The sequence below is a fragment of the Wolbachia endosymbiont (group A) of Myopa testacea genome (genome assembly GCF_964027115.1).
Classification (GTDB): domain Bacteria; phylum Pseudomonadota; class Alphaproteobacteria; order Rickettsiales; family Anaplasmataceae; genus Wolbachia.
On record NZ_OZ034729.1, the window covers coordinates 460,874 to 517,978 of the forward strand.

Annotated in this window: 59 protein-coding genes, 1 tRNA gene and 2 pseudogenes (2 of these 62 only partly in view); 39 read left to right on the plus strand and 23 right to left on the minus strand. The window is 35.3% G+C overall.

What is annotated here, in order from left to right; all coding sequences use genetic code 11:
• From AAGD91_RS02265 to trpS, 5 genes and pseudogenes are all read left to right on the plus strand, one after another.
• Positions 1-455, plus strand: a pseudogene (locus AAGD91_RS02265) (SurA N-terminal domain-containing protein); its annotated part reaches 1,357 nt to the left of the window's first position; the annotation flags it as partial.
• A 241-nt stretch (positions 456-696) separates the two neighbouring features.
• Complete coding sequence (gene rpsP, locus AAGD91_RS02270; RefSeq protein ID WP_006279266.1) at positions 697-1,017, plus strand: 30S ribosomal protein S16; 321 nt, start codon at positions 697-699, stop codon at positions 1,015-1,017.
• Between the two features lie 11 nt (positions 1,018-1,028).
• Positions 1,029-2,015: a polyprenyl synthetase family protein gene (locus AAGD91_RS02275; RefSeq protein ID WP_341821353.1), complete on the plus strand. Its 987-nt coding sequence runs from the start codon at positions 1,029-1,031 to the stop codon at positions 2,013-2,015.
• 61 nt (positions 2,016-2,076) lie between these two features.
• The gene (locus tag AAGD91_RS02280) at positions 2,077-2,628 is read left to right on the plus strand and encodes a nucleotide exchange factor GrpE (RefSeq protein WP_341821354.1); all 552 of its coding nucleotides are present in this window, start codon (positions 2,077-2,079) and stop codon (positions 2,626-2,628) included.
• 17 nt (positions 2,629-2,645) lie between these two features.
• Positions 2,646-3,644, plus strand: a complete 999-nt coding sequence (gene trpS, locus AAGD91_RS02285) for a tryptophan--tRNA ligase (RefSeq protein ID WP_341821355.1) — start codon at positions 2,646-2,648, stop codon at positions 3,642-3,644.
• 86 nt (positions 3,645-3,730) lie between these two features.
• Here trpS and AAGD91_RS02290 read toward each other — a convergent pair.
• Positions 3,731-3,939, minus strand: a pseudogene (locus AAGD91_RS02290) (IS256 family transposase); the annotation flags it as partial.
• Positions 3,940-3,949: 10 nt separating this feature from the next.
• Positions 3,950-4,465 carry a gamma carbonic anhydrase family protein gene (locus tag AAGD91_RS02295; RefSeq protein ID WP_253307252.1) on the minus strand — a complete coding sequence of 172 codons (516 nt, stop codon included), beginning with the start codon at positions 4,463-4,465 and terminating at the stop codon, positions 3,950-3,952.
• Between the two features lie 144 nt (positions 4,466-4,609).
• Here AAGD91_RS02295 and secG point away from each other — a divergent pair, with 144 nt between their 5' ends.
• The 3 genes from secG to AAGD91_RS02310 are packed head-to-tail and all read left to right on the plus strand — an operon-like array spanning position 4,610 to position 6,992.
• The gene (secG, locus tag AAGD91_RS02300; RefSeq protein WP_010962615.1) at positions 4,610-4,930 is read left to right on the plus strand and encodes a preprotein translocase subunit SecG; all 321 of its coding nucleotides are present in this window, start codon (positions 4,610-4,612) and stop codon (positions 4,928-4,930) included.
• On the plus strand, positions 4,930-6,591 hold the full coding sequence (locus AAGD91_RS02305; protein WP_341821356.1) for a CTP synthase: 1,662 nt from the start codon (positions 4,930-4,932) through the stop codon (positions 6,589-6,591). The genes secG and AAGD91_RS02305 overlap by 1 nt, the downstream gene beginning before the upstream one ends.
• Complete coding sequence (locus tag AAGD91_RS02310; RefSeq protein WP_264329048.1) at positions 6,576-6,992, plus strand: nucleoside deaminase; 417 nt, start codon at positions 6,576-6,578, stop codon at positions 6,990-6,992. The genes AAGD91_RS02305 and AAGD91_RS02310 overlap by 16 nt, the downstream gene beginning before the upstream one ends.
• Before the next feature lie 30 nt (positions 6,993-7,022).
• On the opposite strand, the gene AAGD91_RS02315 is transcribed toward AAGD91_RS02310, so the two are convergent.
• On the minus strand, positions 7,023-8,228 hold the full coding sequence (locus AAGD91_RS02315) for an MFS transporter (RefSeq protein ID WP_341821357.1): 1,206 nt from the start codon (positions 8,226-8,228) through the stop codon (positions 7,023-7,025).
• A gap of 205 nt (positions 8,229-8,433) precedes the next feature.
• Here AAGD91_RS02315 and AAGD91_RS02320 point away from each other — a divergent pair, with 205 nt between their 5' ends.
• Positions 8,434-9,312 carry an ankyrin repeat domain-containing protein gene (locus tag AAGD91_RS02320; protein WP_341821358.1) on the plus strand — a complete coding sequence of 293 codons (879 nt, stop codon included), beginning with the start codon at positions 8,434-8,436 and terminating at the stop codon, positions 9,310-9,312.
• Positions 9,215-9,829, plus strand: a complete 615-nt coding sequence (locus tag AAGD91_RS02325; protein ID WP_341821359.1) for an ankyrin repeat domain-containing protein — start codon at positions 9,215-9,217, stop codon at positions 9,827-9,829. The genes AAGD91_RS02320 and AAGD91_RS02325 overlap by 98 nt, the downstream gene beginning before the upstream one ends.
• 147 nt (positions 9,830-9,976) lie before the next feature.
• Here the strand turns inward: AAGD91_RS02325 and AAGD91_RS02330 are convergent, their stop codons facing one another.
• Together AAGD91_RS02330 and AAGD91_RS02335 are read right to left on the minus strand one after the other, a co-directional pair.
• On the minus strand, positions 9,977-10,108 hold the full coding sequence (locus AAGD91_RS02330) for a hypothetical protein (protein ID WP_341821360.1): 132 nt from the start codon (positions 10,106-10,108) through the stop codon (positions 9,977-9,979).
• Between the two features lie 19 nt (positions 10,109-10,127).
• Positions 10,128-11,267 (minus strand): hypothetical protein, encoded by a 1,140-nt coding sequence (locus tag AAGD91_RS02335; RefSeq protein ID WP_341821361.1) that lies wholly within the window; start codon positions 11,265-11,267, stop codon positions 10,128-10,130.
• Positions 11,268-11,533: 266 nt separating this feature from the next.
• Between AAGD91_RS02335 and AAGD91_RS02340 the strand changes: the two genes are divergently transcribed.
• From AAGD91_RS02340 to AAGD91_RS02370, 7 genes are all read left to right on the plus strand, one after another.
• Entirely contained in the window at positions 11,534-14,113 is a 2,580-nt protein-coding gene (locus AAGD91_RS02340; protein WP_341821362.1) for a valine--tRNA ligase, read from the plus strand.
• Positions 14,114-14,181: 68 nt separating this feature from the next.
• Positions 14,182-14,379, plus strand: coding sequence for a hypothetical protein (locus AAGD91_RS02345; protein ID WP_341821363.1), 198 nt, complete (start codon positions 14,182-14,184; stop codon positions 14,377-14,379).
• Entirely contained in the window at positions 14,372-15,691 is a 1,320-nt protein-coding gene (locus AAGD91_RS02350; RefSeq protein ID WP_341821364.1) for a hypothetical protein, read from the plus strand. The genes AAGD91_RS02345 and AAGD91_RS02350 overlap by 8 nt, the downstream gene beginning before the upstream one ends.
• Positions 15,692-15,773: 82 nt before the next feature.
• The gene (locus AAGD91_RS02355) at positions 15,774-17,108 is read left to right on the plus strand and encodes a hypothetical protein (protein ID WP_341821365.1); all 1,335 of its coding nucleotides are present in this window, start codon (positions 15,774-15,776) and stop codon (positions 17,106-17,108) included.
• A gap of 36 nt (positions 17,109-17,144) precedes the next feature.
• On the plus strand, positions 17,145-17,816 hold the full coding sequence (pyrF, locus tag AAGD91_RS02360; RefSeq protein ID WP_341821366.1) for an orotidine-5'-phosphate decarboxylase: 672 nt from the start codon (positions 17,145-17,147) through the stop codon (positions 17,814-17,816).
• Positions 17,817-18,333: 517 nt separating this feature from the next.
• A complete protein-coding gene (locus AAGD91_RS02365; protein ID WP_341821367.1) occupies positions 18,334-19,533 on the plus strand; it encodes a phage major capsid protein in 1,200 nt (399 codons plus the stop codon).
• 139 nt (positions 19,534-19,672) lie between these two features.
• Positions 19,673-20,371, plus strand: a complete 699-nt coding sequence (locus AAGD91_RS02370; protein WP_341821368.1) for a hypothetical protein — start codon at positions 19,673-19,675, stop codon at positions 20,369-20,371.
• A 152-nt stretch (positions 20,372-20,523) separates the two neighbouring features.
• Here AAGD91_RS02370 and AAGD91_RS06350 read toward each other — a convergent pair whose 3' ends face one another.
• Together AAGD91_RS06350 and AAGD91_RS06355 are read right to left on the minus strand one after the other, a co-directional pair.
• Positions 20,524-20,679 (minus strand): hypothetical protein, encoded by a 156-nt coding sequence (locus AAGD91_RS06350; protein WP_410541937.1) that lies wholly within the window; start codon positions 20,677-20,679, stop codon positions 20,524-20,526.
• Complete coding sequence (locus AAGD91_RS06355; RefSeq protein ID WP_410541924.1) at positions 20,667-20,813, minus strand: GIY-YIG nuclease family protein; 147 nt, start codon at positions 20,811-20,813, stop codon at positions 20,667-20,669. Before AAGD91_RS06355 ends, AAGD91_RS06350 begins: the two co-directional genes overlap by 13 nt.
• A 169-nt stretch (positions 20,814-20,982) precedes the next feature.
• Here AAGD91_RS06355 and rmuC point away from each other — a divergent pair, with 169 nt between their 5' ends.
• Positions 20,983-22,314 carry a DNA recombination protein RmuC gene (gene rmuC / locus AAGD91_RS02380; RefSeq protein ID WP_341821369.1) on the plus strand — a complete coding sequence of 444 codons (1,332 nt, stop codon included), beginning with the start codon at positions 20,983-20,985 and terminating at the stop codon, positions 22,312-22,314.
• A gap of 379 nt (positions 22,315-22,693) precedes the next feature.
• Here the strand turns inward: rmuC and pstB are convergent, their stop codons facing one another.
• The 7 genes from pstB to AAGD91_RS02415 form a co-directional block, all read right to left on the minus strand.
• Positions 22,694-23,452: a phosphate ABC transporter ATP-binding protein PstB gene (pstB, locus tag AAGD91_RS02385; RefSeq protein WP_253307333.1), complete on the minus strand. Its 759-nt coding sequence runs from the start codon at positions 23,450-23,452 to the stop codon at positions 22,694-22,696.
• A complete protein-coding gene (dapB, locus tag AAGD91_RS02390) occupies positions 23,449-24,243 on the minus strand; it encodes a 4-hydroxy-tetrahydrodipicolinate reductase (protein ID WP_341821370.1) in 795 nt (264 codons plus the stop codon). Before dapB ends, pstB begins: the two co-directional genes overlap by 4 nt.
• A gap of 269 nt (positions 24,244-24,512) precedes the next feature.
• On the minus strand, positions 24,513-25,529 hold the full coding sequence (gene holA / locus AAGD91_RS02395; protein WP_341821371.1) for a DNA polymerase III subunit delta: 1,017 nt from the start codon (positions 25,527-25,529) through the stop codon (positions 24,513-24,515).
• A gap of 5 nt (positions 25,530-25,534) precedes the next feature.
• Entirely contained in the window at positions 25,535-25,723 is a 189-nt protein-coding gene (locus AAGD91_RS02400; RefSeq protein WP_096618007.1) for a hypothetical protein, read from the minus strand.
• Positions 25,724-25,854: 131 nt separating this feature from the next.
• Positions 25,855-26,664, minus strand: coding sequence for a metal ABC transporter permease (locus AAGD91_RS02405; RefSeq protein WP_341821373.1), 810 nt, complete (start codon positions 26,662-26,664; stop codon positions 25,855-25,857).
• A 1-nt stretch (position 26,665) separates the two neighbouring features.
• On the minus strand, positions 26,666-27,031 hold the full coding sequence (locus tag AAGD91_RS02410) for an Mth938-like domain-containing protein (RefSeq protein ID WP_341821374.1): 366 nt from the start codon (positions 27,029-27,031) through the stop codon (positions 26,666-26,668).
• Positions 27,032-27,035: 4 nt separating this feature from the next.
• Positions 27,036-27,902, minus strand: coding sequence for a 4-(cytidine 5'-diphospho)-2-C-methyl-D-erythritol kinase (locus AAGD91_RS02415; protein WP_341821375.1), 867 nt, complete (start codon positions 27,900-27,902; stop codon positions 27,036-27,038).
• Positions 27,903-27,983: 81 nt separating this feature from the next.
• Here AAGD91_RS02415 and AAGD91_RS02420 point away from each other — a divergent pair, with 81 nt between their 5' ends.
• Positions 27,984-31,361: a UvrD-helicase domain-containing protein gene (locus tag AAGD91_RS02420; RefSeq protein ID WP_341821376.1), complete on the plus strand. Its 3,378-nt coding sequence runs from the start codon at positions 27,984-27,986 to the stop codon at positions 31,359-31,361.
• 52 nt (positions 31,362-31,413) lie between these two features.
• Here AAGD91_RS02420 and radC read toward each other — a convergent pair whose 3' ends face one another.
• Complete coding sequence (gene radC / locus AAGD91_RS02425) at positions 31,414-32,088, minus strand: RadC family protein (protein WP_341821496.1); 675 nt, start codon at positions 32,086-32,088, stop codon at positions 31,414-31,416.
• Positions 32,089-33,130: 1,042 nt separating this feature from the next.
• Between radC and AAGD91_RS02430 the strand changes: the two genes are divergently transcribed.
• From AAGD91_RS02430 to AAGD91_RS02440, 3 genes are all read left to right on the plus strand, one after another.
• On the plus strand, positions 33,131-34,237 hold the full coding sequence (locus AAGD91_RS02430) for a D-alanyl-D-alanine carboxypeptidase family protein (RefSeq protein WP_341821377.1): 1,107 nt from the start codon (positions 33,131-33,133) through the stop codon (positions 34,235-34,237).
• Between the two features lie 108 nt (positions 34,238-34,345).
• Positions 34,346-34,660: a DMT family transporter gene (locus AAGD91_RS02435; RefSeq protein ID WP_064124961.1), complete on the plus strand. Its 315-nt coding sequence runs from the start codon at positions 34,346-34,348 to the stop codon at positions 34,658-34,660.
• A gap of 16 nt (positions 34,661-34,676) precedes the next feature.
• Complete coding sequence (locus tag AAGD91_RS02440; protein WP_264732404.1) at positions 34,677-35,021, plus strand: DMT family transporter; 345 nt, start codon at positions 34,677-34,679, stop codon at positions 35,019-35,021.
• A gap of 110 nt (positions 35,022-35,131) precedes the next feature.
• Here the strand turns inward: AAGD91_RS02440 and AAGD91_RS02445 are convergent, their stop codons facing one another.
• The 3 genes from AAGD91_RS02445 to prfB all read right to left on the minus strand — a co-directional run bounded on the left by AAGD91_RS02445 (position 35,132) and on the right by prfB (position 38,604).
• The gene (locus tag AAGD91_RS02445; RefSeq protein WP_341821378.1) at positions 35,132-36,019 is read right to left on the minus strand and encodes an Rpn family recombination-promoting nuclease/putative transposase; all 888 of its coding nucleotides are present in this window, start codon (positions 36,017-36,019) and stop codon (positions 35,132-35,134) included.
• Between the two features lie 183 nt (positions 36,020-36,202).
• Positions 36,203-37,435 (minus strand): ankyrin repeat domain-containing protein, encoded by a 1,233-nt coding sequence (locus tag AAGD91_RS02450; RefSeq protein WP_341821379.1) that lies wholly within the window; start codon positions 37,433-37,435, stop codon positions 36,203-36,205.
• A 64-nt stretch (positions 37,436-37,499) separates the two neighbouring features.
• Positions 37,500-38,604, minus strand: a protein-coding gene (gene prfB / locus AAGD91_RS02455) for a peptide chain release factor 2 (protein ID WP_341821380.1) whose coding sequence is annotated in 2 segments (ribosomal slippage) — positions 37,500-38,528 and positions 38,530-38,604 — 1,104 coding nt in all. Because the reading frame shifts where the segments join, the coding sequence is not laid out codon by codon here.
• 154 nt (positions 38,605-38,758) lie between these two features.
• Here prfB and mgtE point away from each other — a divergent pair.
• On the plus strand, positions 38,759-40,129 hold the full coding sequence (gene mgtE, locus AAGD91_RS02460; RefSeq protein WP_341821381.1) for a magnesium transporter: 1,371 nt from the start codon (positions 38,759-38,761) through the stop codon (positions 40,127-40,129).
• Positions 40,130-40,156: 27 nt separating this feature from the next.
• Here mgtE and AAGD91_RS02465 read toward each other — a convergent pair whose 3' ends face one another.
• Positions 40,157-41,608 carry a TrkH family potassium uptake protein gene (locus AAGD91_RS02465; protein WP_341821382.1) on the minus strand — a complete coding sequence of 484 codons (1,452 nt, stop codon included), beginning with the start codon at positions 41,606-41,608 and terminating at the stop codon, positions 40,157-40,159.
• Positions 41,609-41,755: 147 nt separating this feature from the next.
• On the opposite strand from AAGD91_RS02465, the gene AAGD91_RS02470 reads away from it, so the two are divergent.
• The 3 genes from AAGD91_RS02470 to AAGD91_RS02480 are packed head-to-tail and all read left to right on the plus strand — an operon-like array spanning position 41,756 to position 42,940.
• Positions 41,756-42,163, plus strand: coding sequence for a hypothetical protein (locus AAGD91_RS02470; RefSeq protein ID WP_341821383.1), 408 nt, complete (start codon positions 41,756-41,758; stop codon positions 42,161-42,163).
• A complete protein-coding gene (locus tag AAGD91_RS02475; RefSeq protein WP_341821384.1) occupies positions 42,153-42,470 on the plus strand; it encodes a hypothetical protein in 318 nt (105 codons plus the stop codon). The genes AAGD91_RS02470 and AAGD91_RS02475 overlap by 11 nt, the downstream gene beginning before the upstream one ends.
• Positions 42,471-42,496: 26 nt before the next feature.
• On the plus strand, positions 42,497-42,940 hold the full coding sequence (locus AAGD91_RS02480) for a hypothetical protein (RefSeq protein ID WP_341821385.1): 444 nt from the start codon (positions 42,497-42,499) through the stop codon (positions 42,938-42,940).
• A gap of 38 nt (positions 42,941-42,978) precedes the next feature.
• On the opposite strand, the gene AAGD91_RS02485 is transcribed toward AAGD91_RS02480, so the two are convergent.
• The gene (locus AAGD91_RS02485) at positions 42,979-43,995 is read right to left on the minus strand and encodes a substrate-binding domain-containing protein (protein WP_341821387.1); all 1,017 of its coding nucleotides are present in this window, start codon (positions 43,993-43,995) and stop codon (positions 42,979-42,981) included.
• Positions 43,996-44,136: 141 nt separating this feature from the next.
• On the opposite strand from AAGD91_RS02485, the gene dcd reads away from it, so the two are divergent.
• Entirely contained in the window at positions 44,137-44,694 is a 558-nt protein-coding gene (gene dcd / locus AAGD91_RS02490) for a dCTP deaminase (protein ID WP_341821388.1), read from the plus strand.
• Positions 44,695-44,699: 5 nt separating this feature from the next.
• Here dcd and AAGD91_RS02495 read toward each other — a convergent pair whose 3' ends face one another.
• Both AAGD91_RS02495 and AAGD91_RS02500 read right to left on the minus strand, forming a co-directional pair.
• Positions 44,700-45,065, minus strand: coding sequence for a hypothetical protein (locus AAGD91_RS02495; protein WP_341821389.1), 366 nt, complete (start codon positions 45,063-45,065; stop codon positions 44,700-44,702).
• Between the two features lie 106 nt (positions 45,066-45,171).
• Positions 45,172-45,732 carry a hypothetical protein gene (locus AAGD91_RS02500; RefSeq protein ID WP_341821390.1) on the minus strand — a complete coding sequence of 187 codons (561 nt, stop codon included), beginning with the start codon at positions 45,730-45,732 and terminating at the stop codon, positions 45,172-45,174.
• 263 nt (positions 45,733-45,995) lie between these two features.
• Here AAGD91_RS02500 and AAGD91_RS02505 point away from each other — a divergent pair, with 263 nt between their 5' ends.
• The 7 genes from AAGD91_RS02505 to AAGD91_RS02535 all read left to right on the plus strand — a co-directional run bounded on the left by AAGD91_RS02505 (position 45,996) and on the right by AAGD91_RS02535 (position 53,016).
• Positions 45,996-48,188: a glycoside hydrolase TIM-barrel-like domain-containing protein gene (locus AAGD91_RS02505; RefSeq protein ID WP_341821391.1), complete on the plus strand. Its 2,193-nt coding sequence runs from the start codon at positions 45,996-45,998 to the stop codon at positions 48,186-48,188.
• Positions 48,164-49,201, plus strand: coding sequence for a phage tail protein (locus AAGD91_RS02510; protein ID WP_341821393.1), 1,038 nt, complete (start codon positions 48,164-48,166; stop codon positions 49,199-49,201). The genes AAGD91_RS02505 and AAGD91_RS02510 overlap by 25 nt, the downstream gene beginning before the upstream one ends.
• A 225-nt stretch (positions 49,202-49,426) precedes the next feature.
• Entirely contained in the window at positions 49,427-50,602 is a 1,176-nt protein-coding gene (locus tag AAGD91_RS02515; protein ID WP_341821497.1) for a multidrug effflux MFS transporter, read from the plus strand.
• A 56-nt stretch (positions 50,603-50,658) separates the two neighbouring features.
• Positions 50,659-51,834, plus strand: coding sequence for an ankyrin repeat domain-containing protein (locus AAGD91_RS02520; RefSeq protein WP_341821498.1), 1,176 nt, complete (start codon positions 50,659-50,661; stop codon positions 51,832-51,834).
• A 60-nt stretch (positions 51,835-51,894) separates the two neighbouring features.
• Positions 51,895-52,305: an ankyrin repeat domain-containing protein gene (locus AAGD91_RS02525; protein ID WP_341821394.1), complete on the plus strand. Its 411-nt coding sequence runs from the start codon at positions 51,895-51,897 to the stop codon at positions 52,303-52,305.
• A complete protein-coding gene (locus AAGD91_RS02530) occupies positions 52,229-52,762 on the plus strand; it encodes an ankyrin repeat domain-containing protein (RefSeq protein WP_341821395.1) in 534 nt (177 codons plus the stop codon). The genes AAGD91_RS02525 and AAGD91_RS02530 overlap by 77 nt, the downstream gene beginning before the upstream one ends.
• A gap of 119 nt (positions 52,763-52,881) precedes the next feature.
• On the plus strand, positions 52,882-53,016 hold the full coding sequence (locus AAGD91_RS02535) for a hypothetical protein (RefSeq protein ID WP_341821396.1): 135 nt from the start codon (positions 52,882-52,884) through the stop codon (positions 53,014-53,016).
• A gap of 17 nt (positions 53,017-53,033) precedes the next feature.
• Here the strand turns inward: AAGD91_RS02535 and AAGD91_RS02540 are convergent, their stop codons facing one another.
• Positions 53,034-55,169, minus strand: coding sequence for a transketolase (locus AAGD91_RS02540; RefSeq protein ID WP_341821397.1), 2,136 nt, complete (start codon positions 55,167-55,169; stop codon positions 53,034-53,036).
• Positions 55,170-55,282: 113 nt separating this feature from the next.
• Here AAGD91_RS02540 and rpsD point away from each other — a divergent pair, with 113 nt between their 5' ends.
• The 5 genes from rpsD to rpmB all read left to right on the plus strand — a co-directional run.
• Complete coding sequence (gene rpsD, locus AAGD91_RS02545) at positions 55,283-55,897, plus strand: 30S ribosomal protein S4 (protein ID WP_341821398.1); 615 nt, start codon at positions 55,283-55,285, stop codon at positions 55,895-55,897.
• A 10-nt stretch (positions 55,898-55,907) separates the two neighbouring features.
• Positions 55,908-55,994, plus strand: a tRNA-Leu gene (locus AAGD91_RS02550).
• A gap of 30 nt (positions 55,995-56,024) precedes the next feature.
• Positions 56,025-56,219, plus strand: coding sequence for a Fe-S cluster assembly protein IscX (gene iscX / locus AAGD91_RS02555; RefSeq protein ID WP_253308941.1), 195 nt, complete (start codon positions 56,025-56,027; stop codon positions 56,217-56,219).
• A 478-nt stretch (positions 56,220-56,697) separates the two neighbouring features.
• Positions 56,698-57,039 (plus strand): DUF721 domain-containing protein, encoded by a 342-nt coding sequence (locus AAGD91_RS02560; protein WP_182182927.1) that lies wholly within the window; start codon positions 56,698-56,700, stop codon positions 57,037-57,039.
• 37 nt (positions 57,040-57,076) lie between these two features.
• Positions 57,077-57,105, plus strand: the start of a protein-coding gene (gene rpmB / locus AAGD91_RS02565; protein WP_341821399.1) for a 50S ribosomal protein L28. The gene runs 286 nt beyond the window's last position; 29 of the gene's 315 nt are visible here — the first part of the coding sequence; the start codon lies at positions 57,077-57,079; its stop codon lies off the right edge, out of view.

Genomic DNA, 57,105 nt, shown 5'->3' on the forward strand with positions numbered 1-57,105 from the left:
TTGATATCGTTCCACCCAAATTGCAAAGTTTTGAAGAAGGCAGGGCATTAGCGGTAGAGCTTTGGTGTAGTGAGTTTATAAAAGAAAGAATGTTTAAAATTGGGCAAGAGGTTGCAGTTCAACTAAGAGAAAAAACAGATTTGGAAGAAATTCAAGGGGTGGAATTAGTTAAAGGTCAGCAGATGCACCGCAATGAAGTGGATCAACAAAACTACCCCTTTTCTTTTATAGAAGAGATTTTCAATATGAAAACAACTGGTTCAGTGACAGACCCTATTCAATACAATAATGAAATTATAATAGGTGTTCTAAAAGAAATGCATTCATCAAATGGTAAATTAAACACGCTTAACACCGGAAAACGTGTGATGATATCGCTAAAAGAGCAATTAATTAGCTATCTGGAATCAAAGTATAAAGTCGAAGTTAATCACGCTATACTTGATGATATATAGCCAGATAAGAATTAAATCCTTATAAGAACCTGTTTTACCTCAAACGCATCCAGTGCTCCGAACTTGGACCCAGAAACTTACTAAGTGGCTGCATGATGCAAACTAGATTCCAGTGCCCGGTGCTGGAATGAAACCCTACATTATTGGTAATTATATTATAAGGTGCAAAACTTGTATAATTCATTTGACTTAAAACGGCTCATTGTATAAAATTGTAACTAATATATGAATAAAGGTTAACATGGCAGTTAAAATAAGGTTGGCAAGGTTTGGCGCAAAGAAACGCCCTTTTTATAGGATAGTTGTAGCTGATTCACGAGCACCAAGAGATGGGCGTTTTATTGAGAAAATAGGACAATATGATCCAATGTTACCAAAAGACAATAAAAATCGTGTTGTGGTGAAGGCTGATAGATTAAAACATTGGCTAAGCGTAGGCGCGCAAGCAACTGAAAGAGTACTATGGTTCATTAAAAAAGGCATAGTAACTTTAGAAACAGAACCAAAGAAAACAGAAAAGAAGAAAGTAGAGAACGAGAAAGCACAGGGACAAGAAGCATAAGTCTCTTTAAAATGCTAAATACTGATTTAACAAATAATGGTAAATTAGACGATGTCGTATCTTCTGATTTATCAGCTATGAAGGACTTTATCTTCAAAAATGTCAATGATGAAGGTGCTAAGCTTGCTACTGATATTATATCTCATCTTGTTAGTTCAGGTGGAAAAAAAATAAGGCCTAAACTAGTTTTTATTATATGTAAAATGCTAAACTATTCTGGGGAGGATAGGATCAACGTTGCTGCATCGGTAGAGTTTATACACAATGCTACTTTACTTCATGATGATGTGCTCGATGAAAGTGAGGCACGCCATGGAGTTAAAACAGCGAATAAGATTTGGGGAAATAAATCAAGCATTTTAGTTGGTGATCTATTGTTGACTCTAGCATTTAGATGGCTTATAGAGTGTGGAAATTTAAATATTCTCTCTATTTTATCTAAAGCATCACATTTACTTGTGAAGGGTGAAATAAAACAGATGACAACACGTTTTGACCCCCACACAGTCAGGGGAAATTATTTTGATATCATTGGAGAAAAGACAGCATCTTTATTTTCTGCATGCTGTGAAGCTGCATCTACAGTATCTGGTGCAACAAATGACGAAACAGAGAGGCTAAAGAATTTTGGTTTTAATTTTGGTATGGCATTTCAAATAGTTGATGATATGCTCGATTATACTGCTAATCAAGGCACTTCTGGAAAACAAGTCGGAAAAGACTTTTTCGAAGGTAAAGTCACCTTACCTGCTATTATAGCATACGAAAAGGGCAGTCCAGCAGAGCAAAAATTCTGGGAAAAATGCTTTTCTTCAGCTAGACACAATTTTGACCAAGCATTACACTATATTAATCACCATAATGCCATTCAGCTTTCTATGGAAAAAGCTAGACACTACATTAATATGGCACAAAATGATATTAGTACTTTTTCTGATTCTTTTTATAAAATTACTTTAATTGACTTTTTAAATGCGAGCATAGAAAGACAAATGTAGCTGGTGCTTGATATTTTCGAATTAATTGCTATATATTTATTAGATTCTTAAGGATAGTGATATGTCAGACAGCAGTAAAGAAAAAAAGAGGAAATTTGCCGATATGGTAAATAGGCAGAAAGGTAACGACCAACAAAATGATGATTTAAATGAAGACCTTAATACATTAAAAGAACGTGCAGCTCAGCTTGAAGATCATTTACGCCGTGCTGTTGCAGATAATGAAAACGTCAAACGTATAATGCAAAAGCAAATTAGCGATGCAAGTGACTATGCAGTCACAAAATTTGCACGTGATATGATCGACTCGTGCGACAATTTAAAAAAAGTAATGGAAATTTTGAAAGAAGGTGATCCTGTTCATGAGGGGATTAAAGTAGCTTATCAAAAAATTCTAAATGATCTAAAAAAACATGGAATAGAGGAAGTAGATCCACTTGGTGAGCTTTTTGATAGTAATTTACACCAAGCTGTTGTGGAAAGAGAAGACAATGAAAAAGAGCCTGGCACTATTATAGAAGTACTACAGACTGGTTATACTATCAAAAATAGGTTGCTCCGTCCTGCAATGGTTATTCTTTCTAAGAAATCTGCTGATTCTGGAAGCGATTAGCATGAGGTAAATGTATAATGACAAGTATTGTCTTTTCAGGTATCCAGCCAAGTGGCGTATTACATTTAGGTAATTATCTTGGTGCAATCAAACAGTGGATAGACTTACAGGATAAATACAAATCTCTTTTTTGTATTGTCGACCTACATGCAATCACAGCAAATAAGCTTCCCGCAAGTGAATTAAAAAGTAATATTTTCAAAACAGCAGCAGCTTATATTGCATGTGGAATAGATCCAGAAAAGTCCATTATTTTTAATCAGTCCACGGTTAGTGGTCATGCAGAACTGGGCTGGCTGCTTGGGTGCTATACACCAATTGGTTGGCTTAATCGCATGACTCAATTTAAAGATAAAGCTGGCGGCGATAAACAAAAAGCCTCTCTTGGATTATATAGTTATCCAGTACTTATGGCTGCAGATATATTGTTGTATCAAACTAAATACGTTCCTGTTGGTGATGATCAAAAACAGCATTTGGAGCTTGCACGTGATATTGCATCAGCTTTTAACAATCATTATAAACTGGATTATTTCATCGTACCTGAAATCTTAACTTTGGATTGCACATCAAGAATAATGAGCTTAAGAGATGGTACAAGCAAGATGAGTAAATCTGACCCTTCAGAACATTCGTGCATTAACCTTGATGATACAGATGACTTAATTGTTAAAAAAATAGAAAAAGCGAAAACAGATTCAATTCTAGGCTTTGATTTTGCTACTTTAGAGTGCCGACCAGAAATAAGCAATTTGATAAACATTTATTCAGTGCTTAGTAATTTAAATGTGGAAAAAGTGTGTGAAGAAGTGAACAAATATGACATGAAGCACTTCAAAAAAGAGTTAGCTGATTTAATTATCAGTGTTATATCACCTATACGTGAGAGAATGAATGATCTTTTAAAAGACCAATTCCATTTACATGAAATATTAAAAAAAGGTACAAAGAAAGCAGCAGAAATTGCAACCCATAATATAAAAGAAATCAAGGATATTATTGGATTTGCTCAATAGACCTCTTGCATAACCTAAGGAATCAATTCAAAATTGTAAAAACAGGCAATAAGGAAATGTTCAAAAAAGTGTGTCAAACCGCATTTTTAACTCAACTCAATTTTCAATCTACCAGGAAAGAAAATATCAAGTTGAGATATAGTTAAAGCCCAATTAGGATAGTCCAATTTTGCTCTGCCTTTTTTATAGCACAATATACCTGTTTGTACAAGCTAGTAAATGAGCCCTTAGTTTTAGTGAATTTTCTAATCTGTCTATGCAGTCCCTCAATAGGGTTGGTAGTATAAATTAGCCTCACACGAACTTTAATTTTTATATTCTTTCATTAGCATAATATAATTTTGTGCTGATTGTGTAATATGTTTAATTTCTTCATTCGACATTTTTTTGAAGAACTTTGCTGGCCTGCCAGCCCATATTTCCCCACTTTTTATTACTTTTCCATGTGTCACTAGCGAGCCAGCAGCTACCATAGCTTCAGGCTCCACAACTGCATGGTCCATCACGGTAGAGCCCATACCAATAAACGCTTTATCATGCACCATACATGCATGCAACATACAAAAATGTCCCACTGTTACCATATTGCCAATAGTTGTATCACCACCTGGGTTTCTATCCACATGAATTACCGTTCCATCTTGAATATTTGTTCCATCACCTATTTTTATTGATCCAACGTCCCCTCTGACCACACAATTAAACCAGATGCTCGCATCTTTTCCTATTTCAACCTTGCCTATGATATGCGAACCACCTGCGATGAAAGCACTTTCGTCTATTTTTGGTTCATAATCTTTGTATTTTAAAATGTGATACATATTAAGCCCACAGTTTTATGCATATGCTAACCAAAATAAGGTAGGCAGTAAATACATACTTAGATTCCAAGCTACTTGGGTGACAGATGTTCTTGACTTATGCACTTTATGCTCCTAAAATTTTTATTTTCAGCTCTATCTATAATGTCAGTAGCGGTATTAAGTATATTTCAAATAATATTGGTTGTTGTGTTAGTAATTTTAGTGCTCTTGCAGCCGCCTGGGAGTAGTTCGTTAAGTGGTTTTAGTAATACACAACAGGGAGTCAATTCGATGATTCCGGTAAAATCTTCTGAAAACCCGCTCAGCAGAATAACGGCTATTGTTGCTGGATTGTTTATTATAAACACATTGCTATTGTCAGGATTATATTCAAAAGACGTACATAAAAAATCGATTGCAGAGAAAATTATATTAGAAAAAAAGCAAGAAAGTGAACCTACTTCTGTTCCATTTGAAAATTAATGAAGGAAGCTAAATTTATCTTTGTCACAGGTGGAGTTGTGTCATCGCTTGGTAAAGGCTTAGTTGCTTCAAGCGTTGGTGCGCTTCTTCAAGCTTACGGTTTTAAGATCCGTATCAGAAAACTTGACCCGTATCTCAACATTGATCCTGGGACAATGAACCCAACTCAGCACGGAGAGGTGTTTGTTACCGAGGATGGTGCTGAAACTGATTTGGATCTTGGGCATTATGAGCGTTTTACTGGAATTAAAGCAACAAAAGATGACAATATAACAACTGGTAAGATATATCATGAGTTGTTGAAGAAAGAGAGGCGTGGTGATTATCTGGGCAAAACTGTGCAAGTCATTCCTCATGTGACAGATTTAATCAAATCGTTCATTTTTAATGGTACGGAAGGTTTAGATTTTGTAATATGTGAAATAGGCGGAACTGTAGGTGACATTGAAAGCCAACCATTTTTAGAGGCTATACGCCAAGTTAACTACACATTAGGAAAACAAAGAGTTATCCTTATTCACTTAACTTTAATACCATATCTTACCGCAGCGCAAGAATTAAAGACAAAACCAACGCAGCATTCAGTTCGAGAGTTAAATTCCGCGGGGTTACAACCAGATATTATATTATGCCGCAGTGAGAAAGAAATTTTCGATAATCAGAGAGAGAAAATAGCTAAGCTTTGCAATGTTTCTTTGTCCAATGTGATACCTGCTCCTGATGTGAGTCATATATATGAGTTACCGGTGTTGTATAGCCAATGTGGGCTTGATACGCAAATTTTGGAGCACTTTCATTTAAATGAGCCAAAACCAAGCTTGATTGAATGGGATCAAATAGTGCATTCCATAAGGCACCCAACACAGGAAGTTACTGTGTCTATAGTGGGAAAATACACCGAATTCCCTGATGCGTATAAATCACTAGTTGAAGCATTAAATCATGGTGCGATTAGTAATAAAGTCAAAGTAAAGATAAATTGGGTTAACTCAAGAGAGAAGGAAGAAAAACCTATAAATGAAAAGCTTATAGGGGAGAAGTTACAGAATTCTCATGCAATTCTTGTCCCAGGGGGGTTTGGTGATGACGGAGTAGAGGGTAAAATATTAGCAATAAATTATGCCCGTACAAATAATATCCCATTTTTCGGAATTTGCCTTGGTATGCAGCTTGCAATTATTGAGTTTGCTCGTAATGTTGTTAAGCTTGAAGATGCACACTCTGAAGAATTTCATAACTGTAAACATCCAATCGTTAAGTTAGCTGGCGATCAAGATGACGATCTTGGTGGAACCATGAGACTTGGGGCATATAAATGTAATATAAATGCAAGCTCTAAAATGATGGATGCATATAGTAACACTATTATTTCAGAGAGACACAGGCATAGATACATAATCAATTCAGATTATAAAGATGATTTGGAAAAAAATGGGCTGCTATGCAGTGGCATATCAGAAGATGGAACATGTATAGAGGCAGTGGAGTTAGAGAGTCATCCGTGGTTTATTGGTGTGCAGTTTCATCCAGAGTTTCAATCAAAGCCGTTTTCTCCTCATCCTCTTTTTATATCGTTTATTAAGGCAGCAGTTAATAAAATTAAAAAAAAGAAGATTAGCAAAGGAAAGTGTTCAAGTATCAATATATGGAGCTTGCCATAGAGCAAGCCAAACTTGCTCAGAAAGATGATGAGGTTCCCATAGGTGCTGTAATAGTTAGTGGAAGCAATGTCGTTTCTTCTGCACACAACATATCCAACGATCCAACTGCACATGCAGAGATGTTAGCGATCAAGCAGGCATGTGAGTTGCTCTCAACTTCAACGCTTTATGATTCTGACATATACGTAACATTAGAACCATGTCCGATGTGTGCTCAAGCTATTTCCTTTGCCAGGATTAAACGATTGTACTTTGGAGCTTATAATCCAAAAGGTGGAGGAATTGAAAATGGTGCTAAGATATTTCAATTTTGCAGCCATATACCTGAAGTTTATGGTGGGATATTAGAAACAGAATGCTCTTTTTTGTTAAAGGATTTTTTTGAGAAACTGAGAACCTAACTTAGGTTACGGTATAAATTTAAGAGAAAACTAAAACCAATCACATTTTTTATCTTGCGGTTTTATTTGCAATATTGCTACCACACTAATCAACAAGCAGAAGACTATATAAAGCCCAGCAGCAAGGTTTGTTTGAGGAAATGTTACAGTCAACCAAATACAAACCATAGGAGTAAATCCTCCATGTAACGTATAAGAGATGTTGCGTGATAAGCTCACACCACTAAATCTAATATTGGTGGGAAAGAGTTCAGATGCAACTATTCCTATGGGAACTATACCTCTTTCTATTATAGAAAGAGCCATTACACTAAGCATAATTATAAGGTAATTTTTGTAGTAATATGCAATAGATAACACAGGACAACATAGTGCCATTGTAATTGCTATAAATAAGATTGCAGTGCGCTCTTTTCCAACTTTATCAGCCAACATTCCAAACGCTATTGAAGATATCGGCATTAATACACTGGTTATAATTAGCACAATTTCGTTGATATATGTCGTTACATACACATCCACTGATGCTATTTCCTTTGCGAGTGTTCGAAGAAATATGGTAAATCCGACAGCAACATTAACAGGTACAGATATTAAAATAGCAAGTATAAGAGCTCTCTTGTGGCGCTTTATAAGCTCTATTATTGGCAAATCAGGTAAATTTCTTTGTTTTCGATTTTTTTCATATGCTGGAGTTTCTCCCAATGTGTATATGCTATACGCGCTAATTAATCCTAAAATAGCTGAGAAAATAAATGGCAATCTCCAACCCCAGGTACAAAAATCAGTAGTTTTTTTGCAGATAATTACTATCACCGCAGAAAGCAAGACACCAATGGAGCGGCCAAAGCCCATTATTCCAAAATACATCCCTAAGTTCTCTTTCCTACTGGATAAATGTTCTATAAGATAAACAGAACTTCCTTGTTCACCACCAAGTGCAATTCCTTGTGTCACATGGATTGCAAGAAGCAATATAGTAGAAATTATACCTACTTGATTGTGACTTGGAATAAATGCAATGAGACTTGATGGTATCGATATTAATAAGATAGTAATTATTAATGCTATCCTCCTTCCATACCTGTCACCAACGTGACCAAATATGAATGCACCAAGTGGCCTTACAATTGCGCCTAGCCCTACAATTCCAAATAATTGCAGTATGTTACTATAGACATCTTTTGCAAAACAAAACTCTCTGCTAATTATGTTAATAAAATCAGTGAAGAGCATGTAGTCATACCATATTGCGATTCTGCAGAGTATGGTTGATATCAACACCCTTGTTTGCACTAAATTCAATTCGTAAATGTTTGCTTATTCTATTCTGGCTGCTTTTTGGGATTCTACAACCTAAACATATGGAGTTGACTTTTTTATTATGGTGTGTGATAATTAAAATATTATTAAAATCAGAGGTGAAGTTATGGGGAAATATGTGCAATTGGCAAAAATATTAAGTGTAATTGATAAGGAGGAAGGTTTAAGTAAGGACAATGTAATTGAAAGAATAGAAAAAGCATTAGGAAGTAGGTTAATTGAACTAGCAAGTCAGTTAAGTGGAACCCATGATCAGGAACATGATGAACTCAAGGAAAAGCTTCGCCTATGGAGGAAAAGTGGATTTTTATTGGATTATCGATTCGGTAGTGATATAGGTACATTACTGCACATAGCTGCTAGAAATAACTATGTAAATATAATAAAGCCCCTGAAGGACAAGGGTACAGATATTAATATACAGAATGAGCGTGGAAATACTCCCTTACATGAAGCTGTTGAAAGTGGCTGTAAAGAAGCGGTACAATCTCTAATAGAAAATGGAGCAGATGTAAATGCAAAAACTGAAAGGAGTGAAGACACTCCTTTGCACTTTGCTCGTAATGCAGAAATAACAGAACTTTTAATAAAAAATGGAGCGAGTGTTAATGAAAAAAACAAACATGGACTTGTCCCTTTACATAATGCAGTTGAGTGCAAAGTAGATATAGTAGGATGGTCAATAAAAAAAGTGTTCAGCATTACTGCTCGAGATGAGGATAAAAATATGCCTTTACATAACGATGGCCATACAGATGCAGTAAGGGTTCTGTTACAAGCAAAAGGGATCGATGTTAATGCAGAAGATAAAAATGGATGGACTTCTTTACATTTGGCTGTATTACATGGCTATACAGATACAGTAAAGGTTCTATTACAAGAAGAAAGAATTGATGTTAATGCACCAAGTAAAAGAGAGATATACCCCTTTACATTTAGCTGCATTATTTGGCAACACAGATATAGTGGAGATTCTACTACAAACGAAAGGGATTGATGTCAATGCAGAAGATAAAAATGGATGGACCCCTTTATGTATGCGGTTAGCCACCCAACATACAATCCAATATATAACGAATGTTGCAACAGAGGCAGGCATAAATGTTAATACCACAGACTTATCGACATTTTTAGATGAAAATAGCAGTAAAAAGATAGTAGATGCTCTTATGGCAAAGAATGCAAACCATCTATTAAAAAGCAAAAATGGTGAAACTCCCATGGATTTTGACAAAAATGGATATATAAAACAATTTTTAAGGGAAAAAGCACTTAAAAAAAGCGTTTTTTATGGTGGTTCAACTGCATTATTAGGCGCTGCAATAGCAGTGACACTTTTTGCAACCGGAACGGTTGCAGTTGAGTTAATACCTATAGTAATAGCAGTGGTTGCAGTTGCAATAGCAGCACTAGCGGTTGGTGGTATTACGTATATGATGTCAAAGCCTAGTACTAAAATGGAAGAAGCAGAAGAAGAAAAAACTGTTCGAGATGAGCGGGAAGTACCATCCTAGTATCCGCTACTCAAATGACATGGTGAGGCGTCATCCTAGTAGTGTGACACTGGTTCACTCTATAATGATGTCATCCCAGCGCCCTCTTCTTGTCATCCGAGTAGCTGACGCTGGTTCCTTTATGACGGTTTCAGCCCAGTGCCTTTGTTACTTGCTTTTCCCATTCTCATTTACTTCTTGTGCTTTCGCTCCATCCACTTGAGTACTAGGTAATGCTGCATATGTTATACCACCAACTACGAGTGCAGATGCTACTGCTATACCAATCATTACTAACATCTCTAACCTAACTGTACGTTCAAGTGCAGTAAATGCTATCAGTCCAGCAGCAAGACCCATACCAACAGTAGCGGTATACTTCGCTCCATTGCCTTGTTTTGTTTTTAGCTTCTAGTTCTTTATTTTTCTCCCCCAACTTCTGAATTTCACTACCTTTATTTTCTAATTCTTTCTTTAGTTTTTCAACTTCAGTATTTAATGTGTTTATTTGAGCTTTAGCTTCTAATTCTACCTTTAAGTCCACAACTTCCTTACTGAACTTACTTGCATTTATTATACTGTTCTTTAACTCTTCCTTAATCGACTCCACAATTTCATCTACATTTTTACTTTGACCATTCCCTATTATAGATTCTATTCTGCTCTTTAATTTTCCTAAGCCCTTAACTTTGTCTTTTGAATCTTGATCTGTGGATCCAATTAGACCTTTTATTTCTCCGTTTAACTCTTTAGTAAATAAACCATCAATTGCTTCGCTAACTTTCTGCTGTTCATCTGTTGAATTTGCTAGTTGCTGTTGTAAGAATGTTTTTCCCGTGTTAGCTGTGTCCAATTGAACTTGTAATTCTTTTATTTTATCATCAGCTTTCAGCTTTTCAGCTTCTGATTCTTTATTTTTTTCCTCAGCTGCTTTTAATTGAGTTTCTAATTCTGTTGTTTTAGTTTTCAATGCTTCCTCAGCTTTCTTCAATTGATCTTGTAATTCTTTCTGTTTCTCCTCAGCTGCTTTTAATTCAGTTTCTAATGCTTCAAAATCTGTCTGTAACTTTGTAGCTTCTAATGCTCCTTTCTCTAACTGCTTAACTTTATCTTCTAAGTCTTTGTTTTCTTGCTGTTTATTCTTAACTTCTTTCTTTGCAGCTTCTAATGCTTGTTTTTGCTGATCGAATTTAGTTTGTAAGTCTGTTTTTTCCTTCTCTATCTGCTCAAGTTTATTTGCTTTTTCTTGTATTTCATTTGATGGTTCAGCTTTTACTTCATCCTTCAATGCTTGATCAGCTTTTAGCTGAGTTTTCACTTCCTCTGTTAACTCAGTTTTTAGAGCAGCTTTTACTTCATCCTTCAATGCTTGGTCAGTTTTCAGTTCATTTTTTGCTTTCTCTCGTAATGCAGCAATTGCCTCTTCTACTTCTACGGTGATTTCTTTATCTTTCAACATTTTTTAAAGAAAAATTACTAGGGTGTTTTTTTGTAAGGTAGTCAGGGTCTAAACATTATCACTTAAAACAGTAATCAAACTTTTTGAATCTAAATTAGGCACATTAAACCTCAATATATATAAAATATTACATAATACCTTTAGAACCTAAGGTCAAGTAATATTTTTACCATAACATAGAAATTTATGTTCGTAAACAAAAAATTTTGGCGTAGCCGTCTTTACTCAGTTGTGCTAACTTAGAGCTTAAAACTTAAGAAATATTTATGTTAAAAGAAAAATACGGCTTTAAAGAAATTGAAGACAAATGTAACATATTATGGGAAGGTAGTAAAGTTTATAAATGGAATGGTGAAAAGGATAACACTTTCACTATAGACACGCCTCCACCGACAATATCGGGTAAATTGCATATCGGCCATATATTTAGCTATTGCCACACAGACTTTATTGCAAGGTTTCAGCGCATGCTGGGGAAAGATGTGTTTTATCCAATTGGGTTTGATGATAACGGGCTTCCCACCGAAAGATTGGTTGAACAAACCTATAAAACCCGTGCAAAAGAAGTTGGCAGAGAAAAATTTATAGAGATATGCCATGAGGTTATTGAAAAATCAAAGCAAGAATTTAAGGAACTATTTAAATCGGTCGGCATTAGTTATGACTGGAGTTTGGAATATCACACGATCAGCAAGGAAACTGTGACACTTTCTCAAATGTCGTTTATCGATCTGTATAATAAAGGGTATGCATATAGAAAAATGCAACCTATTCTTTGGGATCCGGTTGATAAAACCGCAATTGCGCAAGCAGAAATAGAAGATAAAGTTTTTGAGTCATCCTTAAACACGATAGTTTTCTCTACTCACAAAAATGAGCAGATCAATATTGCAACTACGCGACCTGAGTTACTTCCCGCATGTGTTGCAGTTTTTTGCCACCCAGAGGATGCACGCTATACCCATCTGATTGGCAAAACAGCCGTAGCGCCAATAACAAAGGAAAAAATTCCAATAATAGCTGATGATAAGGTTAAAGTAGATAAAGGCACTGGGCTTGTTATGTGTTGTACATTCGGTGATGAGCTCGACATATATTGGCAGCAAAAGCATAATCTGCCGATGAAAATTATCATTGATCAGGATGGGAGGATGAACCTACAAGATATTCACTCCAGTGTCATTCCAACATACAATAAGGAAATAGAAGAATGGATCCCAGTGTCACGCACTGGGATGACAGGAGAAAGGGCTACTCAGATGACAAAAGAAGACGTCATTCCACCACACCCCGGCGTCATTCCAGCGCGTGACGCTGGAATCTACAATGAAATCAATGGATTGAAAGTTACAGCAGCAAGAAAGAGGATGATCGAAATCCTAACTGAGAAGGAGTTACTAATAGAAAGCACTAACATTTCTCATTCTGTTAAGTGCGCAGAAAGGTCTGGTGCACCACTTGAGATATTTCCTACTTATCAATGGTTTATCAAGACCTTAGAGCAAAAAGCTCAAGTATTAGATAAAGTAAAAGAATGCAATTGGCATCCAAGCAATATGCGTAAACGCATGGAAATGTGGATAGAAGGGCTAAATTGGGACTGGTGCATCTCAAGACAGCGCTATTTTGGTGTGCCATTTCCAGCGTGGTATTCCAAACGTAAGGGAGAAGAAGGTAAAATTATTCTAGCTGAGATAAAGGACCTACCTATAGATCCACTCAAAGATTTGCCAAAAGGGTATAGCAAAGAAGAGGTTATCCCAGATCAAGATGTAATGGATACCTGGGCCACAAGTTCAATTACTCCTCAACTAAGTGCACTGGCAATAAACAGTGAGTTTAGCTTACCAAATCATCGCTATAATACAATATTTCCTGCAGATCTGCGCAGCCAGAGCCATGAGATAATAAGAACTTGGGCTTTTTATACGATTTTGAAAGCACATTATCATGCAGATTCTTTACCTTGGAAAAACATTATGATCAGCGGTTGGTGTTTAGCCGATGATAAGAAAAAGATGAGTAAATCAAAAGGTAATATCATCACTCCTCATGTAATACTTGAAACTTATGGAGCTGATGTAGTACGCTATTGGGCAGCGAACTCAAGGCTTGGAGTTGATACAGTCTACTCTGAAAATATATTTAAAATTGGCAAGCGCCTAGTTACAAAACTTTGGAACGCTAGCAAGTTTGTTTCCATGTTCATGGAAAAGCATCAAGTAATGAGCATAAATTCTGCTCACGAGACAATAGATAAGTGGATATTGTCTAAGTTATACAAAGTTATAGAAAGAGCAACGAATAACCTATTACAGTTTGAATACTGCGAAGCTTTGGGCGTAATAGAGGAATTTTTTTGGAAGGATTTTTGTGATAACTACTTGGAATTAGTAAAAAAACGCGCGTACGGAAGCAGTGAAGCAACCTTAAGTGCAAAACAAAGCTTGGCGTATGTGTTAAATGTTATTTTGCGGTTATTTGCACCTTTTTTGCCTTACATTACAGAAGAGATATACCACCAGTTGTATAGTTATAATTCTGTACACAATCAAAGTAATTGGCCGAGCAAAGAAGAGCTTATCTACGATAAATATTCAGAGGAAATGGGAGACAATTGCGTGCAGATATTAAATATTATCAGAAAGATAAAAGCAGATAATAATGTATCAGTTAAGCATTTGATAAAGAAATTAGTGATAAAAGCAGATCTACGAGAGGACAAATTGAATCAATCCGCGCAGAATGACCTACAAGCAGTTTGCAATGCGGAAATGATAGAGTGGATGCAGTCTGAGCTTGAAACTGAAGACGGGAAATACATAGTGAATATAGACTTATACTGATTTTTATAGCTTTACTTCCTTTGATATCCATGCTATTATAATCATTATTAGTTGTGAGGATGAGGGATTTGTATAGTAAAACCAATGCACCATATCTTATAGCTGGTGCTTTTGCTACTTTGGTATTGCTTGCATCTGGGACACTTGCTGTTGCTCCTTATGTTGCATTCTTATCTCCAATTGCGGCCTTTAATGTAGCTCTTCCTGTTGCCTTGAGTTTATCTATTATCTACTTTGATACTCGCACTTTCATGCAAGATGATTAGTAATAATAAGAAAATAGAGGTTGAGAAAAATACATTTGCTGAAAAAGAGCAAGAGTTAGAAAGCGTAAAACAACAATTTGAGAGTAAGGTACAAGAGTTAGAAAATAAAATAGCTTTAGGAAAAGAAGCTGCAAGCAAAGAAGTGGAGGAATTGAATAATCAACTAAATAGATTAACTCGAGAAAAGCAAGATGCAAACAGAGTAAAGGAAGTAAATCAGTTAAAGGGGCAATTGGCTAGCACAAAACAACAATTAGATGGTCCTACAAAAGAGTTAAATAATAAAGGTAATCAAATCCGAGAATTAAAGGATAAAATAGGTGCTCTTAATAATAAGAACAAAGATTTATACGATGAAAATATAGAATTGAGTGCAAAAGTAAAAGGTCAGTTAAAACATAGGGAGGAGATGCTTTCTCTTGAACACCAAGAGTTACGTGATGAAAATGCAAGATTGAATGAAAGAGTGGATTCTTTAATAGAAGAATTATCTCAACCTCAAAAAGAAATAGATTCCTTAGAAAGGCAGTTACATGAATTAAAATGTGAAGGAACTTTAGCTCTTTTATTAAAAGAAAAAATAACAGAATTGGAAACATGTTTAGAAGAGAGAAAGAAAAAAGTAGAAGAATTAGTAGTGCAGTTAAGAAAAGAAAAAGGCGAAACTTCTTTTTTACAACATAAATTAAGGGATGTAGTAGAAAGAGAAAGACGATTGAAAGAAGAGTTAAGTAAAAAAGCGCAAGAAACGATCCAGCTAGCTGCAGATTTAGAACAAAAAGAAAAACTATGCAAGAAATTAGAAGAGGAAAAAACTAAAGATCTTAATAAGATCGGAGAGTTAAATAAACTTTTGGATCAAGAAAGAAAAGGAAATGAAAAGTTGCGCGATAATAACAGTAAGTTGAAAAGTAGCGAAAAAGATTTGGATGACGAATGCAGTAAATTAAGAAGACGTAATTCTGATTTGGAAAGAAAAGTTAAATGTCTGCAAGCAGTAATTGGGCAGGAAGACAAGCTTAGTCATTCCATTTCTTCAGATATAAGCAGTGAACATTCATCAGAATTTGAAGGAACAGGTGAAAATAAGCTTGCTAATGGACTAACTTTCCCGAAACGACTTTCTCCTCGCACATCCACACTAAGAAGATATCCTAGAAAATCTCTATCTCCTAAAAAGGAAGATGAGGATGAGAATAAAGAAAATTCAGAGCAACTAAATCACGAAAATCCTAATACAAGTACCGGCAGCCCTAATTTATCGCTTTTTAGAGATGCAACAAATAATTCCTATCACACCTTAACGATGTAAGTGCAGTGACCTCCACAGATAAGAGAATTTTAATAAATATATACAAGACTGCTGAAGTTTTGTTCATGAGGGGAGGGGAGTAATGAGCAATTTGTTTAGCAAAGCTAACACATTTTATTTTGTAGCTAGTTCCTTAGCTACTCTTACGTTACTTACATCTTTAGCGCTTACTGTAACTTCTAATGTGCCTCTTCCTCTAATTCTTGCTTTAGCTACATTATCTGTTTTGGTGCTTGCATTTTCGTATAAAATAATTAGTAATAATAAGAAACTGGAAGTTGAGAGAAATAAATTCGCTCAGAAAGAGCAAGAGTTAGAAAATAAAATAACTCTAGGAAAGGAAGCTGAAGAAGCTGCAAACAAAGAAGTGGAAAAATTAAAGAATCAATCACGTGAATTAACTCGAGAAAAGCAAAATTTAGACAAGAGAGCAAAAAAATTGGATCAGAAAGTAAATGAGTCAGAAGTTGAGAGAGAATCTCTTCTTGAAGAAAAAAAATCTTTAGAGAAAAGGTTAGAAGCCAAAGCGAATCACATATTTGAAATAACAGACGAATTGAAAAAGATAACGAAGGAAAAAGATGAGCTTGGTAAGCAAGAAGAAGAAGGTAATCTAGCTGAAAAAGAAAAACGCATGACGGAATTGAAAAGGAAAATAGACAATAATAAACATGCAGAATTAAAAAATGAAGAATTATATAAGGAAATAGAAAAATTATCTAAAGAAAAAGAGGAATTATGTAAGGAAATAGAAAAACTGTGTAAGGAAAAACATATATTATGTGAAAAAAAAGAAGAATTACATAAAAGACAAGAAGAACTTTGTGTAGAATTAGATGAATTACAATGTAAATTTAAAGAAATTAATCAGAAAAATAAAAACTTATCTCAAGAATTAAAAAGGAAATTTGAAGAGCTATATAAAGCAGATGATTTAATTAAAAATCAATCTTTTGAGTTAGATGGGATAAGAAAAGATTGTAATAACGAAGTGAAAAGTTTAAGAAATTCACTTTTAGAACGAGACAGTCAAATAGAAGATTTTTTGAAAGAGAAAGAAAAACAAGTGAATTTTGTGCAACTGTTGATAAGATACGTAACAGACAAGATAGAAGAACCTATAAGAAATAATGATGGAAAAGCAATATTAAATACGATTCAAATATTAAAGTTTGCGTTACAAGAAGAAATTGCACGGCTTTTGCCAGACAAAATGCCTTCTTCTTCGCTGGAAGATCTTGTATATGCATCATCGCCAGACGAAACATCTGTTCCTTTACATGCAGGAAATCCTGGATATGGATCCGAGGAAGATTCTGGATATAACAGTCGCTCATCCACCCCGATCAAATTGCCAAATTCACTATTGACAGAATCTTATGAACGTAATCAGAGTGAAGGTATTTGCAAAACATAATAATTAGCTTTATTATAAAAAAAATTGTACAAGATAATGAACCCAATAATATGCGCACTGGATACACAAGACTTAAATAAGGCTATTTCTCTAGCTAATACTCTGCGTGGTAAAGTTGGGATGGTAAAGCTGGGATTAGAATTTTTTGCTGCTCATGGTCTCTCTGGAGTGCAAGAAGTTGCAAAATGCAATGTACCAATTTTTTTAGATCTGAAATTGTATGATATTCCGAGCACTGTGGCTAAAACAGTTGAAGTAATAAAAGTTCTGAGCATTGAAATGTTAACTCTGCACATTAGCGGTGGAACAAAAATGCTTGAAGAAGCGCTAAGTGTGGTGCAAGGCACAAAAATAAAGCTGATTGGAGTAACAATGCTAACTAGTATGAGCAATGAGGATTTAAACGAGCTTGGAGTAGCAAGAGAGGTAAAATCACAGGTAATTTTGCTTGCAAAGCTTGCAAAAAAGATTGGACTCCATGGAATAGTCTGTTCTGCATTGGAAGCTCAAGAAGTGCGCCGAGAATGCGGTGAAGACTTGAAAATTATTACTCCAGGAATTCGTATAGATCCAGGTCATGACGACCAAAAAAGAACAGCAACACCAAGAGAAGCAATAAATTTAGGAGCTGATTATATCGTCATTGGCAGACCCATTACAAAAACTGCAAGTAGTGCAGAATTAATATTGAAATCCCTTACTAATTGAAGCAGATAAAAAAAAGTGCTTGACACAAAAAAACGAACGTTATATAGTGTTATTATCTTTTATTTCATCTCGCTTAATTTAATTACTGAATTAAGCTTACAGTACTAAGCGTGGTACAAAGTGCCAAGCTATTTTCCGGTTTATATTTTCAACAGATAAAAAATGATGCCATTCCAGCGCGTGGCGTTGGAACCCAGTTTTCCATCCAAGACGGTGTCATCCGAGTAGCCCCTTCGGTGTCATTCCAGTCTGGAATCCAGCTTTCCATATCAAAAATGTTTATTTTCCAGCTACTTTTATACTTATTAATTAGTGTGCTTTCTTATAATTAAAATTCCTGGATTCCAGACTGGAATGACATCATCTGTTGTTTGGCACCTTAACAAAAACAAATGTTCGTATAGTTATACCATTTGCTGTCTTCAAATTACAACACAGTTGCCTGCAGAATTCAAAAGAAGTCTAATGCTAACTAATTTTCCATTTTCATTTTATTTCATTTTCAAAGGAGGCTATTATGACACTTACCGATATCGCTCACTGTATTAATGAACTCGCTTCATCATGGGAGCAATTTAAATTAATAAATGATCGCAAATTAAAAGAAATTGAGAGCAAAGGGCGTGCTGATTCTGCAACGATTGAGCAGCTATGCAAGGTAAATAATGCCATTGATAGTTGCAAAGAGCGTTTAGACTTGATCGAAACTGCAGCTCAACGTCCAGAAGTAAATACAGATTTTAGCACAAGTGATAAATATTTTTCTGATTATATCCGCAAGGGAATGGAAAGCGGTTTATCACACAAAACCCTCAGTGGAGATGATAATGATATCGGAGGGTATCTAGTTACTCCGCATATTGTAGAACGCATAAACAAGCGCGTAACTGATTCGTCCCCAATGCGACAAATATGCTCCAGTCAAAGAATCTCTACTGAAACATTGGATTACATTATAGAAGATTTTGACCGTGCCGGTGCAGGTTGGAGCAGTGAAACAGTAGATGATGAGGACGGTGGCAATAAATCTAAGTATGATTTTGCAAAAGATACGGACACGCCTAAAATCCAAAAGATTTCTATCACGACTTACGAGTTATATGCTCAACCACAGATATCACAAAAGTTACTCGATGATGCGTTTGTCGATGTTGAGAGTTGGCTGGTAGAAAAGATTGCCGAGACTTTTAGTAAGGAAGAAAGCGAAGCCTTCATTAAGGGTGAGGGTACTTTTCAACCCAAAGGAATTTTAACTTATGAAAATGGAAACAGTTATAATAAAATAGAGCAAGTTAAAACTGAAAAATTAGATAGTGATTCAATAATGATGTTGTATTACTCTCTGGACGAATATTATTCCAAAAATGCGTCATTTTTGATGAACAGGAGTACGTTGAAGAACATTAGGCTGCTAAAATCTCAAGAAGGCCAATATCTCTGGCAACCAAGTTTGTCGCTTGAAGCTCCAGGTACTTTAATGGGAATACCAGTATATCAATCTGCCGATATGCCACCGGTGCCAAACAATCAGCTACCGGTAATTGCGATGGCAGATTTCAAACAAGCTTATAAGATTGTAGATAACAGAGGAATGAGAATATTACGAGACCCTTATACGAATAAACCTTATGTGAGGTTTTTTGTCACTAAGCGTGTCGGCGGAGAGGTTGTAAACACCAGTGCTATTAAATTGTTGAAAGTTGCGAGCAAGTACTAAAAACTTCTGCAGCACCAGCTTCAAAACCTTTTTACTTCTTTTTTTACCATGTATTTCCTCTTTAAAGTAAAAAATAGTTGATATGTTATACTATTTATGAAATAATTAAGTTAATTTATTATTAATTTAAGGAGTAAATATGTGGGAAAAAATAAAAAAGTTTTTTAAGTGGATTGCTGATCGCACAGGAATTTCGTGGATTGCAAGAAAAATTTCATCAGGCTGGAAGTGGTTGTTTGGTGGTAAAAAAAGTGAAACAAGGGTTACCAAACAAAATACATCACAGCAAGGAAAGTTTTCAAACGAGACATTACCAAAAACTTTGGATAATGAAGCTAAGCCTGAACAGCCACATGATGAATTACCTGTTATTGGCAGTATTTGTGAAAACACAAATGGAGTACTGGAACTATTTGTAACGACAAATCATACATCTAAAATTTTTGGTGATGGTGTAGGTCTTAGTGGTAACATTGATCTTAATTATACCGAGAGTATGGATAAATTAAAATACCGTGTATATATCAAATGTGAAAAAGGAGGGATATTCCAAATTACTTGCAACAAACTTATTGACGCTAATAACAGTGAGGGTGCATTCTTGAGTATAGAGTCAGTAGCATCTCATGATGGTAAAACTTCGTCTGACGAACTGGCAACAATGAAGCAGATGTTAGATCTGAATGAGAAGCAAGCAATCGTTGCCGTAACTCAGATATCTAAAAATCCGATTACGTTTCCCAAAGTTGTTGCAAATAGTAACACACCAAATTCAGAAACTACTAATTCAGAAGCAGAACAACACACTGTTGGTGATGATCTATCAGTTAATGCATAATCATTGTAGCAAACTCTTCAAAAAGAGCACCTCTTTAGGTGTTCTTTTTTTTATATTATACTATATAAATAAGTACGTCATACCGTCCAAACTGTATGAACGTTGTCATCCCAGCTCCTACTTGTGTCATCCCAGTGCGTGACACTGGGATCTCATTTCGTGATTTCATAATATAAATTATACCAATTTGGGTTTTTTCTTGCAACTAAATCGACTTTCCATTCTCTTTTCCAACTTTTTAAAAGTTTTTCTCTATTAAGAGCCGAATCTACATCTTGAAATTCCTCGAAATAAACTAATTTATGCACATTATATTTCGATGTAAACAGGAAATAACCTTGTTCTTATGCTCCCAAATTCGTTTAATTAAATTCGACGTAACACCTATATATAGAGCCTTATTGTGTCTACTTGCAAGTATATAAATATAATAGTTTTTCATAAAATTTAGATCCCAGTGTCACGCACTGGGATGACATCAGCGGTTAATATTTTATATACATTTTATAACTAAACTAGACATTCGTACAGTTGTGTGCGGTATGACGTCGTTACTTATAGCTATACACACAAAAATCATATAGAATTGTAAACGCAGTTTTTTTATTCTGATGCTTTTCAATTCTATAGCTCTGGTTGTTTCTCTATTACTATTTTTCTACATTATCGTAAAAAAACTGAGCGAAAAGAAAGCAAACCTTGAGGGTAATTTATGTAAATTAGAGCAAGAACTTCAAGAAACAAAACAAAGTTTGCTTACGAAGAATGAAGAAATAGTTGATTTAAGGGTCAAAAGAGCAGAACTTGAAGTAACTCTGCAAAAAGAACGTGAGGAAAAGAAAAAGGAAATAGAATTACTAACAAAAGCAGAGGAGAGATTAACAAACACTTTTAAAGCGCTCTCTCTTGATGCCTTGCAAGTGAACAATAACAATTTTCTGAACTTAGCAAAGGAAGTAATTGATAGTAAATTAAAAGAAACAGAAAGCGATTTCAAAAAAAGACAAGCAACGATCAACGAAGTTGTAACGCCAATAAAAGAAAAATTAGAAAAATTCGATAACGAAATACGTGAGCTAGAAAAGGAGAGGGTAGGGGCCTATGAAGGTTTAAAGGAGCAAATTGGAGCGCTGATGAACCAAACTTCTAGCCTTGCTAATGCCTTGAGAAAGCCCCACATTAGAGGAAAATGGGGTGAAATGCAGTTAAAGAGAGTGGTAGAAATGGCGGGAATGATTGAATATTGCGATTTTTTTACTCAGCCGTCAGTGGTTGATAAAAACGAGGATAATTTATTGCGTCCTGATTTAATAATCAAAATGCCATCTGGAAAACAAATAATAATAGATGCTAAAGTGCCGCTTGATTCTTACATGGATGCTATATCACAAAATGATTTGCAAATACAAAAGGAGAAATTAAAGAATCATTCCCTGGCAATAAAAAAACACATAAATGACTTGGGTAAAAAAGAGTATTGGAATCAATTTGAAAATACGCCAGAACTTGTGGTGCTTTTCTTAACAGGGGAGGGGGTTTTTAGTGCAGCACTGGAATATGAGCCTGCTTTGATAGAGATTGGAGTGGAAAAAAAAGTGATCATTGCAACACCGATCACTCTAATTGCGTTGCTGAGAGCAATAGCATATGGATGGAAGCAAGAGATGATAGCTGAAAATGCAAAGAAAATCAGTGAACTAGGTCATATTTTATATGAGCGCATTTGCATAATGGGCGAAAACTTTGATAATTTGCGCAGGAGCTTAAAAAGTGCTGTCGATCATTATAATAAAACTGCTGGTTCGCTTGAAGCAAGGGTGTTTCCTGCTGCCCGAGAATTCAATAAGCTTGGTATACATGCAAAAAATAAAAGTTTAAGTGCTGCAAAGGAATTAGAGTCCTTACCGCGCAGTTTACATACTGGGGAATTGAAAGTAGATTAGACTTCTATTGCACTAGCAAACAAAGAAAGTATTGTTTGTGGCGGAAAATTATTACTTAAATATTTCTCACTCAAGTTTCACTTTAGATCTATAGCTAGTGCAAGTCAGTACGTCATACCGCGGCGGTATCTCTATAGCTAACCCAAGAAAGGTTTCCCTACGTCATACCGCCGCGGCTCTAACTAGTAGCGGAATGACGAATTTGTTGTTTTTCAAATTGTAGGTAAACCTAAGCCACTTTAGCTATAGATCCCGCTAACAAGCAGCGGGATGACGGTTGTCGGTAAATCTAAGTCAGTTTAGCTATACCATGCTGAACGACAGATACGGCATACGGATACATTTTTTAAAGTAGCCAGGCTACTTTGATGACAGAAATTTAATGATCCAGGATATACTCCTTTGTTAAGGGAGATTGAGCATTTTCAAATATTTCTTGAGTGCTTCCAGACTCAACAATTCTGCCATTATGAAAGAAAATTACACTATCAGATAACTTTTTAGCTTGCTTCATTGAATGAGTTACCATAATTATAGTAAACCTTAATTTCAGCTCTTGTATAAGATTTTCGATTGCATTGGTTGCCATTGGATCAAGAGCGGAGCACGGTTCATCCATTAATAAAATAGTTGGCTTCACTGCAATTGCGCGAGCGATGCATAGCCTCTGTTGTTGGCCACCAGATAAATCGAGTGCACTATCTTGCAATCTGTCTTTTAATTCTTCCCATAAGCCAACTTTAGTTAAACTATTTTCCACCATCTCATTCAATTTTTGCTTATCCTTCACCATACCATGCAGTTTTGGCCCATAAGCAACATTGTCATATATTGATTTTGGAAAAGGATTTGGCTTTTGAAATACCATGCCAACTTTTGCTCTGAGTAGCACAACATCCATATCGCGTGAATATATATCACCCAGCCCATCGATATCTAATTCACCAACAGTTTTGCATCCAGGTACATAGTCATTCATACGATTAAAACAACGCAAAAATGTTGATTTACCGCACCCGGATGGTCCGATAAAAGTAGTAACTTTTCTTTTATAAATATTCAAATTTATATCGAATAAAACTTGCTTAGAGCCATACCAGAGATTTAAATCTTTAACAGAGGCACGTGTATTGCTCATATCACATCCTGCATTGAATAGAGCCCCGGAATTTCTCTTTTATTTTCATATAGCCATACTGCTGCTTGAACAGCTCCTCTAGCAAATGTTGTGCGATCAATTGCTTTGTGGTTTAGTTCTATCCGTTCATCAGAATTAACAAACATCACGCTGTGATCTCCTATTACTCCACCTCCACGAGATACTGCAAAACCTATTTCCCCCTTTTTTCTTATGTTTGAACCACTATGTAAATATTGATTGGACTGAAAATCCACTTTTGAAGCGTTAGCAATTGTTTTGCCAAGTTCTATAGCTGTTCCAGATGGTGAATCCTTTTTTAAGTTATGATGCATTTCCCAAATCTCAACGTCATATTCATTACCTAAAAGCTCAGCAGCTTTTTTTACCAATTTCAGCAACACATTAACCCCAACACTCATATTTGCTGACCATAATATTGGAACTTCAGCAGCATACTCTTTTAAATCGACACCTTCTATTCCAGTTGTGCCACTAACTAGCGGTGTTTTAAATTTTACAGATGCTTTAAGGCAGTCTAACATACATTCTTTAGTTGTAAAATCTATTACAACGTCAGATGACTCAAATATGCCACTCATAGAACTTGTAACTTCAATTCCTAGATTGGAACCGCAGCCTATAATTGGTCCAATATCTAAGCCCATGTACTTACTGCCTGAACGGGCAACAGCACCTGCTATTTCCACTTCGGCATTTGTGATTAATTCATTGAGTATTTTCTTGCCCATTCTGCCTAAGCAGCCTATTACTCCAACTCTGATTTTCATAAAGCTTTTTGTGTTATATTAGGCCTTTTTTTAAGCTCTGTCACTTCTGATCTATATTCTATAGCTGACCCAAGCAACACGTCATGCCGTTGCGGATAGATTCCGCTAACTAGTAGCGGAATGACGGTTTTTCAAATTGTCGGTAAATCTAAGTCAGTTTAGCTATAGGCAGCAATTTTCTGTATTTATTTTAAATTGAAGAAAGCTCAAATGAAAGATCGTGTTTTGCTAAAAATCACAGAATGCAGTCTGGTTACACCTTATCTTTGTTAGCTATAGCAAGTAATTGTATTTGTAATATGACAAATCACCTGCTGAAAAATCATTTTATGATCTAAATCAGTTTTTTTACAGGTAACTTCTAAGCTTATCAATTCTTCCAAAATCTTTTTAAGTTCTGAAAGTTGCAAACTTTTCAAATGAGATTTAAAGCTCTGCAATTGTTTAAAAAACAATGGAGGACTTAGCTGATCAATCGCAGCCTGCTCACTCATTCCACCTTGCACTGACAGCAAAACGTTTTCAAGGCGTAGGAAATAATTTGATATAATGCGAATTAGCGCTATTGGTGAAAAATTTTCTTGCGATATCAATGCATCAGAAATTCTAATGAAGCGCGACATATCTTTACTTGCTATGGCAGAGCATAGATCATCAAGTGTAGCATAGTCGTTGCCGGAAGTTGAAAAGCATAATTCTATATCAGTAAGTTTTAGGTCTTTTCTCTCCCCTAAGTACAAAACTAACTTCTCAAGTTCTGAACATATAGGCAGCTTGCTATGATTAAAGTAAGATTGCAAATGGTAGATTATCTCATTTGTGCATTTTATATTATTTTGTTTTAAGTAACTTGATATAATGTCATAAAGATAGCTGTTGTTGTCCTTATAGCAAGCAATCACACCAAAAATTTTTGAACTCTCCATATAATTTTTAGTTGCAGAATTATATGGAAGATCACTTGCTACCATCATTACATAGTGACCACTTGCGTTATAATCCAATACGTTTTTTAACTCTTTGGATATACCTCCACTCACATTTATCAGCTTAATTAATTTTTTGCTGGTAAACATCGAAATGTTTGCCAATTCAGAAAACAGTAAACCGGGTGACTTATTCACTATTGCAAAATCCATCACCTGAACTGAATACTCATCTAAATTGGCAATTATTTCTTGTACATAAAAACCAACCCTACTGTTATCACTTCCATGAATTAACACACCACTTAAAGCATCAGGTTTCTCTAGGAATTTTTTAACTTTGGATGGTATGACCCTCATGCCATCTATATGATATCATTCTCATTTGATTGTACATGAGTATCCAAAGACTCTGAGTTTTCTTGCGCAATATTGTGCACATCATCTGCCGTACTCTGCACATTATCCGACTCTTCTGTTTTTCCTGTAATATAATTATAAAATTTTTTCACAGGTTGAGATATATATTTGGAAAAAAATCCTTCTTCGCTCATATTGCTTACTCCATAAAATTCACAGCTTATCATTAGCACATAAACAATAATATAGCAAAGACTATTTTGTGCTAAGATAGTGATATTTTATAATGAGTATATTACAAAATTATTAACATTCGAGACTAAAATCAAGCCAACCTGCTTAATACTAACCTTATAAAATAAGCGATAATTAAATATACGGCTGCAACAAGTATAATTGCAGGTCCAGTTAACAAATCAAAACTTGCAGATAACATCAGACCTGATATCCCAGAAATCACAGAAAAAACTGTTGCAACAATAATCATCTGCATTGGAGTTTTCGAAATGAGCCTTGCAGATGCTGCTGGTATTAGCAAAAATGCAGCAATGAGTAATATTCCTATTAATTGGGCAGCAATTGCTATAAATATAGCAAGAGTGATTAAAAATTCTAGTCTAAGAAAATTAACATTAATCTTCTCAACTACTGCTAAATCTTGATTAATTGAAATCATTAACCAATAACGCCATCTAAATATTAATATCAAAGTAACTATTACAGAGATTAAAAAAATCAATATTATATCACTTTGATCGAGCGTTAATATATCACCAAACAGTGAGCTAATAATATTATTATTGCCCGATGGAAGAAAAGACATAAGTATTAAACTCGATGATAAAACTACATTGGTAACAATGTTCAATATCGTATCAGCAGAATATAATCTGTTAAAATTAAGAGAAAGTAGTATAGCAAATGTAATTGCAATGAGCATTATGCTAAGCGATGGGCTAATCTTAAAGATTAAAGCAAGTGCAACACCAAGCAACGAAGAATGGGACAAACTATCACCAAGATAAGATAACCTTTGCCATATCATAAACGATCCTAAAGCGCCTGTTACTAGGCTAATTACGACTACTGCAACTAGACTATTGATGAAAAAGTCCTGGGTAAACATTTCAAGCATGCTATATGGCTATTAGATAACTGACAACAAATCTATCTTCGGATATTAAAAAGTTATGGGTTCTGCATGCTGCACCGGTTGTCATAAATTCAAAATTTAAACCTTTTTGTTCCATAAGATAGGACTTCGCTGAAGAACTTGGTATATTGCGTGTTTTACCAGTACCTATTATCAAAATTTCTATTTCCTCTGTTAAAAAAGATTTAAAATGTTCCTTGCTATTTATATCACTTTCTTTCAATTTAATCACCTTTTCAGGAAAAACTATAATTGAGCCGCAATATTCTCTATTATTCACCAAAAATTTTCCTTCCCTGTAACCATTTATAAGATTTTTATTCTCGGAAATTAAGGGAGTTATATCCATAAAGTCAAACTATTAATTGAGTGTCACATACCCACCATTCTGGTTGCTTTTCTCTGATATTAACTACAGCAGCTTTTGCATTTTCCTCACTATCGAATATTCCAAAGCATGATACACCACTGCCTGACATGCGAGAAAGTATAGAGCCTTCTTGTGACTCAAGTGTTGATATCACATCCTGAATTTCAGGTACAAGACTTACTGCTATCTCTTGAAGATCGTTTCTCGTCTCTTTAAGAAGCTTCAACAAATCCTTTTCAGCGTCATCGCTCCATTTAATTGGCTCAGAAAATTCTCCTTCATGTTTGGAAAATACCTCTAGTGTGCTCAAAAACTTTTTTTTCGGCTTCACCAGTACTATATTTGTGGGTAGAGAGAATTTTTTTATGGGACACAACTCTTCACCAATACCTCTAACAAAAACTGGCTTGCTATCTATACTCGCAGGAACATCAGCACCAACGCTTAAAGCTATTTCATTTAAAATCGTCCTATCAATTTTCCACAGCTTCCCTAGCGTACGTACCACAGCTCCAGCATCTGAGGAGCCACTGCCCAAACCCGCAGCAATTGGTATATTTTTCACAACCTTTACAATGACTTTAGTTCGCGCAGGAGCATATCTAAGCAATAGATTAACTGCTCTCATTACGGTGTTGTAACTGTTATTAATTCTAAGTTCGGAATTTACAAATTCAACTGTAGAGTTATCGTATCTAGAATACTTCTCACCTACTTTTATTTCCAAAAAATTAGAAAGATTAGCAAAGACAAATAAACCTTCAATCAAGTGATATCCTGTTTCCTTCTTATTTACAACATGCAAAAAAAGATTGATTTTTGCAGGCGCCTTTACACAAAAACTTTTCATTATATATCTTCACTAAGATTATTTTTACATTATATGTATAATGCTATTTTAGTCAACTTTTATAAGGTTTTCGCACTTCTGATGAGAAAAAATGCCATAAATCCTAATTTCTCTGTATGGGTAAATGCGTCCGCTGGTACAGGCAAAACAAAAATCTTAATAGACAGAGTATTGAGACTTTTATTAGAAAACAAAAGAAATATTCTCTGCTTAACGTTCACCAATGCTGCAGCAAACGAGATGGAGAATCGTGTTCACAGCATACTCAGTAAGTGGGCAATATGCTCAGAGAGTGTGTTGATAGCAGATTTAGAACAATTAGATTTCTTTCCGATGTCATCCCAGTGCTCGACCAGAGAAAATAAAGATTATTTAACAAGAGCAAGAAGGCTTTTCTCTGAATTGGAAAATCTTGGTCTAACTATACAAACCATACACGCTTTCTGTTACAAACTAATTTCCAACTTTCCCATAGAAGCTGGCATCGCCCCAAATTGTACGCTGAGTGAATGTAAAGAATTACATTCCATCATATTCAATAAAGTGCTTCATAATGAAACTGTGCAGGATAATATCAATCTTATTGCAACTGAAATTGATGAAAATAAGCTACGCGATTTGCTTTATACTTTATGTATAAAAAGATCGATATCAGAAAATGATTCAGAATATATCAAAGATAAACTCAGTGCTCCAGATGAAATTCATGACTTACAGAGTGAAACGACTGAGCACATAAAAAGATTAGCCGAGATATTAAGTGAAGGCAGTAAAAGAGATCAGAGTTATAGTGCAATGCTCTATGATTGGTGTGACAGCACAAAGCCATCTGTCATCCCAACATCACTCCCCGTCATCCAAGTAGCTGACACTGGGATCCAGAAGAAAAGAAGTGTAGATTCCAGCGTCACGCGCTGGAATGACACTAAAGTAGAAAACCTAGTCAAGGTCTTTTTAAAATCGGAATCAAACGAAAAAAAGAGCATATTATCCATTGCAACAAAAGGTACTTTGGAAAAATTTAGAGATGCAGAGCAAATAATAGAGAGCGTTCAGAATGTAGTGTTTACTCATATAAAAGACATGAACTCTTATCAAATATTCAAGAGAACCAGTAGCTTACTTGGTATATTTAAAGTATATGTTGATCTATACAGTAGCGAAAAATCAAAAAACGCACTGATTGACTACAATGATATAATTGGCTTAGCAACAAATCTTCTCAGCAATCCAAACTACAAAGATTGGATATTGTTTAACTTGGATCAAAAAATAGATCACATCCTTGTTGACGAGGCACAAGACAATAGCATCAGCCAGTGGAAAATTATAACAAATCTCTGCGATGAATTTTTTGCCGGTAATGATGAAAAGCGAACCTTATTTGTAGTTGGTGACGTAAAACAATCCATATACAGATTTCAAGGAGCAAATCCCCATCTATTCAACTACATGCAACAATACTTTCATACGAAAACTGGTGGCAGAGATTGGATATCATGCCAACTTGAAAAGTCATTTCGTTCAACTCCAGAAGTTTTAATGCTTGTAGATAGAATATTTAACAACTTCCGCGCAGAAATATCTTTTGTTGATAATGAAATAAAACATGTTCCACATAGAGAAAATGATCAAGGATATATTGAAATTTGGCCAGCGTTACCAAAGTGTAAAGAGAAAGAACAGCGAGCTTTACAAATTCCTCTGACATGCAGGGAAAATTATATAATAACAGATCGATTACTTGCTCAAACAATAGCCAACAGAATTCACAATTGGTTAAACGAAGGGCGGATTTTAGTCGCTAAAGATCGCCATATAGAGCCAAGGGACATTGTGATTCTGGTACGGCAACGAAACGTGTTAGTTGATTACATAATAAGCGAACTTAAAAAAGCAAACGTGCCAGTTGTAGGCCGAGATTATTTTAGAATTATGGACTATATAGCCGTGCAGGACTTAATAGCTTTGGCCGAATTTTTACTCCTCCAGGCAAATGATCTAGCTTTTGCAAATGCTTTAAAATCACCGTTATTCAATTTTACCGAGGATGATTTATTTAACATTGCATATGACCGTAAAGAGCATTCACTATGGGAAAGAATTCAGGATTATTCTGTGGTTATCTATAGTGAATTAAACTATCTCATTAACTTATCTCGCATAGAGTCTCCTCTTGCACTATTTACACATATATTGCGTACAGGTAAGAAGAAATTTGCTGCAAGGCTAGGTCTTGAGTGCTTCGAGGTTCTAGACGAATTTATGAACCTTGTGTTGCAATTTGAAAACCCATCTCTTCAAGCGTTTGTTCAGTGGATCAAGGAGAATAACCCGGAGATTAAGAATGATATGCAATCAGAACGCAATGCTGTGCGAATAATGACAATTCACAAATCAAAAGGTCTGCAAGCTCCCATAGTATTTTTGGTTGATACAAACACAGTGCCAAGAAACAGTGAAAGCATTATCTTTGATGGAACGGAAGTGCCATTTTGGTGTGGAAAAAACAATAACGCTTATTGTGATCAAGTAAAAAGAGAGAAAAAACTAGAGGATTATAACGAATATTTGCGTTTATTATACGTAGCACTCACACGTGCTGAAGATGAGTTATACATCTTAAGTAAAGAGCCAGTGCAAAAGGGCTCTTGGTATGATCTAATCACTCAGTATGGAGAACCATATGAAAAGAAACAAGCATACTTACAGCCAATATTTAAAGAAAAAGTTGAAGTGCTATGTGTGAACGCAAACTACCCTTACATTTATAAAAAACGTGATTATTTTGACGTTCCAGTCATTTCCCTTCCGCCAAACCTATCAATGTCATTCCAGTGCTTGACACTGGAATCCAGTAAAAAAGAAGGAGAACCAGCATCAGCTACTCACTCTCCGGTGTCATTCCAGCACTTGATGCTGGAATCCAGAGAAAAAGAAGCCTGGATCCCAGTGTCACGCACTGGGATGACAAATAGTGGTACTGGAATGACAGAAAGTAGCGCTGAAACGAAAGACAGTTATACAAGAGGCTTAATAATCCACAGCATATTACAATATATGCCCAAGATAGAAAAAGAAAGGAGAAAAAACTGGGTCAGAAAATATCTTGACAATATAAACACCAGTGAAGATAAGGATGAAATTTACAGTAAAATATTGGCCTTTAATGAAAAATATGGCTATTTGTTTGACTTAGAAGGCAAATCAGAGATTACACTAAGTGGAATAATCGATGGCGAACCAGTATTAGTACGACTAGATAGGCTATGCATAACGCAAGATAAAGCGATCATAATTGACTACAAATCACACCGTAACGTTTCTGTTTCCTTATTAAATGAAATAAAAAAGCAAATGCTGACCTATAAAACCTTAGTACACGAAATATATCCAAATAAGCAAGTAGAGTGTGTGGTTATTTGGGTGGAAGATTTAACCATTCAATCCGACCTTTAACGAAACTTGATTACAAGAGTGCAATAAAAAGGATTTCAAAATCTACAAGCTTTCACAACAACCTATTTTCCTTGAAACTAAAATAGCTACTGAATGTAATAATAATGTGGTCTATTAATTCTATTCCTATACTTTGGCAAGCTTCTGCTAGTTGCCTAGTGAGAGATATATCGCTATTTGAAGGTTGTGTATCTCCGCTTGGATGATTGTGAGATATTACAATGGATGTTGAACCAATCAAAAGTGCGCGCTTGATGATCTCTCTGACATAAAGAGGAGTTTGATCTACTGTACCAACGTTTTGCAGGTCTTCCGCTATTAGACTATACTTTTTATTCATATAGATGACGCGAAAATTTTCCTTATTAAGGCTTCCTATGCTTATTCTTAAATAATCAAGCAATTTTTCCCAGTTATCGATTATAGGCAGGTCTTTTATTTCTTCTCTTGCAGAACGAACAAAGGCTTGTTTCACACAAAAGATGGCAGATATTGCTGCATTGCTGACACCATCAACATTTTGCAGTGCTTCCAGGTCAGCATTAAAAACTTTATTCAAACTGCCAAAATTTTCTATCAAACTCTTTGCTATCGGCTTTACATCAATTCTACTGTATGCTGAATATAAAATGTGCTCTAAAACTTCATAATCAAGTAATGATTGTCCATTATCTAAAATAATTTTCTCTCTTAGGCGCTTTCTATGCCCCTTTTCGTAGTTTTTCATCATTAGTGAATTGCTTATCTCTTGTATAATAAGAAGTTAGATTTTTAAGTAAAATATTTAATAAAGCGCATGACGCACAATTGATAAGAACATTCATTTTTAAAGACAGTAAATGGTGTCATCAAAATAGCTGACGCGAGCTCTACATCATACCGCAATTCATTCGCGGTATCTCAGCAGATCCCGCTAACAAGCAGCGGGATGACGATTGTCAGGGTGTCATCCCAGTGCCCCTATAATGTCATCCCAGTGCTCCTTTTTTTGTCATCCGAGTAGCTCCTTTTTTTGTCATCCCAGTGCCCAGACACTGGTTCACTCTATAATGGCAGTGCCTCTATGATGTAAGGAATCCAGTTTTTATGCAATCTCATCAAGAACGTTGTGTTTTAACGTAAGGTTGGCTACTTTTACGCTCACTAACTTAGCTAGATCCCAGTGTCTGGGCACTGGGATGACAAAAAAAGGAGCACTGGAATGACACCTTCCTGCCCAGTTCATGTTGCTATAAATATTAAGAAATTTACCAAGCGAAAAAAAGGCAAAAGAAGCCCTGGGGTTATTATCCGCTTTAAAATATTGGCGTTTTTTATGTTTTAAACGCTTGACAAGCGAGATTAAGCTGCTTTTAATTGCAACTAACCTACGCTGCAAATGTTTAAGAAATTTACCAAGCAGAAAAAAAGGCAAAGAAACCCCGAATTAGCTAGTCCTTTACTATCTTTGTCGAGTATTGGCATTTTTTGATGTCTTGTAACGCTTTGTAAGCGCGTTCAGCTTATTTAGATAAAAATCTAGATGTAGATGAAGTTTTGTAAAGACATACAGTATCTATATACTGCAAAAAATTGAACATAAGACGCCGATACATTAAATAATCCTTACCTTTTAATCTGCAGATTAGCGAAAGCAAATACAATAGCTTCACTTCCATGATAAGGGGGCTGGCAAAGCTTGTCAAGGAATTTTTATGCAAGAGATCTATTGAAATGCCCCTGTAAAATTATACTATTAATTAGTGCACTGTAAATTTAAAATTATAGATATGTTAAGCAGATTGGTAATTTTGCTATTAGTTTTTATACTTCCTTTTTCTTCATACTCATACCAGTTTAGAACCAAAGCAAAGCAAGCAGTAATCTTAGATTTAGCTTCAGACTCGTTCATTTTTGACCATAATTCCGATGAAAAAATGGCCCCATCTTCAATGAGCAAGTTAATGACTTTATATATAGCCTTCGATTATCTAAAAGCTGGAATAATAAATATGGAGGATAAATTTCGAGTAAGCAGAAAAGCGTGGGAAAGAAAAGGCTCTTCTATGTTTTTGAAAGAAGGTCAATCCGTTACGGTGAGGGAATTACTCGAAGGAATTACAATAGTCTCAGGTAATGATGCCTGCATAACACTAGCCGAGGGTATTGCAGGATCAGAAGAGAATTTTGTGGCTGAAATGAATGAGGTTGCACAAAATTTGAACCTGAATGACAGTCATTTTGTCAACTCAAGCGGGTGGCCAGATGGAGATCATTTTATGAGCGCAAAAGACTTGGTAATGCTGGCAAAAAGGATTTTCACTGATTTTCCTGAATATTACGATTTATTTTCTGAACAATATTTGACATGTAACGAAATTGCACAAAAGAATAAAAATCTTCTACTTTTTCACGACATTGGGGTTGACGGTTTAAAAACCGGTTATACAAATGCTGGTGGTTATGGCATTGTAGCATCTGCAAAACGAAATGATAGGAGAATTTTTGCTGTCGTAAATGGTTTAAACACTGAGAAAGAGCGAATAGAAGAAGCAAAAAGACTGATACAATACTCCTTAAAACATTTTAATACTAAGAAAATATTTGCTAAAGACAGTGTAGTTGAGGAAGTAAATGTTCTCTATGGAAAAGATAAAAAAGTGCCTATTACAGTTGCAAACGATGTTACCATAACTTACAACCGCAAATTGCATGACCAAATTAAGGTGCGTATTGAATATAAAGATATGATACCTGCACCCATTAAAAAAGGTCAAGGAGTGGGCAAAGTTTTTGTAGAAATACCAGGTATTGAGCAACAAACTACACCTCTTTATGCAGCAAATGACGTACAGGAATTGAATTTCGTAGAAAAGTTTTTTAGAATGTTATTTTAAGTTTAATATATTGGCTTTCAAAGCAATTTCGAAAGAGAGATCTATTGCACTTTAGTGTAGTTTTAACTAACAATTTCTGTTACAATACAAGATTGAAATGTTACGAAAATGTGCTGGTTATATTTGTTGCTGTCTAGTATCCTAGAGATACTGTGGGCTGTAACGCTAAAGTTTAGTAACAGTTTTACTAAGGTTGTGCCTTCGATTGCAACATTGGTAATTATGATCATTAGCATTTATTTTTTATCTCTTGCAGCATGCTTTCTACCTATTAGAGTATGCTATGCAGTTTCCTCTGGAATATGCACAATTGGAATAACTATAATTGGTGCAACCGCTTTCACAGAGAATATTAATTTATCTCAAGTTTTATGTATCATTTTAATTGTAATAGGAACCATAGGGCTAAAGCTCTCTATTTAAACCTAAAAATTTATGCATGAATTGGATATATTTACTCTTATCGTCACTAATTGAAGTGTTCTGGGTCATAACACTTAAGCATAGTTGTGGATTTACTCATCTCGTACCATCAATAATTAGCATACTCTCCATGGCTCTTAGTACGTATTTACTTTCGCTCGCTATACGTTCTATACCTATCGGAGTATGCTATGCAATTTGGACTGGAGTAGGTGCTATAGGAGCTTCGATACTTGGAGTTTACCTATTTAATGAACCAGTTAATTTATTCGAAGTAATATGCTTTATTTTAGTTACATTCGGGATTATAGGATTAAAATTGTTTGATACTGCAAAACAAACTGTTGATAAAATGGAATAAGAGATCTCACTGGGATGACAGAAGCAGATACTCCACATTGTCATGCAAATTGGAATCCAGACTTTTTTCTATACAGCATGGTGGAGACGAGAACCCGTAACCGTTCACACTTAATTCTGCAATTCTTCAATCTCACTAATGGACAGGCCAGTACACTTGACAATAGTGTTAACATCAATATTATTGACTAGCATTGTTTTTGCAACTTCAATTTTTCCTTCTTCTCTACCTTCTTTCCTACCTTTCTCTTCACCAATTTTGATGCCTTCAATTTTTCCTTGTTGAATAGAAGAAAGATAATCATCAATATGTTTCTTAGTTTGATCATAAGCAAAACGTTCTTCTTTACTCCAGTTATATTGATTTAACACATCATAAGCTCTACCAATAATAACATCACTACCTATTATTTTCTGTAGATCTTCTTCGCTAGTTTCATCGGCGTACTTAAAAAAATAAATCCATTTTTCAACAATATTTGAAAGCTGATCTTCTTTTGTCTTATTAAACTTTGGTAGCTCGATGAAAGTGAAACTAAAATCTTTGAGATCATGTTCATAGGTAATTTTATCAAAAGTAACGTGATCAGATTTGTAAGCCAGCTTGTTAGGAAATAAGATAAAATCGGCGATAGCAATAAAAATAACTCCTTTAAGATCTTGATATTGATCACCTTTGTGAGCTTGACTTGAATAAGCTTTAGCAGCATAGTATTGAGCGCGTTTCTCAAAGCCTGTAGTTTTAACAACTTGCATTTCAATAATTAGCTGGGTTCCAGCAGAATCAGTACAGAGAACATCAACAATGCTCTGCTTTTGAGAAGCAATATCAGGATCCTGAATGGGACTTAAGAAAGAAACATCTTCTATCTGATCAACACCAGTAAGGCCTAGCATATCATTAAGAAAGTGAATAAGAATGTCCTTATTATTTACAGAGCCAAAAATACGCCAAAAGGCAAAGTCGTTCTTAGGATCGAGAAACTTAGAAATAGCCATAGCTAAAGTGCTTAGAAAAGATTAATAATTATACACTATTATTAACAACTATTCAATCATATTTTAAGCTTAACTTGATACTATGGCTCAAAAAACTATGTCAAGTTGCCGCCTTGCTACCTCCTGGCACATTCTCATTTACGTTTTGCGCTTCTTTCGTTTCGTCCATTTTAGTACTAGGTTTTAATATGCTATAGTAATACCACCAACTGCTAGTGCCGCTGCTGTAATGATAGCTGCTGCTATCATTACGGACATCAATTCAACTGCAACTGTCCCGGTTGCAAAAAGTGCCACTGCTATAGCAGCGCCTAATAATGCTGTTGAACCACCTGCAAAAATTCCTTTCTCTCTTGCATTTTTTTCAGCTTGTTTTTGCTCCTTTTCCTTCGCAAGCCGTTCCACATGTTCATTAAAGTCTATTGGGGCTTTACCATTTTTATTCTTTAATGAGTAGTCTGCTCCGTTTTCTATTAGAGCCTTTACTATCCTTGTATGACCATCTCGAACAGCACAATGCAAAGGAGTACATCCATTTTCATCTAACGCATTAACATTTGCTCCTGCTCCTATTAGAGTTTTTACTATCTCTTTACCCTGAGCAAAATGTAAAGGTGTACGTTTACTTTCATCCTCTGCATCAACGTCTGCCTCTGATAGTATTAAAGTTTTTACTATTTCTATATGGCCATTTCTAGCAGCAATATGCAAAGGAGTTTCTTCATGATTATCTTTTGCATTAACATCTGCCCCTAATACCATTAGAGTTCTTACCATCTCTTTATCCAGAGCAAAATTTAAAGGAGTATGTTTATCTTTATCCTCTGCGTTAACTTTCGCCCCTGCTTTTATCAGAGCTCCTATCATCACTTTTCCTATTAGAACTTTTATTCCCTCTCCACAGCCAAATTGAACAGCCGTGTGCAAAGGAGTCTTTCCATTTTCATCTTCTACATTAACGTCTGCTCCTACTTCTAATAGATTATTTACCACACCAATATGGCTCTTCTCAACAGCCAAATGTAAAGGAGTATGTTTATCTTTATCTATTGCATTAACATCTAAATCTTCTCTTTTCAATAGAAGATTTACTACTCCTGTTTGATCATTTGCACAAGCCAAATGCAAAGGAGTATATCCATTATATTCGTTTACTGCATCAACATTTATACCTTCTATTCCTAATAGAATATTTACCAATACTAAACAGTCATTTTTAACAGCTAAATATAACAGTGTTTCATCAAAAACAGTAAATTTATGATTTACGTTAAAATTATCTTGTTTCCACTTTGTGTATTCAGGATATGATTGCAACCTCTCCTGTATTTTTGTAATTATATTATTTTTATAATAATCTGCGTAAGCATTTACATCAGTTAATACTTTTCTCCACTCATCATTGCTCATTGTCATAACTTTACTCCTACTTTAACAATATTTTAATTATCATATATTATGACAAGAAAGTCAACCCTACCTAATTTTGCTTAGTAAGCACACTAACTATGAAACAATCTATATTACCATCAAAAACAGAATTTATATTACCTACTTCATGTCCAGTTCTTAAATCCTTCACCATTTGATATGGATGCATAACGTACGATCTGATCTGATTGCCCCAGCCTATATCGCATTTTTTACCATACTCTTCAGCCATTTTCTGTTCTTTTTTTTCCAGTTCAATTTGGTACAAACGTCCTTTAAGTAATTTTAACGCCTCATCTTTATTTCTGTGTTGAGAACGACCATTTTGGCATTGAACTACAACACCAGTTGGAATATGCGTAATGCGTACCGCACTTTCAGTCTTGTTCACATGCTGACCGCCTGCTCCGGAAGCACGGTAGGTGTCGATCTTTAGATCCTTTTCATCCACAGCAATATCAATTGAATCTTCTATCACTGGAGTTACTCCTACACTTGCAAAACTGGTATGACGTTTACCATTTGCATCAAACGGCGATATTCTAACCAGCCTGTGAATTCCACTTTCACTTTTTGCCCACCCATAAGCTTTTTCTCCAACGATTTTTATCATTGCAGACTTTATACCAACCGACTCTCCTTCTAATTTTTCTACAACTTCAACTTTAAAGTTGTGATAAATTTCTGCCCATCTTACATACATGCGCATCAGCATTTCAGCCCAATCATTGCTCTCTGTTCCACCAGCTCCTGAGTGGATTTCTAAAAAGCAGTTATTGTTATCTGCTTCACCAGTAAATAAGGATTCTGTCTCTTTAAGTTTGATTAATTTCTCTAGCTTAGCTAATTCACTTTCAATTTCAGAGAAAAATTCTTCATCATTCTCATCAATAGCAGACTTCATTAAGCTAATGGCATCGTTGTAATCGCTTTCCAGCTTTAAAAACAACTCTACGTCATTATTAATTTTAGAACGTTCTTTTAAAATTTCTTGTGCCTTTTGATTGTCTTGCCACAGATTATCATTCGACGCTTGGGAATCCAGCTCTTCAAGACGCAACTTTAATTTTTCTATGTCAAAGACACCTCCTGATAAGAGAAATACTTTTATTTAAGCCTTGAAAGTATTCGAAAATTTCTGAATAAGTTTTCATTATACTTTAGATTTTAATATATTTACTATTACTAACAATAACAGCAAACAAAATAGAAATTTAACCATATGATAGTTAATTCAAAATAATTTCATTATACTTTAATGTTTAAGGAAATCAAGTGTGTATATTTATTAAAAAACAAGGTAAAGTAATGAATATTAAAATAAGTTCTCATTATGGTTTAGACAAAAAGGCTATTGATGACTTAATAGAGTCACTTGATAACGAGGAGCTAGAAAATGTTCGTAATATTGTAAAAACGATAGATAGCGTTCAGTTAGCTTATTTTTTATCTACTTCAATCAGTGATCACAGGGAGAAATTAGTTAATATCCTCGATCAACATTTGTTAAGTGATGCCCTAGTGCATGTAGTGCCAGATTTACAAAGAGAGATCATAGAAACATTGGGAATAGAAAATACAGCAAAGTTACTAATGCTCCTTGATGTAGAAGATATAGTAACCATAGTGAAAGATTTGGATAGAAAGTCTATAGAAAACATACTTAACTACTTACCCAATGCAACTCAAAAATTAGTAGAGGAATTGTTATCATACCCAGAAGAAAGTGCAGGAAGGTTGATACATAAAAATATGGTTATAGCTCCATATTATTGGACGATAAATCAGCTAATGGAATTCTTGCGCAACTATAAAAAAATACCAGAAAGATTTCACCAGATATTCATTATCAACTCAAAATTAGAGCCTATAGGCAGTGTGAATTTAAATAAGGTAATATCTCACTCAGGAGACACAATAATAAAAGAGATAATGGATCATGACATAAAAATCATTAAAACTGGAGTAGACCAAGAGGAAGTAGCAAGAATATTTAAAGATTACTCTCTATTATCGGCTCCGGTAGTAAATAAGAATGGTAGAATCATTGGTGTGATCTTAATTGAAGATGTGATAAAAGTTGTTCAACAAGAAACAGAAGAGGATGTACTCAAAATAAGCGGTGTATCTTCTAAAGCCGATATAAATGCCCCTATACATAAAACTATAATTAAAAGGCTACCTTGGTTGCTGTTTAACCTCTTAGCTGCAACAATGTGTTCCATAGTAGTTGGCTTTTTCGATGATGTAATAAAAAGTTTTATAGTACTGCCAATAATCATGCCGATAATTGCATCAATGAGCGGAAATGCAGGATCCCAAACAGTAACGCTAACCATCCGGGCAATCGCAACAAAATATCTAACTGAGCAAAATGCAAAAAGAGTACTGATGAAAGAATTTTTAATAGGTCTTATAAACGGGGTAATTTTATCTACCATTTCACTCGTAGTATTAGCAATAAGATTTCACAATTTCAAAGTGGAGATGATTTTTGTGGTCTCCATGATTATGATGTCAATTATTGCAACGTTCATCGGAACTTTCATTCCTATAATGCTTCACCGTTTAAAGTCTGACCCTGCAGTTTCTTCTTCAATCCTAACATCGGCAACAACTGATATTCTCTCAGCTCTTATATTTCTTGGTTTAGCTACGATCTTTTTATTAAACAGTTGACAATATCAAGTTTCACAACTTTACCAACTATTTCTTTCTATTAAATAAGAATAAATTACCTATACAAAAATAGATTGGCAATATTTCAAGTCTACCAAGCAGCATCAAAAACGACAAAAATAATTTTACTTCATTACTGAAAGAAGAATAGTTACCTGAAGGGCCTATTAAATTACTAAATCCCGGGCCAGAATTTGTAAGCGTTGCAGAGACTGAGCTGATGCTAGTTATAAAGTCTGCATTGCTTAAGTAAGACATCACTATTGATGAAATGGTAAACGTTAACATGAAAATTGCAAAAAATATAAAGACAGAGTGAACTTCATCATTCTCCAGGGTTTTTCCGTTGAATTTTACCCTATTACCTGCACCTGGGTTTAATAAAAGGCGAAAGTGATTTCCTATAGACTTTAGAAAAATGATCAAACGAAAGATTTTGATGCCACCACTTGAAGAACCACTACATCCACCAACAAAGGTTAGAAAAAAAGCTAAGACTGAAATGAAGCTCCAATCTATATGATTACAGATTGCATAACCAGTTGACGTAATCAAGGAGGTGATGGTAAATATGCTGCATCTAAATGATAATGACACTCCTAAATCAACATTTTGATACAACCAAAAACAAGCAAATAAAGATGAAACAATAGCTATCTTAACAAAGTAAGAGACCTGTTCATCATAGCAAATGTCTAACCGTCTTATGATTTTTAAATAGCTAAAAAAAGGCAGAGAACCCAAAATCATAAAAATGATCGTTATGACTTCTAACATAGGGTTATTGTAGTGCCCTATAGAATCATTATAGTTAGCAAATCCACCAGTTGATACAGCGGACATTCCGTGACATATTGCGTCAAATAGTGGCATACCAGCCAGATAATAGGAAAATATACATAACAAAATTAGGCCATAATATATTGCTGTAATATGAATTACTACGCTTCGCGTGTTCGGCAACTTCCTTTTTGTAGCATCTGAATATTCAGAATAAAGTAAATTATTTAGGCTGAGAATCTTAAACATAGGAAAAACTGCAATTCCTAAAGTGATTACACCAAAACCCCCCATGCCATGTAGCATTGCTCTCCATAGCAGTATTCCTGGAGATTGTTTTTCAATATCATTAAATATAGTTGCCCCTGTGGTTGTGATGCCAGATATCGTTTCAAATAATGCATCAACATAGCTCAGATTGTCAAAATAGAAAGGAATAGCTGCAAACAAAGACAAGGCAATCCAGGTGCAACTAGTAATTGCAAAAATTGCCGGCATGCCATTTAATTTACCGAGTAAAATAAAAATTACGCCAGATGTGCAGGTAATTATGAATCCAGCGAGAAAATTTTTCCATTCGTAGCTGAGACATTTATTAGTAATAGCAGGAATAAGCATTGCTAAGCTAAATAACAATAGGAATATTCCCACAATAAATACAATTGAACGTAAAGTTTGTAAACGTTGATGATTTTTCATAGAGTTATTTCCTCGCTATACAAAGCCATAAAAGCTACTCTAATGTCAAGCATTTTGTTGGCCTTTATTAACAGTTATTAACAATATACTTGACTTACTTGTAAATATGTGTAATAATTAAACTATTATAGAAAATAGAGGTAAAATATGACTGAATTAACTGACATACAACAACAAATTCAAACTTCATTAATTACAGCAATCAGCAATAACAACCTTAAAACGGTCCAGGAAATATTCAACAGTAATGAAAATGATGATATACAAGCAGCTTTGAGACACGAGGGAGCTCCGACTAGTGACAAAGATATCATTTTATATTTTGCTATTACTCGCCTTAACGATGTAGTTGAAGATAAAGAAAAATTTGAAAAAAGCGTAAAGATCATTGAACTAATTTGGCAGAAAACTAATCGAAAAATTCGTGATTCTGTGTGTGGTCATGCAATAGAGAGTTTTCAAAACTTTCAAAGAGAAACTGGCCTTAGTGACATAACTGCTCTTAAAAACAGTTATTCAAGAAATGGAAGAGCACAGGAGAGTAATGGATCTTAATATTGAACTAAGACATGCAATAGACAGTCTTAATGTTAATCAAGTTAAAGCAGCATTAGAAAATTGTGGTGAAGATATAAAAAGTGTTTTAGAGCGAGAGGTATATCGGAAGAGTGGAGCCGTAGATGCCCTTTTAGTTTTTCCTCTGATGGTTGACTATGAAAGAAATCTTGACAAAGAAGATGTAGAAAAGATAAAAGAGATCACTAAACTTCTTTGGGATAAAGCTTCCCCTGATGTTCGTAACTCCTGGCTTGAAGACCACATGGTTAATAGAGAAGGTCAAAATACAGGAATAACTATATAATAGATTCTCTTGAAAAGCAACGAAAAGTGCATGCTGATACGGCTGGTGAGGGATGGCTTGAAGACTTTATTCAAGAAGTTAAGGATTATAGACGGCAAAGAGACATACAACTCAATGACTCTATTCTTGAGGAAGAAGATAAACAAACGCTTGAGCTAGCAAAGCAAGAAAGTTTGCTTACTGCTCCTATATCAACTAACACTACTGAACCTACTGCAGACAACAAAACCACAGAAAAGAACGATACAAACTTCTGGAGTGAACACAAAGGGAAAATAGCTCTAAGCGTTGTTGGACTATGCGCAGCTGGTGCTGTTGCAGCCTATGTGCTGGCGTATCCTGCAGTTGCATTAGCTTTAACAGCTTTGGCAGCCGTTATATTAATAGGTGCTGGTATTGCTAAGGTTCGTGAGAAAGTGGAAAATCCAAGTGTAGAAAAACCGTTTACACAAAAAGAAAAAGCAGCATAATATCATCCCAGCGGCCACCATAGGTGGCTTGCTGGATATCACATTATCTCAAAGACCTTTGCTGAAGCTTTCTTTATATCTTCACTTGAAAGTGGGATTAGACCAAGCCTAGATAGGTACCCATCTTCAATGCCGATCGAATCTATAATTTCTTTTATGAATTCTCTTAATCCATCAACAGTATCCAGGTGTTCTTTCTTTATATAAAGGTATAGAGGTCTTGCTAATATATATTTTCCCGATGATATATTTTCATAAGTTGGCTCAATTCCTGCAATTGTGCTCCCTTGTATTTTATCTTGATTCCTCATTAAAAAGCTAAAACTAAATATCCCTAAAGCGTTCTTGTTACTTTTCAATTTTTGTATTATTATGTTTTCATTAATTCCAACTTCTATATACCTTCCGTCATCCCTTATATTACCACATGCTTTCTTTCTTTCTTCCTGATCTTTATAATTCTCTTTGAAAATTCTCGAGTTCATGCATGAATATTGATTGAACATAATGGAATTAACCAAAGTTTCGTATGTGCCTGTATTTTGATGTGGACCATAAATTTCAATTTCTGTTTTTGGTAAGGCTTGATTTACATCAGACCAAAACTTCTTATTATTTTTTACTAATTTATCATTTTCTTGAGAATATGCAGATAAAGTTTCAAATAAGTCCTTTTTTGTGAAATCAAATCTATGGCTTTGATTTGAATTTGCAATGACAATTCCATCATAGCCAATGATGATCTCTATCACTTCATTAATTTTATTTCTTTTACATAGTTCTCTTTCTACTTCCTTCATAGGGCGAGATGAAGTGGTGATGTCTGGCGTGTCTTCCCCTATTCCTGAGCAAAACATTTTGAACCCTGATCCACTTCCTATCGATTCCACAACTGGAGTCTTAAAAGAGAATACACGATTGAACTCCTCGGCTACAAATGAGATAAAAGGAAAAACGGTTGAAGATCCAACAATTCTGATGTATTTCCTGGCATCAGCATTTGACAGCGGCGTGAATAATACGAATACAAAAATCAGGAGAAAGTTTCTAAACATTGTTTTTAGCTAAGAACATAAATCTAATTATTGTAATAAAAAATCAAACTGAAAAGCTTTAATTGCATGACAAAAGCTACAGTTTACATTTAAATTTTATTTTATATTATTGTAAGTATTAAACAACTTTAAGGGGCAATTATGGCAGTTATGCCAGATAAATGGATAAGAGAAAAAGCTGAAAATTTTGGAATGATAGAGCCTTTTGTGGATCACAAAAGCAGCAAAGGTGTTATATCTTTCGGACTATCGTCTTATGGGTATGATGCAAGAGTGAATAATAAATTTAAAATTTTTACTAACGTTAATTCAGCCATCGTGGACCCTAAAAATTTCTCTGAGAATAGTTTTATAGATAAAGAAACAGACGTATGCATAATTCCACCAAATAGCTTTGTGCTTGCAAGCACAGTGGAATATTTTCGTATACCAAGAAATGTACTGGTCATTTGTGTTGGTAAATCAACTTACGCAAGGTGTGGAATTATAGTAAACGTTACTCCCTTAGAACCTGGATGGGAAGGTCATGTCACACTCGAATTCTCAAACACCACCCCACTTCCTGCAAAAATTTACGCTAATGAAGGCGCATGCCAATTCGTATTTTTAAGCGGCGAAAGTGAGTGTGAAAAATCATATGATGATATGAAAGGAAAATATATGAATCAGCATGGTATCACTTTGCCGCTGGTAAAGTGATTACTTTAGGTAAAGCAAGATATTGTGCTATTGTACTGAAGATTACTAAGATGAGTTTTAACTAATTTGTCGCATTCTTTATCACCTAAAACTGCACGTGCAGAGTGGTTTTTAAATGACTCTACATAGCTTGAAAAGAAATTTGTAGAAGGATTACTTAAAGCTTCTGCAACTTCTTTTTTTTCTTTATCATTGGAAAGCTGATTAAATAGTTCTTCTCCCTTTTTTTGCAGCTCATTTTCAAATTCCTGCTTTATAGTATTCTTATCTGCTTTTTGCAAGAAGGAAAACTCTTCAAAAGTGTACAAGGAAGAGACAATATTGTTGAAGGTACCAGTAAAACATGCACTTGAACCACGACCACCATGCACTCCGTATTCTGTTTGCGATTCTACTAAATGTTTAACCAGTTGATATTTTCTCTGTGATATGCGGGTATTAATATCTATATTATGATCAGCATTTGCTCTAGTTTGATCATTGCAAGCCTTCCAAGCTAAATTTAAAACTTGCCTTCAATGTTAACCCGCTTCCACTATGTGTACCAGGGTTATTTTTTATACGCTCCAAGCACTCAAGTGCATGTTTTTTCTCATCTTCTGTAAGTTGATCTTTATCTGCAGATTTTTGTGTGCCATTTGCTATGCACTCTAACTGATCAATAAATCCTTCTATTTCCTCTATAAACTTATCATCAACATCAGGCTCGCCATAGTTTTCTTTTAGCTTTTGAACGTTAATATTAATTGCATCATTTACATTAGTATCATGCGTTGTTTGTGGGATACGTGCTGCCTCCATAAATGCTTCAGTTCTTTGCTCTAAACATTCCGGCATTTTGCCTCCTGCAAAAAGATATAGCTTACTCAATACCTTGGCGATTAAGAAAAACACCAGGAGAGAAATAACAAATATTATAAAAAGTACTACAAATAAACCTGTGATTAGCCACCTTACAGGAGCTAGCAGAATTTCTTTTGCTTTTTTTAATTTTGACGGTCTTTGTATGTTGTCTGGTGTATTTACTACTGCTAGCATAATTAGTTTAAGTTAGTATCAATATTTTTAATATACTATATTTTTTCTTATTTTGTCAACTCAAATTTCTACTTCCGCACTTTTTCATTGTTGCTTACAATGATTATAGCTACATGATTTACTCGTGTGTTTTTCTTAATTAAAAACTTCAACTATTCATTGTAAGCTATTGAATTTCTTATCATAGCATCTGTCATCCTAGTGCTCAGACACTTGGATCTTTCTCAAAAATTTCAAAAAAATCTATCAAGAGGAGGATTATCATGTCCACAATAATTTTATCATCAATTTTTGGTCAAGCAGGCAGCATTTTTGGTCCAATTGGCCAGATTATCGGCTCAGAACTCGGTGCTCTTCTTGGTGCGCAGCTTGATGGTGCGATGTTTAGCCTTGATGCTGAGCAGAAAGTAACGCATGGTGCGAGACTAAAAAATCTGCAAGTTCAAACCTCAACCTATGGAAGGACGATACCAATTATCTATGGCACTGCTCGCATTGCAGGGAACATTATTTGGTCACAGCCAATAAAAGAAGAGGCGATAACCACCAAAAGCAAAATTGGAAGAGGTATGAATGTTGAGTATAATTACTATGCAACGCTTGCAATTGCGATCTGCAAGGGGAAAGTAGAAAAATTAAACAGAATCTGGGCAGATACAACATCACTTAGCTTTGATGAAATAGATTATACTTTTTACCGCGGTACAGAAGACCAAAATCCTGATCCATTTATGTCGTCAATCGAAGGTGTGCCGGCTTATAGGGGAATATCTTACATAGTCATCAAGAATTTTCCTTTAGCAGACTATAATAACCGCGTTCCGGTATTCACATTTGAAGTGCAGACTATATTAAAGCCTAGCGGATTTTCAGTAGTAGAAAATATTCAGAATATCAATATAATACCAGGCTCAGGAGAGTTTGTATATGATACAAAAATACAGAAGAAAATCGCGCAAGAGAAAATAAGCAGCAACCAATATATCCCATATGGGCTGGCACAAAGGGTAAATCATAACAACCACACTAAAAAGAGCGATGCAGTGCTTTCTTTGGATCAATTAAAGGGAGATTTACCAAATGTTGAGTGGGTATCGGTAGTAGTCAATTGGTTTGTGAATGATCTGAACATTAAAGATTGTAAAATATACCCTGCAGTTGAATTTCAAGATGATTCCGCAATATTACCTGATGATTGGCAAGTAGGAAGTAGTACCAGAGATGATGCTCAGCTAATTTCAAAAGATGATAATGGAAACCCAAGATATGGTGGCACAGTTAGTGATTCAGCGCTAATAAGATATATAGAAGAGCTACACAGCAGAGGCTACAAGGTGATGCTCTATCCGATGCCCTTACTTGATACAAAGAACAAAGAGTGGCGAGGAAGATTGAGCGGGGCTCCTCAAGATATAAGTGATTTTTTTAAGAATCAGTACAACAAATTTATAGAGCATTATGCAAGCATTGCCAAACAAACTAAAGTGGAAGGGTTTATCATTGGTTCTGAATTTGTTGAACTTACCAAAATCAGAGATGAAAAAGGTAATTACCCTGCAGTGGCAGAGCTAGTTAAGCTTGCAAAGCAGATAAAACTTGATCTTGGAAAAGAAGTAACAGTAACTTACGCTGCGGATTGGAGCGAATACCACTCATATGATGGTTGGTATAATATGGATGTACTGTGGTCTTCACAGTACATCGACGTTGTTGGCATAGATGCTTATTTTCCACTGACTGATGGTCCAGAGCCTCCTTTTGGCTATTCTGCGGAAGATGTAATGGGTGGTTGGAGCAGTGGAGTGGGGTATGATTATTTCTATGATTACTCAAAAAGTGAGCCTGAAAAAGTAAAGTATAACGACAGCAGGTATGCGTGGAAAAATATAGAGAAATGGTGGAGTGAAACTCACATAAACCCCGGTGGTAGTAAAACAAAATGGCAACCAAAAATGAAAAAAATATGGTTTACTGAATATGGATTTCCCAGTATGAACGGCTGCACTAATGAGCCAAATGTGTTTGTTGAAAAAGGCAGCATAGAGAGCAAATATCCACGATATTCAAACGGAGAAGTGAGCTTTCTTTCACAAAAAATTGCAATTGAAGGAACGCTAAAGAAGTGGCAAAGCTCAGAAATGGTAGAAAAAATGTTTCTCTGGGCATGGGATGCAAGGCCATTTCCTTACTTTCCCAATTTGTGTGATGTGTGGGCTGACTGCCATAACTGGCAGACAGGACATTGGATTCAGGGAAAGCTTTCACAGCTTAATATTTCCGATGTTTTATTGGATCTGTTACAAAAAACAGGTTTAAAAAGCAATCAGTTCGATACAAGCAACGTCAAAGGGTTATTGTCTGGATATGTGATAAACGACCAGCAACCCGTACGTTCAATTATTAAAATGCTGCAAAGTTGCTATTTTTTGATGTGGTTGAACAGGGCTCTAAACTGAAATTTGTCCAAAAGGGCAGGGGAGTTACAACTGTAATGCCAATTGGTGAAACGGTTTTCAGTAACAATTCAAAGCAAATGCAACTTGTTAATATTAGTCAACTGGATTTAAACAATAAAGTTAACATCGTTTATTTTAATCGCAATTTTGGCTATCCAATTGATGTTAAATATGCTGAGTTGCCAAAGCAAGGCACTGCTGCAACAGTTGAAATACCGCTCATTATGGAGGAGGGAGAGGCACAAAATATCGCTGAAGTTTTACTTTATTCTTCGTGGCAAGAGAGAAATATATACAATTTCAAGCTACCGATAAAATATGCATGGCTTGCGCCAAGTGATGTCATAACGATTTTAGACGGTGAGAAAAAGCATACGGTGAGAATTATAAAAACAAAATTTGAAAGCATGTCCATTCAAGTAATTGGCGTTGGTTATGATCACTCTATATATAAGCTTTCTTTTCCTTCAACAAGGTCACTTATGCTGAAGGAATACCCTCCTTCTCACATCAGCAAAACCATCATAGAAATGATAGATTTACAGCATGTTAAAGGTAATAGCGCAAGCTTTGCTTTAATTAATGAGGAAAAGAATTGGAAAGGAGCAACACTCTTTATTTCGTACAACGATAAGGATTATAAGCCTATCGCAAGCACAAATAAACATTCTACTTACGGATATGTAATGGAATCTACCGATGAGGGGCTTGTAATAGTATTACGTTTTGGTAAGCTGCTAGGAATTATCGATTCAAATTCAGCATTAATCGGAAAAGAGATAGTGAAATTCCAGAGTACTAAACTCATAGATAAAAATAAATATAAGCTTAGCAGCCTAATTAGAGGGCAAGAAGGTACTAAAGAGTATGAGCATACAGGAGGTGAGAAATTTACCTTACTTGATGATTCAATAATTTCTTTTGAAGTGCAATCAGGGAGAAAATTTTACCTCAAAGCAGTGACTTATGGTGATTCGTTGGATAACACGGAAGCAAAGGTCCTGAACAATTGATGCTCAGTATTTAAACTTAAACCTGAATAATTGAAGATAAGATATTGAAATTCAGGCTTTTTATGATTTTAGCTTAAGATTCCAGTGTCCGCTACTCGAATGACATCGTTTACTATGTAACATTGTACTTATACTAATGAAAAAAATATATTATAATCAAGTATATTTAATCCAGTAAATCATTAAGTGAAAACAGCTCTTTCGCAAAATATCATCTCTCTTATTATGATATTGTCTGTAGCAATTGTCGATATGGCAACTGACCTATACTCAGTTGCACTACCAAGCATTGCCAATTATTTTAAAGTAGAAGGCAGTGTAGTGCAGCTTACAATTAGCTTGAATCTAGTTGGATTTGGAGTATCTGGATTAATTTATGGTCCATTATCGGACCGTTATGGTAGGCGTCCAATGATGCTGATGGGTATGACAATTTTTACTTTGGCAAGTGTCATGTGTTATATAGCCGACAGTATTATGCTCTTGATACTAATTCGCTTCATACAAGGAGCAGGGGCTGGTGTTGCAGGTGTTGTTGGGTATGCAGCAATAAGGGATATGTACTCGGGTAGTGAATACTCGAGAGTAATTTCAAAGTTAAATATGGTAGTGGCACTCTCACCTGGAATAGCTCCAGTGGTGGGCGGTTATATAATTTCACATGGGTATAGTTGGAAATTTTTGTTTTTTATTATGTCACTTGTGGCAATTGCTATGCTTATTTTTATTTACTTTAAGTTACAAGAAACACTCACTGTGAATAAAAATGAAACCAGTATAACTACTAATATCTTCAAGCAATATATATCAATATTTAGAAATTATCGTTTCCTTGGGTTTTCAGCCATTCATGGATTAACTTTCATGTGGCTTTGGGCATATGTTGCTAACTACCCGTTCATATTTGGATCAATGGGCATTGAAGTACAGTATTTTGGCTACCTCATATCGATCATAGTCATATTTTACATAATTGGAACTTTAATTAATAGAAGGTATGTACCAAAAGTAGGGGTGAGCAAAATGCTAATAATAGGTTTGGTGTTACCGATAATATCCGATAGTTTATTGGTATATTTTTATTTCGCGGACAAGTTAAATATATTAATTCTTCAAGTTGCCTGGATTCCAGCCAATATTGGGCTTGCATTAGTAATCAGCAATAACGTAACTTCTGCTTTAGAAACGATCAAAGGTATAGGGCTTGGTAGTGCAGTCCTCTCATTCTGCAATATGATGTTTGGGGCTATTGGAATATATATAGTAGGAAAATTTTTTCGCTATGGTATTTTACCAAATTTACTATTAACAATAGCATGCTCTACAATTGCAATTCTTATGTACAGCCTGCTCAAATATACTGAAAAACAAGGGTATTATTTGCGTGATCCAGGAACATAAAGGTCATAGATTATTAACGGCTTTATCATAACAATATAGTTTACAGGAGGTGTGTGATGAGTAATGTAAATGAAGATAATGAAGATATAGGTAATGATTTAATTCAGGCTGCTAAAAAAGGTGATATTAATGAAGTAAGACGTCTAATAAGTGAAGGAGTAGATGTTAATGCAAAAGATAATATTGGATGGACTCCTTTACGTTGGGCTGTTAAAAATAATCACTCTACTACAGCAGAAGTTCTATTAGATAATGGAGCAGATTTGATTACTTTCGACTCTGTTCAAGAACGCTACGTGTGGAGGAAATACCAAGAAATAGAAACTGAACATTGCAAGAATTCTCTACATCTGGCTGCTAGGCTTGGCAACTTGGAAGCAGTAGAAGATCTATTAGGGAAAGGGGCAGATGTTAATGCACAAAATGACATAGGAAATACTCCTTTACACTTCGCTGCTGAAAATGGCCATAAAGAGGTAGTAGATGCCCTATTGGGAAAAGATGGAATCAATGTTAATGCACAAGATAAATATAACAATACTCCTTTGCATTTAGCTGCTCAAATGGGCTATGCAGAGATAGTAAAAGATCTATTGGACAAAGGAGCAAATGTTAATGCAAAAGATAAGAGTGGATGGACTCCTTTACATTTGGCTACTATCTATAAACACGAAGATATAGTAAAACTTCTATTAGACGATGAAGCAAATGTTACTGCAGTAGATAACCATAGATATACTCCTTTACATTATGCTACTATTGGTAGTAATAAGATACAGATGATACGCGATCTATTACATAAAGGAGCAAGTGTTAATGCACAAAATGATAGAGGAAATACTCCTTTACATTTGACTGCTGAAAATGAACAGAAGGACGCAGACATTGTATTGCGTATTCTATTAGAAAGACTCGAACCAGATGTTAATGCGCAAGATAAAGATGGAAATACTCCTTTAAACCTGGCTATTAAGCATGGCAAGGCAGAAGTTGTATTACGTTGGGCTGCCAAAATGGGCCATGTGGAGATAGTAAGAGATCTATTGAAAGTAGAAAATATCAATGTTAATGCACAAGATCTATATGGAAATACTCTTTTAGATTTGGCTGCTGAAAACTACCATCTGGAGGTGATGGGAATTCTATTAAGTAATGGAGCAAGTCCTGTTAATTTAGTGAATCTATATGGATGTAATCCTTTACATTTGGCTGTTGCAAAAGGCGATGTGTAGGGAGTATTAAATGAACAAGCAAATGTCAATTCAGTAGAACGTAAAAATAACTGGACTCCTTTGCATCTGGCTCTTAAAAAGGACAAGATAGATATAGATGTGTTGAACGCTCTACTTAGAAAAGGGGGAATTGATGTTAATTTAGCAGATAGCAATAAAGATACTCCTTTACATTTGGTTTTTAAAAAGGACAACATAGACATAAATGTATTGAACGCTCTACTTAGAAAAGAGGGAATCAATGTTAATTTACAAAATATAGATGGAAAGACTCCTTTACACCTGGTAATTAAAAAAAGCAACTGGAATACATTACCGCATGTATCGTGGAGCCGTGAAACGATGGTTGATATTCTAATAGAAGTGGAAGCAAATGTTGATGCAGTAGATAAGTATGATAGGACTCCTTTACATTTGGCTGCTGAAAACGGATATAGTAAAAACTCTGTTAGGAAAAGGAGCAGATGTTAATGCAAAAGATAATTCTGGAAAGACCCCTTTACATTTTGCTGCTCAATTTAACAGAGAAAAAGAGGTAGTAGAAGTACTATTAACAGCAAAAAAAGTTGATATTAATATAGTAGATAAAGATGGAAATACTCCCTTAGATTTAGCCACTGATGACAAAATAAAAACTCTATTGCAACCCGCAGAAAACCCTGATGCTGGTTCAGTTGATGAGCCATCGACGGATAGTGAAGGGGTTCAAGAAGAAGATGCTGGTACAAAAAAGAAAGAAAAACAAGAAGATAATGCTCAACCAGGATCAGATAATAGCAAAGAAGGGAAAGAAACCAGCAACACCAGTGCAGGACAAGGAACTGGTGTAAGCAACGGTAGTCAACCTACAGGATCTACACAAAATAATGGAGGACAAACCAGCAACACATTACAGGACAAGGAACTTGTGTACAAGACAACGGTGTAAATCCTGTTGCTCCTACACAAACAGAAGAACAGCCGAGTTCTTTTTTTGGTAGTTTGTTTAGTATACTTATGAAGCCTTTTTCATTAATTGCATCATTTTTTGCTGGTTTTTTTTCATGGTTGTTTGGGTCTAACGAAGAAAAAATTGATGAATCTACATCACAAACCGATGCTAGTGTTTCTTTACCTAAACTCGATTCATTAGACAAAGAAAATAATGATATCAATAATTATGATGTAATGAACAACGAATAGAGAGTAACGCAAGAGGTCTACTGAATATAAACCAGTTTCTCACACACACATTTTACTACGTGATCAGCGCTGATATTAAAATGCTCATAAAGTGTTTTATAAGGTGCTGATTCTCCAAAGCTTTTCATACCAATAAATATACCGTTTGAACCTATATATTTATGCCAACCCATTTCACTTCCAGTTTCAATTGCAACTTTGATGCTGTCATTATTTAATATCGCCGCTTTATATTCATCACTTTGCTCGTCAAAAAGCCTCCAGCATGGCATAGAAATAACCCTTGTACCTATGCCTTTTTCCTGCAATTTCTCCCTTGCTTCAACTGTAATTTCAACCTCGGACCCCGTAGCAAATATTGTCACTTTTAATTCTTTTGAACATTCACACAAAATATATGCACCAAACTTCGATAGATTAGCAGATTGATCGATATCAAAATAGAATTTGCGCATGTAACTTACGTTTTGCCTTGAGAGCGCAAACAGTGCAGGTGATTCTTTTTTTTCGAGTGCAATGCTAACACACTCTAGAGTTTCAACTGCATCGGCTGGCCTAAAAACATATAGATTTGGTATAGCACGAAGAGAGGCTAAATGCTCTATTGGTTGGTGAGTTGGGCCATCTTCTCCCACTCCAATTGAGTCATGAGTCATCACATAGATAACCTGCTGTTTCATCAAAGCTGAAAGACGTATAGCAGGACGACAGTAGTCGGAAAATACCAAAAAAGTGCTACCATAAGGAAGAATCGCGCCGTGAAGTGCCATACCATTCATACATGCTGCCATAGCGTGTTCTCTCACTCCATAGTGGACATAAGAACCACTATAATTATTACTATCTATTACCTGCATGTGCTTATATTTAGTGCAATTTGACCCAGTAAGATCAGCAGAACCGCCGATTAATTCCGGCATATGTTGTGTTAAAAGTTTCATTACCATGCCGAAAGAAGAACGTGTAGCTTCGTTTGGCATTGTCTCGTGTATTTGTTTCTTCAAGTTAGCCAAAACATTATCGATATTGTCTGGTAGACGTTTATCTAACCGTCTTTGAAGTTCTTTATTTTGACTGGATTCCAGTGTCAAGCACTTGAATGACACCGAATTGCTGTTATCTGGCAGACGCTCATCTAGTCGCCTTTGAAGTTCTGCATGATATCCTGTCATCCCAGCATTCTCTTCTGTCATCCCAGTGCTTGACACTGGGATCCATTCTTTTTCTTCTTCACTGGTCACATGCTGGAATGACAATGAATTGTAATTTTGTTTTGCTCTCTCAACAGTTTTCATCCAGGCATTTTTTACATCATCTGGCACATGGAATGGCTCGTAATTCCAATTTAATTTCTCTCTCATCTGTTTGATGTCTTCCTCCGAAAAAGCACCACTGTGAGCAGAGGATGTGCCAGCACGGCTTGAAAATTTTCCGATAATAGTTTTGCAGCAGATCATTGTAGGTTTATCAGACTTTTTTGCTTGCTCTATTGCAAGGGATATGGCATCAAAATCATGGCCATCAATTTTGTCAACATTCCATCCATACGCTAAGAAGCGTTTCTCTACATCATCAGAGCAGGAAAGGCAAGTAGCGCCATCTATAGAGATATCATTATCATCAAAAAGGGCTATTAATTTATTCAATTTAAGATGCCCAGCAAGTGATGCTGCTTCATGGCTTATTCCTTCCATAAGACAGCCATCCCCTAGCATTACGTAAGTGTAGTGATTGATTCTGAATTGCTTTTTAAGGATTGATTCAGCAAGTGCCATGCCAACAGCAGTGGCAAACCCCTGACCGAGCGGGCCTGTTGTTGCCTCTACCCCGGAAATCAAGCCAAACTCTGGATGACCTGGGGTCTTGGATCCCATTTGCCTAAAGTTTTTTAGCTCATCTATGCTAGTATAACCTGTCAAATATAATATTGAGTATAGTAACATTGACCCATGACCGTTTGATAAAACAAAGCGATCTCTATTGAACCATTTAGAATTATCAGGATTATGATTCAGATATTTAGCAAACAAAACAGTTGCAACATCTGCCATGCCAAGTGGCATACCTGGGTGTCCAGAGTTTGCTTTTTGTACTGCATCAATTGATAAAAAACGGATGGCGTTTGCCATAGATTCCAAATGTGAATGATTCATGTGTTAATAGAAAAACTTAAAAATGAAGTATAAAAGATTATATCAGCAAAAACAAGTTGACACTGAGTGCTAAAATCCTTAATAATCTAAAGTTAAATCGTGAAAGTTTTTATATGACAACTGTTATCACTAGAAAGTATAGGATTAGCCGTAGACTTGGTGTAAATTTATGTGGTAGAGCTAAAGACCCAGTAAACAAAAGGAAATACCCTCCAGGTCAACATGGTATTCTTGGATTCAAGAAGTTATCCGACTTTGGTAAGCAGTTTGCTGCGCATAAGAAATTTAAGTTTTACTATGCGATTTCAAGTAAGCAGCTCAGACGTACATTTTTAGATGCTTATAACAGAAGGGGTTATACGGCTGATAATTTTATCGGTATTTTAGAATCAAGGCTCAGTTCTGTTTTATACCACTCTGGTCTTGTGCCAACAATTTATGCAGCGAAGCAGCTCATATCTCATAAGCACGTTACAGTTAATGATAAGGTGGTCAACATATCGAGTTATCGAGTGAAACCAGGTGATATAATAAAAATAAGAGAAAGGGCAGCAAAAATCCCTGTAGTGGTAGAGGCTGAACAAAAACAAGAGCGCAAGGCTCCGGATTATTTAGAGACAGATAGTAAAGAGCATTCAGTGAAGTATTTGAGGTCACCTCAATATTCTGAGGTTCCTTATTCAGCAGACATGGAAGTCAATTTAGTAGTAGAGTTTTACTCTAGATAGATAAAAAAAAGCCCGTGTGGCGGAATCGGTAGACGCAGCGGACTTAAAATCCGTGGGTTTTGCGACCTTGGGAGTTCAAGTCTCCCCATGGGCACCAATTTAACTTAGCAGATAAATACAAAAAATTATGAAATGGCTTGATATAGAAGATATTGTAGAAGCTCTAGAGGAAAAATTTCCAGATGAGAATATAATTAATATCAGATTCACTGAGCTTAAAAAAAAGGTCTTGAGTTTAGAGGAATTTGATGATGATGAAAAACGCTGTAACGAGAAAATACTCGAAGCCATTCAAGCAGCTTGGATTGAGGAAAGATCTTAACAAATAAGAAATAACTATCGCTATTAAAAGTTAGCGCGTGACGCTGGAATCCAGAAAAAAAAGAAAAATGGATCCCAGTATCAAGTACTGGGATGACAACAAAAAAGAAGGAGTCTAAAATTCGGACACCGTATATCATTCATTTTAGACAATACTGTACTTTTTAAATCTAATTTAAAATTCACTCAAGTTAATAATAATTTAACTAATTACAATTAAAACAGCTAGAAGGTTAATTATGAGGCAAAGATGGCAGCACAAAAATTTTTGGATGGAACGTGATTACGACTTGCCTGACAAGTGCTACGTTGAGATAAATTTTACATAAAAATACTGCTTTTTACGGTGTGAGGCTAGAGGTTTGTAAAGTAGTTAGAAGGTTGTCATCCCAGTGTTAGCTACTTAGATTTGGCACTGAGGAAATCCAATGTAGTAGTAAACCTTACTTATTTAGTTATACTAGAAACAAAACAGAAAAATGCTCAAACGTAGCGGTCCAAAAAAATTAAAGTCTATAATTGAAAATTACGCATTAAAATGCATGAAAAATAAGATTAGCAAAAATGAAATACGTCTGATTTTAAACTGGCGAAATATAGTAGGGAAAGAAATAGCAGAGTGTACAAAACCGAAAAAGATCTCATATGCACAGAATGTAAATTCTGGTGTATTGCATCTAGTAGTAACAAATGGCAGTAAAGCATTAGAAATTCAGCATATGATTTCTCTTATAATAGAAAAAATTACGATATTTTTTGGCTATAAAGCAGTATATGGTATAAAAATTAAGCAAGAGAGTATTGACTATTTGACTATATAAGGTAATCTAAGTACATAGAATAATTTGGTATATTGAAGTGAATAGAGTTTGTGAATTAACAAATAG

What these genes read in the sequence shown, in the direction of transcription:
- rpsP (WP_006279266.1), top strand. Translation starts at nt 697, where the DNA reads ATGGCAGTTAAAATAAGGTTGGCAAGGTTTGGCGCAAAGAAACGCCCT.
- AAGD91_RS02275 (WP_341821353.1), top strand. Translation starts at nt 1,029, where the DNA reads ATGCTAAATACTGATTTAACAAATAATGGTAAATTAGACGATGTCGTA.
- AAGD91_RS02280 (WP_341821354.1), top strand. Translation starts at nt 2,077, where the DNA reads ATGTCAGACAGCAGTAAAGAAAAAAAGAGGAAATTTGCCGATATGGTA.
- trpS (WP_341821355.1), top strand. Translation starts at nt 2,646, where the DNA reads ATGACAAGTATTGTCTTTTCAGGTATCCAGCCAAGTGGCGTATTACAT.
- AAGD91_RS02295 (WP_253307252.1), bottom strand. Translation starts at nt 4,465, where the DNA reads ATGTATCACATTTTAAAATACAAAGATTATGAACCAAAAATAGACGAA.
- secG (WP_010962615.1), top strand. Translation starts at nt 4,610, where the DNA reads ATGTCAGTAGCGGTATTAAGTATATTTCAAATAATATTGGTTGTTGTG.
- AAGD91_RS02305 (WP_341821356.1), top strand. Translation starts at nt 4,930, where the DNA reads ATGAAGGAAGCTAAATTTATCTTTGTCACAGGTGGAGTTGTGTCATCG.
- AAGD91_RS02310 (WP_264329048.1), top strand. Translation starts at nt 6,576, where the DNA reads ATGGAGCTTGCCATAGAGCAAGCCAAACTTGCTCAGAAAGATGATGAG.
- AAGD91_RS02315 (WP_341821357.1), bottom strand. Translation starts at nt 8,228, where the DNA reads ATGCTCTTCACTGATTTTATTAACATAATTAGCAGAGAGTTTTGTTTT.
- AAGD91_RS02325 (WP_341821359.1), top strand. Translation starts at nt 9,215, where the DNA reads ATGCACCAAGTAAAAGAGAGATATACCCCTTTACATTTAGCTGCATTA.
- AAGD91_RS02330 (WP_341821360.1), bottom strand. Translation starts at nt 10,108, where the DNA reads ATGTTAGTAATGATTGGTATAGCAGTAGCATCTGCACTCGTAGTTGGT.
- AAGD91_RS02335 (WP_341821361.1), bottom strand. Translation starts at nt 11,267, where the DNA reads ATGTTGAAAGATAAAGAAATCACCGTAGAAGTAGAAGAGGCAATTGCT.
- AAGD91_RS02340 (WP_341821362.1), top strand. Translation starts at nt 11,534, where the DNA reads ATGTTAAAAGAAAAATACGGCTTTAAAGAAATTGAAGACAAATGTAAC.
- AAGD91_RS02350 (WP_341821364.1), top strand. Translation starts at nt 14,372, where the DNA reads ATGATTAGTAATAATAAGAAAATAGAGGTTGAGAAAAATACATTTGCT.
- AAGD91_RS02355 (WP_341821365.1), top strand. Translation starts at nt 15,774, where the DNA reads ATGAGCAATTTGTTTAGCAAAGCTAACACATTTTATTTTGTAGCTAGT.
- pyrF (WP_341821366.1), top strand. Translation starts at nt 17,145, where the DNA reads ATGAACCCAATAATATGCGCACTGGATACACAAGACTTAAATAAGGCT.
- AAGD91_RS02365 (WP_341821367.1), top strand. Translation starts at nt 18,334, where the DNA reads ATGACACTTACCGATATCGCTCACTGTATTAATGAACTCGCTTCATCA.
- AAGD91_RS02370 (WP_341821368.1), top strand. Translation starts at nt 19,673, where the DNA reads ATGTGGGAAAAAATAAAAAAGTTTTTTAAGTGGATTGCTGATCGCACA.
- AAGD91_RS06355 (WP_410541924.1), bottom strand. Translation starts at nt 20,813, where the DNA reads ATGAAAAACTATTATATTTATATACTTGCAAGTAGACACAATAAGGCT.
- rmuC (WP_341821369.1), top strand. Translation starts at nt 20,983, where the DNA reads ATGCTTTTCAATTCTATAGCTCTGGTTGTTTCTCTATTACTATTTTTC.
- pstB (WP_253307333.1), bottom strand. Translation starts at nt 23,452, where the DNA reads ATGAGCAATACACGTGCCTCTGTTAAAGATTTAAATCTCTGGTATGGC.
- dapB (WP_341821370.1), bottom strand. Translation starts at nt 24,243, where the DNA reads ATGAAAATCAGAGTTGGAGTAATAGGCTGCTTAGGCAGAATGGGCAAG.
- holA (WP_341821371.1), bottom strand. Translation starts at nt 25,529, where the DNA reads ATGAGGGTCATACCATCCAAAGTTAAAAAATTCCTAGAGAAACCTGAT.
- AAGD91_RS02400 (WP_096618007.1), bottom strand. Translation starts at nt 25,723, where the DNA reads ATGAGCGAAGAAGGATTTTTTTCCAAATATATATCTCAACCTGTGAAA.
- AAGD91_RS02405 (WP_341821373.1), bottom strand. Translation starts at nt 26,664, where the DNA reads ATGCTTGAAATGTTTACCCAGGACTTTTTCATCAATAGTCTAGTTGCA.
- AAGD91_RS02410 (WP_341821374.1), bottom strand. Translation starts at nt 27,031, where the DNA reads ATGGATATAACTCCCTTAATTTCCGAGAATAAAAATCTTATAAATGGT.
- AAGD91_RS02415 (WP_341821375.1), bottom strand. Translation starts at nt 27,902, where the DNA reads ATGAAAAGTTTTTGTGTAAAGGCGCCTGCAAAAATCAATCTTTTTTTG.
- AAGD91_RS02420 (WP_341821376.1), top strand. Translation starts at nt 27,984, where the DNA reads ATGAGAAAAAATGCCATAAATCCTAATTTCTCTGTATGGGTAAATGCG.
- radC (WP_341821496.1), bottom strand. Translation starts at nt 32,088, where the DNA reads ATGAAAAACTACGAAAAGGGGCATAGAAAGCGCCTAAGAGAGAAAATT.
- AAGD91_RS02430 (WP_341821377.1), top strand. Translation starts at nt 33,131, where the DNA reads ATGTTAAGCAGATTGGTAATTTTGCTATTAGTTTTTATACTTCCTTTT.
- AAGD91_RS02435 (WP_064124961.1), top strand. Translation starts at nt 34,346, where the DNA reads ATGTGCTGGTTATATTTGTTGCTGTCTAGTATCCTAGAGATACTGTGG.
- AAGD91_RS02440 (WP_264732404.1), top strand. Translation starts at nt 34,677, where the DNA reads ATGAATTGGATATATTTACTCTTATCGTCACTAATTGAAGTGTTCTGG.
- AAGD91_RS02445 (WP_341821378.1), bottom strand. Translation starts at nt 36,019, where the DNA reads ATGGCTATTTCTAAGTTTCTCGATCCTAAGAACGACTTTGCCTTTTGG.
- AAGD91_RS02450 (WP_341821379.1), bottom strand. Translation starts at nt 37,435, where the DNA reads ATGACAATGAGCAATGATGAGTGGAGAAAAGTATTAACTGATGTAAAT.
- mgtE (WP_341821381.1), top strand. Translation starts at nt 38,759, where the DNA reads ATGAATATTAAAATAAGTTCTCATTATGGTTTAGACAAAAAGGCTATT.
- AAGD91_RS02465 (WP_341821382.1), bottom strand. Translation starts at nt 41,608, where the DNA reads ATGAAAAATCATCAACGTTTACAAACTTTACGTTCAATTGTATTTATT.
- AAGD91_RS02470 (WP_341821383.1), top strand. Translation starts at nt 41,756, where the DNA reads ATGACTGAATTAACTGACATACAACAACAAATTCAAACTTCATTAATT.
- AAGD91_RS02475 (WP_341821384.1), top strand. Translation starts at nt 42,153, where the DNA reads ATGGATCTTAATATTGAACTAAGACATGCAATAGACAGTCTTAATGTT.
- AAGD91_RS02485 (WP_341821387.1), bottom strand. Translation starts at nt 43,995, where the DNA reads ATGTTTAGAAACTTTCTCCTGATTTTTGTATTCGTATTATTCACGCCG.
- dcd (WP_341821388.1), top strand. Translation starts at nt 44,137, where the DNA reads ATGGCAGTTATGCCAGATAAATGGATAAGAGAAAAAGCTGAAAATTTT.
- AAGD91_RS02500 (WP_341821390.1), bottom strand. Translation starts at nt 45,732, where the DNA reads ATGCTAGCAGTAGTAAATACACCAGACAACATACAAAGACCGTCAAAA.
- AAGD91_RS02505 (WP_341821391.1), top strand. Translation starts at nt 45,996, where the DNA reads ATGTCCACAATAATTTTATCATCAATTTTTGGTCAAGCAGGCAGCATT.
- AAGD91_RS02515 (WP_341821497.1), top strand. Translation starts at nt 49,427, where the DNA reads ATGATATTGTCTGTAGCAATTGTCGATATGGCAACTGACCTATACTCA.
- AAGD91_RS02520 (WP_341821498.1), top strand. Translation starts at nt 50,659, where the DNA reads ATGAGTAATGTAAATGAAGATAATGAAGATATAGGTAATGATTTAATT.
- AAGD91_RS02530 (WP_341821395.1), top strand. Translation starts at nt 52,229, where the DNA reads ATGATAGGACTCCTTTACATTTGGCTGCTGAAAACGGATATAGTAAAA.
- AAGD91_RS02540 (WP_341821397.1), bottom strand. Translation starts at nt 55,169, where the DNA reads ATGAATCATTCACATTTGGAATCTATGGCAAACGCCATCCGTTTTTTA.
- rpsD (WP_341821398.1), top strand. Translation starts at nt 55,283, where the DNA reads ATGACAACTGTTATCACTAGAAAGTATAGGATTAGCCGTAGACTTGGT.
- iscX (WP_253308941.1), top strand. Translation starts at nt 56,025, where the DNA reads ATGAAATGGCTTGATATAGAAGATATTGTAGAAGCTCTAGAGGAAAAA.
- AAGD91_RS02560 (WP_182182927.1), top strand. Translation starts at nt 56,698, where the DNA reads ATGCTCAAACGTAGCGGTCCAAAAAAATTAAAGTCTATAATTGAAAAT.